This is a genomic window from Exiguobacterium sp. OS-77 (assembly GCF_000414195.2).
Lineage (GTDB): Bacteria > Bacillota > Bacilli > Exiguobacteriales > Exiguobacteriaceae > Exiguobacterium_A > Exiguobacterium_A indicum.
Genome location: NZ_DF239008.1, coordinates 1272320 through 1329990 on the forward strand (window position 1 = coordinate 1272320; position 57671 = coordinate 1329990).

General features: G+C 47.6%; 63 protein-coding genes (2 of these 63 running past the window's edge). 56 read left to right on the forward strand and 7 right to left on the reverse strand.

Features of this window, described 5'->3' with window-relative positions; all coding sequences use genetic code 11:
- Nucleotides 1–563, forward strand: partial view of an ABC transporter permease gene (locus tag EXG77_RS06195; protein WP_023468663.1) — the 3' portion only. Its footprint begins 508 nt before the window's first position; the window shows 563 of its 1071 coding nt (coding positions 509–1071); its start codon lies off the left edge, out of view; the stop codon is at nucleotides 561–563.
- Complete coding sequence (locus EXG77_RS06200) at nucleotides 563–1522, forward strand: ABC transporter permease (protein WP_035396804.1); 960 nt, start codon at nucleotides 563–565, stop codon at nucleotides 1520–1522. The genes EXG77_RS06195 and EXG77_RS06200 overlap by 1 nt, the downstream gene beginning before the upstream one ends.
- Nucleotides 1523–1651: 129 nt before the next feature.
- On the opposite strand, the gene EXG77_RS06205 is transcribed toward EXG77_RS06200, so the two are convergent.
- Complete coding sequence (locus EXG77_RS06205) at nucleotides 1652–1900, reverse strand: ferredoxin (protein ID WP_023468661.1); 249 nt, start codon at nucleotides 1898–1900, stop codon at nucleotides 1652–1654.
- 230 nt (nucleotides 1901–2130) lie between these two features.
- Between EXG77_RS06205 and EXG77_RS06210 the strand changes: the two genes are divergently transcribed.
- From EXG77_RS06210 to EXG77_RS06245, 8 genes are all read left to right on the forward strand, one after another.
- Nucleotides 2131–3153, forward strand: coding sequence for a helix-turn-helix domain-containing protein (locus EXG77_RS06210; RefSeq protein WP_035396806.1), 1023 nt, complete (start codon nucleotides 2131–2133; stop codon nucleotides 3151–3153).
- Entirely contained in the window at nucleotides 3153–4583 is a 1431-nt protein-coding gene (locus EXG77_RS06215) for an ATP-dependent DNA helicase RecQ (protein ID WP_035396807.1), read from the forward strand. Before EXG77_RS06210 ends, EXG77_RS06215 begins: the two co-directional genes overlap by 1 nt.
- 43 nt (nucleotides 4584–4626) lie before the next feature.
- Nucleotides 4627–4821 (forward strand): hypothetical protein, encoded by a 195-nt coding sequence (locus EXG77_RS06220; RefSeq protein ID WP_023468658.1) that lies wholly within the window; start codon nucleotides 4627–4629, stop codon nucleotides 4819–4821.
- A 71-nt stretch (nucleotides 4822–4892) separates the two neighbouring features.
- Nucleotides 4893–5777 (forward strand): B12-binding domain-containing protein, encoded by an 885-nt coding sequence (locus tag EXG77_RS06225; RefSeq protein ID WP_023468657.1) that lies wholly within the window; start codon nucleotides 4893–4895, stop codon nucleotides 5775–5777.
- 58 nt (nucleotides 5778–5835) lie between these two features.
- Nucleotides 5836–6426 (forward strand): adaptor protein MecA, encoded by a 591-nt coding sequence (locus tag EXG77_RS06230; protein WP_023468656.1) that lies wholly within the window; start codon nucleotides 5836–5838, stop codon nucleotides 6424–6426.
- A gap of 139 nt (nucleotides 6427–6565) precedes the next feature.
- Nucleotides 6566–7510: a D-alanine--D-alanine ligase gene (locus tag EXG77_RS06235; protein ID WP_035396810.1), complete on the forward strand. Its 945-nt coding sequence runs from the start codon at nucleotides 6566–6568 to the stop codon at nucleotides 7508–7510.
- Between the two features lie 134 nt (nucleotides 7511–7644).
- Nucleotides 7645–8910, forward strand: coding sequence for a Glu/Leu/Phe/Val dehydrogenase (locus EXG77_RS06240; RefSeq protein ID WP_023468654.1), 1266 nt, complete (start codon nucleotides 7645–7647; stop codon nucleotides 8908–8910).
- A 121-nt stretch (nucleotides 8911–9031) separates the two neighbouring features.
- Nucleotides 9032–10021, forward strand: a complete 990-nt coding sequence (locus EXG77_RS06245; RefSeq protein WP_023468653.1) for a YpdA family putative bacillithiol disulfide reductase — start codon at nucleotides 9032–9034, stop codon at nucleotides 10019–10021.
- 51 nt (nucleotides 10022–10072) lie between these two features.
- Here the strand turns inward: EXG77_RS06245 and EXG77_RS06250 are convergent, their stop codons facing one another.
- The gene (locus EXG77_RS06250; RefSeq protein WP_023468652.1) at nucleotides 10073–11041 is read right to left on the reverse strand and encodes an asparaginase; all 969 of its coding nucleotides are present in this window, start codon (nucleotides 11039–11041) and stop codon (nucleotides 10073–10075) included.
- Between the two features lie 168 nt (nucleotides 11042–11209).
- On the opposite strand from EXG77_RS06250, the gene prsW reads away from it, so the two are divergent.
- From prsW to EXG77_RS06380, 26 genes are all read left to right on the forward strand, one after another.
- Complete coding sequence (gene prsW, locus EXG77_RS06255; protein WP_023468651.1) at nucleotides 11210–11887, forward strand: glutamic-type intramembrane protease PrsW; 678 nt, start codon at nucleotides 11210–11212, stop codon at nucleotides 11885–11887.
- Nucleotides 11888–11906: 19 nt separating this feature from the next.
- Complete coding sequence (locus EXG77_RS06260) at nucleotides 11907–12563, forward strand: flagellar brake protein (RefSeq protein ID WP_035396812.1); 657 nt, start codon at nucleotides 11907–11909, stop codon at nucleotides 12561–12563.
- Between the two features lie 76 nt (nucleotides 12564–12639).
- The gene (gene cmk / locus EXG77_RS06265; protein WP_023468649.1) at nucleotides 12640–13314 is read left to right on the forward strand and encodes a (d)CMP kinase; all 675 of its coding nucleotides are present in this window, start codon (nucleotides 12640–12642) and stop codon (nucleotides 13312–13314) included.
- Nucleotides 13311–13910: a 1-acyl-sn-glycerol-3-phosphate acyltransferase gene (locus EXG77_RS06270; RefSeq protein ID WP_035396814.1), complete on the forward strand. Its 600-nt coding sequence runs from the start codon at nucleotides 13311–13313 to the stop codon at nucleotides 13908–13910. The genes cmk and EXG77_RS06270 overlap by 4 nt, the downstream gene beginning before the upstream one ends.
- A 102-nt stretch (nucleotides 13911–14012) precedes the next feature.
- Nucleotides 14013–15146, forward strand: a complete 1134-nt coding sequence (gene rpsA, locus EXG77_RS06275) for a 30S ribosomal protein S1 (RefSeq protein ID WP_023468647.1) — start codon at nucleotides 14013–14015, stop codon at nucleotides 15144–15146.
- A gap of 123 nt (nucleotides 15147–15269) precedes the next feature.
- Nucleotides 15270–16580 (forward strand): ribosome biogenesis GTPase Der, encoded by a 1311-nt coding sequence (der, locus tag EXG77_RS06280; RefSeq protein ID WP_023468646.1) that lies wholly within the window; start codon nucleotides 15270–15272, stop codon nucleotides 16578–16580.
- Between the two features lie 14 nt (nucleotides 16581–16594).
- Nucleotides 16595–17620 (forward strand): NAD(P)H-dependent glycerol-3-phosphate dehydrogenase, encoded by a 1026-nt coding sequence (locus EXG77_RS06285; protein WP_023468645.1) that lies wholly within the window; start codon nucleotides 16595–16597, stop codon nucleotides 17618–17620.
- A 39-nt stretch (nucleotides 17621–17659) separates the two neighbouring features.
- The gene (locus EXG77_RS06290; RefSeq protein ID WP_023468644.1) at nucleotides 17660–17836 is read left to right on the forward strand and encodes a DUF2768 domain-containing protein; all 177 of its coding nucleotides are present in this window, start codon (nucleotides 17660–17662) and stop codon (nucleotides 17834–17836) included.
- The gene (locus tag EXG77_RS06295; protein WP_035396816.1) at nucleotides 17833–18567 is read left to right on the forward strand and encodes a hypothetical protein; all 735 of its coding nucleotides are present in this window, start codon (nucleotides 17833–17835) and stop codon (nucleotides 18565–18567) included. The genes EXG77_RS06290 and EXG77_RS06295 overlap by 4 nt, the downstream gene beginning before the upstream one ends.
- Nucleotides 18568–18652: 85 nt before the next feature.
- A complete protein-coding gene (locus EXG77_RS06300; protein WP_012370671.1) occupies nucleotides 18653–18925 on the forward strand; it encodes an HU family DNA-binding protein in 273 nt (90 codons plus the stop codon).
- A 140-nt stretch (nucleotides 18926–19065) separates the two neighbouring features.
- Complete coding sequence (locus EXG77_RS06305; RefSeq protein ID WP_023468642.1) at nucleotides 19066–19644, forward strand: heptaprenyl diphosphate synthase component 1; 579 nt, start codon at nucleotides 19066–19068, stop codon at nucleotides 19642–19644.
- 22 nt (nucleotides 19645–19666) lie between these two features.
- Entirely contained in the window at nucleotides 19667–20374 is a 708-nt protein-coding gene (locus EXG77_RS06310; protein ID WP_023468641.1) for a demethylmenaquinone methyltransferase, read from the forward strand.
- Nucleotide 20375: 1 nt separating this feature from the next.
- Nucleotides 20376–21338 (forward strand): polyprenyl synthetase family protein, encoded by a 963-nt coding sequence (locus EXG77_RS06315; protein ID WP_023468640.1) that lies wholly within the window; start codon nucleotides 20376–20378, stop codon nucleotides 21336–21338.
- Between the two features lie 93 nt (nucleotides 21339–21431).
- Nucleotides 21432–21848, forward strand: coding sequence for a nucleoside-diphosphate kinase (gene ndk, locus EXG77_RS06320; RefSeq protein WP_023468639.1), 417 nt, complete (start codon nucleotides 21432–21434; stop codon nucleotides 21846–21848).
- A 192-nt stretch (nucleotides 21849–22040) separates the two neighbouring features.
- On the forward strand, nucleotides 22041–22817 hold the full coding sequence (locus EXG77_RS06325; protein WP_023468638.1) for a protein-glutamate O-methyltransferase CheR: 777 nt from the start codon (nucleotides 22041–22043) through the stop codon (nucleotides 22815–22817).
- Nucleotides 22818–22836: 19 nt separating this feature from the next.
- The gene (aroC, locus tag EXG77_RS06330; RefSeq protein ID WP_035396818.1) at nucleotides 22837–23991 is read left to right on the forward strand and encodes a chorismate synthase; all 1155 of its coding nucleotides are present in this window, start codon (nucleotides 22837–22839) and stop codon (nucleotides 23989–23991) included.
- Nucleotides 23988–25049 carry a 3-dehydroquinate synthase gene (gene aroB, locus EXG77_RS06335; protein ID WP_035396820.1) on the forward strand — a complete coding sequence of 354 codons (1062 nt, stop codon included), beginning with the start codon at nucleotides 23988–23990 and terminating at the stop codon, nucleotides 25047–25049. Before aroC ends, aroB begins: the two co-directional genes overlap by 4 nt.
- Nucleotides 25040–26296 (forward strand): 3-phosphoshikimate 1-carboxyvinyltransferase, encoded by a 1257-nt coding sequence (gene aroA / locus EXG77_RS06340; RefSeq protein WP_035396822.1) that lies wholly within the window; start codon nucleotides 25040–25042, stop codon nucleotides 26294–26296. Before aroB ends, aroA begins: the two co-directional genes overlap by 10 nt.
- A gap of 11 nt (nucleotides 26297–26307) precedes the next feature.
- A complete protein-coding gene (locus EXG77_RS06345; RefSeq protein ID WP_238987919.1) occupies nucleotides 26308–27594 on the forward strand; it encodes a tetratricopeptide repeat protein in 1287 nt (428 codons plus the stop codon).
- Between the two features lie 28 nt (nucleotides 27595–27622).
- Nucleotides 27623–28153 carry a ReoY family proteolytic degradation factor gene (locus EXG77_RS06350; RefSeq protein WP_035396825.1) on the forward strand — a complete coding sequence of 177 codons (531 nt, stop codon included), beginning with the start codon at nucleotides 27623–27625 and terminating at the stop codon, nucleotides 28151–28153.
- A 181-nt stretch (nucleotides 28154–28334) separates the two neighbouring features.
- Nucleotides 28335–28775: a DUF2487 family protein gene (locus tag EXG77_RS06355; RefSeq protein ID WP_035396827.1), complete on the forward strand. Its 441-nt coding sequence runs from the start codon at nucleotides 28335–28337 to the stop codon at nucleotides 28773–28775.
- Nucleotides 28776–28879: 104 nt separating this feature from the next.
- Nucleotides 28880–29386 (forward strand): ubiquinol-cytochrome c reductase iron-sulfur subunit, encoded by a 507-nt coding sequence (locus tag EXG77_RS06360; RefSeq protein ID WP_035396830.1) that lies wholly within the window; start codon nucleotides 28880–28882, stop codon nucleotides 29384–29386.
- Nucleotides 29387–29389: 3 nt separating this feature from the next.
- A complete protein-coding gene (qcrB, locus tag EXG77_RS06365) occupies nucleotides 29390–30061 on the forward strand; it encodes a menaquinol-cytochrome c reductase cytochrome b subunit (protein ID WP_012370658.1) in 672 nt (223 codons plus the stop codon).
- 40 nt (nucleotides 30062–30101) lie between these two features.
- A complete protein-coding gene (locus tag EXG77_RS06370) occupies nucleotides 30102–30893 on the forward strand; it encodes a menaquinol-cytochrome c reductase cytochrome b/c subunit (RefSeq protein ID WP_035396832.1) in 792 nt (263 codons plus the stop codon).
- 45 nt (nucleotides 30894–30938) lie between these two features.
- Complete coding sequence (locus EXG77_RS06375; RefSeq protein WP_238987920.1) at nucleotides 30939–31550, forward strand: DUF1405 domain-containing protein; 612 nt, start codon at nucleotides 30939–30941, stop codon at nucleotides 31548–31550.
- 44 nt (nucleotides 31551–31594) lie between these two features.
- Entirely contained in the window at nucleotides 31595–32275 is a 681-nt protein-coding gene (locus EXG77_RS06380; RefSeq protein WP_023468628.1) for a zinc metallopeptidase, read from the forward strand.
- 44 nt (nucleotides 32276–32319) lie between these two features.
- On the opposite strand, the gene EXG77_RS06385 is transcribed toward EXG77_RS06380, so the two are convergent.
- On the reverse strand, nucleotides 32320–33207 hold the full coding sequence (locus EXG77_RS06385) for a YitT family protein (RefSeq protein ID WP_035396836.1): 888 nt from the start codon (nucleotides 33205–33207) through the stop codon (nucleotides 32320–32322).
- Nucleotides 33208–33377: 170 nt separating this feature from the next.
- Between EXG77_RS06385 and bshA the strand changes: the two genes are divergently transcribed.
- From bshA to nth, 13 genes are all read left to right on the forward strand, one after another.
- Nucleotides 33378–34520 carry an N-acetyl-alpha-D-glucosaminyl L-malate synthase BshA gene (gene bshA / locus EXG77_RS06390; RefSeq protein WP_035396838.1) on the forward strand — a complete coding sequence of 381 codons (1143 nt, stop codon included), beginning with the start codon at nucleotides 33378–33380 and terminating at the stop codon, nucleotides 34518–34520.
- Nucleotides 34507–35640: a CCA tRNA nucleotidyltransferase gene (locus EXG77_RS06395; RefSeq protein ID WP_035396840.1), complete on the forward strand. Its 1134-nt coding sequence runs from the start codon at nucleotides 34507–34509 to the stop codon at nucleotides 35638–35640. Before bshA ends, EXG77_RS06395 begins: the two co-directional genes overlap by 14 nt.
- Complete coding sequence (locus EXG77_RS06400) at nucleotides 35610–36581, forward strand: biotin--[acetyl-CoA-carboxylase] ligase (RefSeq protein WP_035396842.1); 972 nt, start codon at nucleotides 35610–35612, stop codon at nucleotides 36579–36581. Before EXG77_RS06395 ends, EXG77_RS06400 begins: the two co-directional genes overlap by 31 nt.
- A 248-nt stretch (nucleotides 36582–36829) precedes the next feature.
- On the forward strand, nucleotides 36830–37669 hold the full coding sequence (panB, locus tag EXG77_RS06405) for a 3-methyl-2-oxobutanoate hydroxymethyltransferase (RefSeq protein WP_035396844.1): 840 nt from the start codon (nucleotides 36830–36832) through the stop codon (nucleotides 37667–37669).
- The gene (panC, locus tag EXG77_RS06410) at nucleotides 37666–38496 is read left to right on the forward strand and encodes a pantoate--beta-alanine ligase (protein ID WP_035396845.1); all 831 of its coding nucleotides are present in this window, start codon (nucleotides 37666–37668) and stop codon (nucleotides 38494–38496) included. Before panB ends, panC begins: the two co-directional genes overlap by 4 nt.
- 2 nt (nucleotides 38497–38498) lie before the next feature.
- On the forward strand, nucleotides 38499–38882 hold the full coding sequence (gene panD / locus EXG77_RS06415; protein WP_029341994.1) for an aspartate 1-decarboxylase: 384 nt from the start codon (nucleotides 38499–38501) through the stop codon (nucleotides 38880–38882).
- A 102-nt stretch (nucleotides 38883–38984) separates the two neighbouring features.
- Nucleotides 38985–41801: an ATP-dependent DNA helicase DinG gene (gene dinG, locus EXG77_RS06420; RefSeq protein WP_238987921.1), complete on the forward strand. Its 2817-nt coding sequence runs from the start codon at nucleotides 38985–38987 to the stop codon at nucleotides 41799–41801.
- Between the two features lie 62 nt (nucleotides 41802–41863).
- Nucleotides 41864–42034, forward strand: coding sequence for a YpmA family protein (locus tag EXG77_RS06425; protein ID WP_012370646.1), 171 nt, complete (start codon nucleotides 41864–41866; stop codon nucleotides 42032–42034).
- A complete protein-coding gene (locus tag EXG77_RS06430) occupies nucleotides 42031–42498 on the forward strand; it encodes a hypothetical protein (RefSeq protein WP_023468619.1) in 468 nt (155 codons plus the stop codon). Before EXG77_RS06425 ends, EXG77_RS06430 begins: the two co-directional genes overlap by 4 nt.
- A 14-nt stretch (nucleotides 42499–42512) precedes the next feature.
- A complete protein-coding gene (locus tag EXG77_RS06435; RefSeq protein ID WP_035396847.1) occupies nucleotides 42513–43694 on the forward strand; it encodes a pyridoxal phosphate-dependent aminotransferase in 1182 nt (393 codons plus the stop codon).
- A 29-nt stretch (nucleotides 43695–43723) separates the two neighbouring features.
- Entirely contained in the window at nucleotides 43724–45013 is a 1290-nt protein-coding gene (asnS, locus tag EXG77_RS06440; protein ID WP_174316766.1) for an asparagine--tRNA ligase, read from the forward strand.
- 75 nt (nucleotides 45014–45088) lie between these two features.
- Complete coding sequence (locus EXG77_RS06445) at nucleotides 45089–45667, forward strand: DnaD domain-containing protein (protein WP_023468616.1); 579 nt, start codon at nucleotides 45089–45091, stop codon at nucleotides 45665–45667.
- A gap of 4 nt (nucleotides 45668–45671) precedes the next feature.
- Nucleotides 45672–46328, forward strand: a complete 657-nt coding sequence (gene nth / locus EXG77_RS06450; RefSeq protein ID WP_035396850.1) for an endonuclease III — start codon at nucleotides 45672–45674, stop codon at nucleotides 46326–46328.
- 39 nt (nucleotides 46329–46367) lie between these two features.
- Here the strand turns inward: nth and EXG77_RS06455 are convergent, their stop codons facing one another.
- Entirely contained in the window at nucleotides 46368–47282 is a 915-nt protein-coding gene (locus EXG77_RS06455; protein WP_023468614.1) for a DUF3800 domain-containing protein, read from the reverse strand.
- A gap of 175 nt (nucleotides 47283–47457) precedes the next feature.
- A complete protein-coding gene (locus EXG77_RS06460; RefSeq protein ID WP_023468613.1) occupies nucleotides 47458–47760 on the reverse strand; it encodes a DUF1798 family protein in 303 nt (100 codons plus the stop codon).
- A 74-nt stretch (nucleotides 47761–47834) separates the two neighbouring features.
- Between EXG77_RS06460 and recU the strand changes: the two genes are divergently transcribed.
- The 7 genes from recU to EXG77_RS06495 all read left to right on the forward strand — a co-directional run bounded on the left by recU (nucleotide 47835) and on the right by EXG77_RS06495 (nucleotide 56250).
- Nucleotides 47835–48461: a Holliday junction resolvase RecU gene (gene recU / locus EXG77_RS06465; protein WP_035396916.1), complete on the forward strand. Its 627-nt coding sequence runs from the start codon at nucleotides 47835–47837 to the stop codon at nucleotides 48459–48461.
- 20 nt (nucleotides 48462–48481) lie between these two features.
- Nucleotides 48482–51118, forward strand: a complete 2637-nt coding sequence (locus EXG77_RS06470) for a PBP1A family penicillin-binding protein (RefSeq protein WP_052017100.1) — start codon at nucleotides 48482–48484, stop codon at nucleotides 51116–51118.
- Between the two features lie 103 nt (nucleotides 51119–51221).
- Nucleotides 51222–53486 carry a DEAD/DEAH box helicase gene (locus EXG77_RS06475; RefSeq protein WP_035396851.1) on the forward strand — a complete coding sequence of 755 codons (2265 nt, stop codon included), beginning with the start codon at nucleotides 51222–51224 and terminating at the stop codon, nucleotides 53484–53486.
- The gene (locus EXG77_RS06480; protein ID WP_035396853.1) at nucleotides 53483–54688 is read left to right on the forward strand and encodes a ribonuclease H-like domain-containing protein; all 1206 of its coding nucleotides are present in this window, start codon (nucleotides 53483–53485) and stop codon (nucleotides 54686–54688) included. Before EXG77_RS06475 ends, EXG77_RS06480 begins: the two co-directional genes overlap by 4 nt.
- Complete coding sequence (locus EXG77_RS06485) at nucleotides 54685–55245, forward strand: SLOG family protein (protein ID WP_035396855.1); 561 nt, start codon at nucleotides 54685–54687, stop codon at nucleotides 55243–55245. The genes EXG77_RS06480 and EXG77_RS06485 overlap by 4 nt, the downstream gene beginning before the upstream one ends.
- Before the next feature lie 5 nt (nucleotides 55246–55250).
- The gene (gene gpsB, locus EXG77_RS06490) at nucleotides 55251–55565 is read left to right on the forward strand and encodes a cell division regulator GpsB (protein WP_050677422.1); all 315 of its coding nucleotides are present in this window, start codon (nucleotides 55251–55253) and stop codon (nucleotides 55563–55565) included.
- A 130-nt stretch (nucleotides 55566–55695) separates the two neighbouring features.
- Complete coding sequence (locus EXG77_RS06495; protein WP_035396861.1) at nucleotides 55696–56250, forward strand: nuclease-related domain-containing protein; 555 nt, start codon at nucleotides 55696–55698, stop codon at nucleotides 56248–56250.
- A gap of 44 nt (nucleotides 56251–56294) precedes the next feature.
- Here EXG77_RS06495 and EXG77_RS06500 read toward each other — a convergent pair whose 3' ends face one another.
- On the reverse strand, nucleotides 56295–56612 hold the full coding sequence (locus EXG77_RS06500; RefSeq protein WP_023468605.1) for a hypothetical protein: 318 nt from the start codon (nucleotides 56610–56612) through the stop codon (nucleotides 56295–56297).
- Nucleotides 56613–56645: 33 nt separating this feature from the next.
- Nucleotides 56646–57671: the 3' portion of an FAD-dependent monooxygenase gene (locus tag EXG77_RS06505; protein ID WP_035396863.1), read on the reverse strand. It continues 549 nt past the right edge of the window; the window shows 1026 of its 1575 coding nt (coding positions 550–1575); its start codon lies beyond the right edge, outside the window — the gene reads right to left on this strand; its stop codon occupies nucleotides 56646–56648.

A 57671-nucleotide genomic window follows, 5' to 3' on the forward strand; every position in this document is an offset into this window, starting at 1 on the left:
TCAAGGAATCAGCATCCCTTGCGTCACCGTTCTTACAAGAGATCACGGATTTTTCACGTTTGCATAACGGGATTTTCATCGCAGTCATTGCTGCCCTCGTCTTCTGGTTCATTTTGTGGAAAACAACGCTTGGTTATGAACTCCGAGCAGTTGGATTCAACAAGAATGCTGCAGAGTATGCAGGGATGGGCGTTAACCGAAACATCATCTTATCGTTCGTTATCTCTGGTGTCTTTGCAGGTCTCGCTGGAGCGATGGAAGGTCTTGGGACGTTCCAAAACATGACATTGAATGCATCCTTCACAGGTGTTGGATTCGACGGAATTGCGGTTGCCTTGTTAGGTGCGAATAACCCGATCGGTGTCGTTCTCGCGGCGTTACTGTTTGCGGGACTTAACATCGGTGGTCTGTCGATGCAACAGATTGGTATTCCACCGGAACTGATCAAAATCATCATCGCATTCATCATCATCTTCGTGGCTTCTGGATACGCGATTCGTCTCGTCATCGAGAAGTTCACGGTTAAGAAAGAATCTAAAAAAGCGAAAGGAGCCGGTCAATAATGGGCTTTCTTGAAGTACTTTATATCATCGTGCCAATCGCACTCGCCTATTCGGCTCCGTTGATCATTGCAGCACTTGGCGGCATTTTCAGTGAGCGTTCTGGTGTCGTCAACATCGCGTTAGAAGGATTAATGGTCATGGGTGCCTTCACAGGTGTCGTCACGGCATTGACTTTATCGAAAATGGGCTTAGGTGCTGCGAGTCCTTGGCTTGCGATGCTCATCGCGATCGTCGTTGGAGCAGTTTTCTCACTGTTCCTTGCGATTCCAGCAATCCTATTCCGAGCAGACCAAACGGTTCTTGGAGTAGCGATCAACTTGCTTGCGGTTGGTCTTGCGATCTTCCTTGTCCGGGCACTTTACAGTAAAGGACAGACAGATTCGATTCCAAACCGGATTTCGAAAGAGAATGTACCATTCTTGTCTGATATTCCAGTCGTGAAGATGTTCTTCGCAAACGTCTACTACACATCGTATATCGCAATCGTTCTCGCGTTCGTCGCCTGGTACATCATCTTCAAGACACCATTCGGTCTTCGCTTACGTTCTGTCGGAGAACACCCGATGGCAGCGGACACGATGGGAATCAACGTCACGAAGATGCGTTTCATCGGTGTTATGATCTCTGGTGGTTTCGGTGGTCTTGCTGGTGCTGTCTACGCGACGTCGATTTCATTGAACTTCAGTGTGACGACGATTCTCGGTCAAGGCTTCCTCGCGATTGCAGCGATGATCTTCGGAAAATGGAACCCGCTCGGTGCCATGGGGGCAGCCCTTTTCTTCGGGTTCGCTCAAGCGATTTCGATCATCGGTCAGCAATTGCCGTTACTCGATCAAATTCCACAAGTGTATCTGTTGATTGCGCCGTATTTATTGACGATCTTAGCACTTGCTGGTGTCGTTGGTCGTGCAGATGCTCCAAAAGCTGTCGGTGTACCGTATATCAAAGGAAAACGCTAAATTTTTACTAATCATAGACCGGATGTTGCCAATTGGCGATGTCCGGTTTTTTTAGATAATCGATAGATTGAATGAGAAAAAGTCCAATAAAAAAAGATGCTTCGCGAGGAAACATCTTTTTTTATTCACTTATTCGAATTTTAACGCATCGCCATCGAACGATTCATCTGCTACTTTGATTGAATCCGTCGGGCAACCTTCGAATGCATCAATCATATCGTCGAATAATGCTTCTGGAATTTCGGCAGTACCATTGTTATCATCAAGAATGACATACGCCAAACCCTCATCATCATAATCATAGATATCTGGTGCCGCTGCTCCACAAGCACCACAAGCGATGCAAGTATCTTTGTCGACAATCGTAAATTTAGCCATTGAACGGTCTCCTCTCTATACGAAAACATTATTGAAACACGCTGTTCTCATCTATATGTCATTGTATCGGACTCATCGTTGCATTTCAATGACGAAGCGTAAGTGACAACAGAAAATGTATATATCATCACATGCCCGCAAATAGTATGTCTAAAACGTAACGAAAAGAAAAAGGATGGGAAATCATCTTCAAATTGATAAACAATTTACATTAGAAGGGAGCGTGACATATGGAAGTTTCTTTACTCGAGCGTATTTTTCTGGAATCGATTCAGCGCCTTCGAAATGAACGATCAGACCGGAGTCTTTATCATGTTTTTCAAGGAAAAAAATCAGCGACTTCTCTGCAAGATGCCCATTTTTATGATTTGGAATCGGTGTTCGGTACTGTATTAGTCAGTAAACAACGATTCGAAACAATCTTGGCTGAACTCGCGCAGAAGAATTGGATTGAGCGGCAAGAGACCTTGCGACTGACGCACGAAGGCGCACGACTAATAAATCAAACGGATCGTGCGATCATTGATCAACTAGGTGGAGAACTTCGTGGTTATGCTGAGATGATGTGGAAACGACTCAGCCTTTTGGTTCAAACGATGATTTGTTTAGAAGCAAAACAGCCGTTCATTCCTGTGCAACAGGAAACCATCGTCCGTGAATGGGTAAAAAGTGTTCTTCCGATCATCTCAAATCGAGCAGAATGGTTACATGATATGCAGCAAGAGTTGATATTTCTCCTTGAGCGCTTATCAGAACGAGATGCGACATTAATTAGTTACCGCTTGTCTGGCGTGCAAGCAGGATGGTCTTATCCACAATTAGCTCAAATGATGAAAACAGATGTGGAGACTGTCCAATACGAATTTACGATCGCTTGGCGAAAGTGCATCGATGACTTGGAAAAAACACCACTTTTAAAGCAAATAGGCGCTGATCTACACACGACAAAAATGACGCAGTCTGCGAAAAAAACATGGGAGTTATTGCAACAGGGGTTAACCGTTGAAGCGGTTGCGATCCGAAGACGATTAAAAAATAGTACGATGGAAGATCATCTCGTTGAGATTGCGATGTATGCTCCTTCGTTTCCGCTGGATCATTTTGTCACGCCATCTCAGCAAGAAGAGGTACGACAGATTGCACAGCGACTCGGAACCTACGCGCTAAAGCGAATCAAGAGTGAGATGCAATCCGATATATCTTATTTTCAAATTCGATTGGTGTTAGCACGTAGTAAATGGGAGGGAATGTAATGGAAGCGTTATTGCATCGTCATTTTGGTTACGAAGCATTTCGACCAGGGCAACGCCAAATCATCGATGCCATCCTAAACGGAACAGATACACTAGCAATTTTGCCGACAGGTGGAGGAAAGTCTGTCTGTTATCAATTTCCTTCTTATGTACAAAATGAAGGGCTGACGTTGATTTTGTCTCCGTTACTCTCGTTGATTGAAGACCAGGTCATGCAAATCAAGCGCCGAGGAGAGCGATCTGTCGCTAAATTAACATCTGTCGAGACGCGAGAAGAGAAAGAACAGATTTTATCTGTACTCGAACATCTACGATATCTTTACTTATCACCGGAGCAACTCGCGCTGCCGCAGATTCGGGCTCGGCTAAAACAGGTAAAGATTGCGCTCTTCGTCGTAGATGAGGCGCATTGTATCTCCCAATGGGGTCACGAATTTCGACCGGAGTATGCAAGACTTGGTCACATTCGACAAGAACTCGGCCTTCCACCATGTCTCGCCTTAACGGCAACAGCAACTCGTGCTGTCGAGCAAGATATTCGAATACAACTGCGTATGCATGAGCCACAAATCATCCGTCGTTCTGTCAACCGACCAGAAATCCAATATGTTGTCGATCGCGTTGATCGAGAAGAAAAAGATGCGGCAGTTGCTCGGTGGATGGAACGCATCGTTCGCCCATGCGTCATCTATACGACGACCCGTAAAGAAGCGGAACGAATTGCTGGAATCATTGACGGTGCGACCTATTATCATGCTGGGTTGACGATAGAAGATCGCCAACTTGTTCAACAACAGTTTCTTCATGATGAGATGGACTGTCTCGTGTGTACGAGTGCGTTCGGAATGGGTGTCGATAAAGGTAACGTCCGAACGGTCATTCACTATACGATGCCTGCGACGATTGAAGCCTATATGCAGGAAGTCGGACGTGCTGGTCGTGATGGTAAAGAGGCAACGGCGATTTTACTCTACGCTGCTCAAGATGAACAATTACAGACGTACTTGATCGACACGCAATATGCACCCGTCTTATGGATCGATCAATTGCAACAAGGGATGAATCAAGGCAAATCCTATGCCAAGATGGAAAGTCGTCTTCGTCTTAATCCGGAAGATCCGGCATATCGATTACTCAAATCGCAACTCGAGAACGGGTGGTCGAAGGAACGCATCATCCAGTGGCAAACGGAACGTAAACAATTAAAAAGACAAGAGGTCAACCTGATGATGGACTACATTCATCGGAACGAATGTCGCCGTACGATGTTGTTGCATCATTTTGATGAGCAGGCAATCGTACAACCACGGTGTTGTGATGTGTGCGGAACGATTGAATGGGAAAATCCGGTGAAGAGAAAGACCCATCAACCGGTAGATTGGAAAATGCGTTTAGAACAAGTCTTTTTTTCATCACTAGATTCGGTGTAAACTAGACAATATCGTTATATTTTTCAAGAAAAGGTGATAAACATTGAGTAAACAAGATCAACGACGGTTGCATCAGAACGAAGAGGACCAGTCATTGCCACCGCGTTCTTCGCGTATCGAACACGTTCGTAATGAGCGATTGAAACAACCGTTTCGAAAAAATCCGCTAGCAATCACGCTGACGGTACTCATGATCACGATCATCATCGCCTTCGTCTCCATCGGTTTCATGATGTAAGGGCACATTGTGAACGGAGATTTTTTTCCTTTCAGCGTATACTAGAAAGGAAGGGGAAGGAGGCACGATGCATGGATCGTGGGAAATATAATATCAAAGCAGTCGCTGCGTTAGTGGGACTCAACCCGACGACCATTCGTGCTTGGGAGCGGAGATATCAGGTGCTCGATCCGGATCGAAGTGAATCTGGACATCGCATTTATAGTGATAACGACGTCGCGAAATTACGCTGGATCGTCGATAAACAAAAAGAGGGATTGTCTGTCTCTAAAGCAATCCAGTTGTATGAGATGCCTGTTAATCGGGCTGAGGTACCGCACGATTATGGAGTCGAACTGCGAGATCAGTTGTTCCAGGCATTGACGAACTTTGAAGAACGACATGCGCACGACATTATGAATAAAGCATTCTCGATGTTTAGCTTCGATAAAGTCATTCAGGACATCGTCGGTCCGCTCTTACATGAGATTGGAGTGAAGTGGGAGTCGGGAGAGATTACGATTGCGCATGAGCATTTTGCGACGGCATTTCTAAGAGCTCGCCTCTCGACACTGTCGTTACAGATGCCGATCAATCCATTTTTACCGCGAATCGTCTGTGTCTGCGCGCCGGAAGAAGAACACGAACTTGGGCTACTTTTCTTCACGCTTTACTTACGTCAATCTGGATTTGATGTCATTTTCCTCGGTTCCGGTATACCGGTTCAGGACTTAGTGACTGTCACGCATCAGTTGCAACCGAAAGCCGTTATTCTTTCCTGCACGTTATCCGATCATTTACCGTTACTTGATGAAGCGTTAGCACGTCTAATGTCTGATTTTCCGGATCTTGAGATTGGTCTTGGTGGTTATGCGGTCGATCAGCTCCCGGAACGATATGGTCCACATTTACTTGGTGCAGACGATCAATCTTGGAAAAGTTGGTTAAGTCGACTCACTCCGACAACTGGTGTATAGTATGGTTCATAACGAACGGAGACATCTGTGTTTCCGGTTTTGACTGGAGGAGTCTATTATGAGGTTTGAACAAATGAAACAAGGACACCTTCGTGTCTTCATCACAAAGCAAGAGTTATCGCTTCACGACGTCCGACCAGAAACGTTGGCTATCGGGAAGGGACAAGCTTTATTGCGTAATCTATTAGAAGAAGCCGAATCGAATTTTGGTTTTCAAGCAGCGGGAACACTCGAATTTTTCGTTACATTCTTTCCGAATGACGGGATGCTCGTTGATGTACGTCGTGAAGGCGATTTGCCAGAAGAGATGAACGAGGAGTTCGATCAAGTCGAAATCCGCATGACAGTCGATATCGTCCATCACGTCTTATATGCTCTACACTCGCTAGAAGACGTCATTCAAGCGAGTCATGGATTATTGCGACATATGCCTCGGACAGAGACAGGTGGTAGCCTCTACTTCTTCGAGGGAAGCTACTATCTCTATTTCCAAGAACGAATGAATGAGGCGCTCGAGCAGACGGTGACGACGATTTTGTCTGAATACGGTGAGCCGAGCCCGAAAAGTCCACTCGTCATGGCGGAGTATGGGAAAACGATTCAGGCGGAACATGCCGTCGCAACGATAGCCGAACAGTTTAATATGTAAAACATCAGGTGCGACATTCCATTATAGGGGGATGCCGCACCTTTTTGTCTTCTGCTGGAAGTGGCACCATTTTGTATTTTTTCATCGTCAGAAGGATGGTATGATAATCATTGAACGTAAGAAGAAGGAGTGAAGTAGGATGAAAGTGGCAGTATTATACGGTGGGACTTCAGGAGAACGGGAGGTTTCATTAAACAGTGGAAAGTCGATCATGGAAGCATTAAACAGTAAAGGGCATGAGGTCACGGCTGTTGATTTCCATCCTGATAAAGCGCATGAACTCTTCCAGCTGGATGTAGATGTGGCTGTCATCGCTCTTCACGGGAAAATTGGTGAAGATGGACGCGTACAAGCATTGCTTGAACTGGCAGACATTCCATATACAGGTTCAGGTGTGTTAGCGTCAGCGCTTGCGATGGATAAGGCACGTTCGAAAGTTCACTTTGATAAAGCAGGCATTACGATCGCCCGTGATGTGCTGTTAGAGCGTGGAGCTGATATCGAAGCGAAAATCGCAGAGTGGGATGGTCAATTTCCTTGTGTCGTCAAACCAGCACAAGAAGGCTCATCAAACGGATTGACGATTGCTCAAGACGAGAAGATGTTACGTGAAGGAATCGCGAAGGCGTTCGAAGCGGACGATGCAGTGCTTGTTGAACAATTCATTAAAGGGCGTGAAGTGACAGTCCCGGTCGTCGGTCATAAAGGGGCAGAAAAAGCACTACCTGTCATCGAGATCATTCCGAAGAACGCCTTTTATGACTATGAATCCAAATATGCCATCGGTGGTTCGGAGCATATTTGTCCTGCTGAACTGGATGAAGCAACGACAGAAAAACTTCAAGAATGGGCTGTTAAAGCGCATCAAGTCCTTGGCTGTGCAGGATACTCGCGATCTGATTTCCTTGTGCCGGAATCCGGAAATCCAGTCATCTTGGAGACGAATACACTTCCTGGTATGACTTCGACTAGTCTATTCCCGGACGGTGCACGAGCAGTGGGGATTGAATATCCGGAATTGGTCGAATATTTCATGGAACTTGCGATCGAACGACATCGTCAAACAAAACAACCAAATCAATGATATCCTAGGAAAAGAAGTGAGAAAGCGCTTACAAATATAGGCGTAACCCCTTTCATTACGTTCGAGAAAAGAGTATACTTTATCCGAACAAGGAAACGGCATAGGGGATGCCACTTATGGGGAGGAACGTTGGAATGATCACTGACCAACAACATGCGAATCATCGCAAGAACGTACTGGAAGCGACACAAGAAATCGTCAAGGAGGCACTAGGGAAACTTGGTTATCCAGACGAGATGTACGAATTACTTAAAGAACCACTCCGGATGTTGACAGTCCGGATTCCGGTACGGATGGATGATGGTTCGACGAAAATCTTCACAGGATATCGTGCGCAACATAACGATGCCGTTGGACCAACGAAAGGTGGAATTCGTTTCCACCCGAACGTGACGGAAGTCGAAGTCAAAGCATTATCCGTCTGGATGAGTCTGAAGGCAGGTATCGTTGACTTACCATACGGCGGCGGGAAAGGCGGAATCATCTGTGATCCACGTGAGATGAGCTTCCGTGAAATCGAACGTCTCAGCCGTGGGTATGTCCGTGCTATCAGTCAAATCGTTGGACCGACGAAGGATATTCCAGCACCTGACGTCTTCACGAACTCGCAAATCATGGCATGGATGATGGACGAATACAGTCGAATCGATGAATTCAACTCACCTGGTTTCATTACAGGGAAACCGCTCGTCCTCGGTGGCTCACACGGTCGTGAGACAGCGACGGCGAAAGGTGTTGCAATCATGATTCGGGAAGCGGCTGCTAAAAAGGGTATCTCGCTCGAAGGCGCACGTGTCGTCGTTCAAGGATTCGGCAACGCCGGAAGTTTCTTATCGAAATTCATGTATGATTTAGGTGCAAAAGTCATCGCGATCAGCGATGCGTACGGGGCACTCCATGATCCAAACGGTCTCGATATTCCATACCTACTCGACCGTCGTGACTCGTTCGGTACCGTGACGACATTGTTCAAAAATACGATCTCGAATAAAGAATTGCTTGAACTTGAATGTGATATTCTTGTTCCGGCAGCAATCGAGAATCAAATCACAGAAGACAATGCGCACGATATCAAAGCAGCGATCGTCGTTGAAGCGGCTAACGGTCCGACGACGAACGAAGCGACGAAAATTCTCGCTGAACGTGACATTTTGATCGTTCCGGATGTTCTTGCTTCGAGTGGTGGCGTAACGGTTTCTTACTTCGAATGGGTACAGAACAACCAAGGATATTACTGGACGGAAGAGGAAGTACACGAGAAACTTGAAAAAGTACTCGTGAACTCGTTCAACCAAGTCTATCAGACAGCGCAGACGCGAAATGTCGACATGCGACTTGCCGCTTATATGGTAGGTGTCCGGAAGATGGCGGAAGCATCTCGTTTCCGTGGCTGGGTCTAATATTAAGATGAACGTCCGCTTCTTCTTTACGAAGAGCGGGCGTTTTGCATTGCAATTTCTTTCGTCTATGGTAGAGATTTGCTAAGATATAAAAAAAGCAACCGGAAGAGGAGATATTCGAATGTTAGATTGTATCGTAATCGGTGCAGGACCGTGTGGGTTATCGGCAGCGATCGAAATGCAAGATCGGGGACTAGACGTCGAAGTGCTCGAAAAGGGAAATATCGTCGAAGCGATCTATCGTTATCCGACGCATCAAACGTTCTTTTCAAGTAGTGAGAAGTTAGAAATTGGTGGTATACCGTTTATCAATAAAGAATTAAAACCGCGACGTCTCGACGCGCTCGTCTATTATCGAGAAGTCGTCAAACGAAAACAGTTGACGATTCGTCCGTTTGAGACGGTTGAGCGGATTGAACGTCAAGCGGATCATTTTATTATCCATTCGGAGCGTTCCGGGGAAAAAAGAAGCCGAGAAGCTCGCTCCGTCGTGCTTGCGACAGGTTATTATGGTTTACCGAACCGAATGGATGTTCCTGGAGAGGAATTACCTCATGTCTCGCACTACTTTACGGAAGGACATCCGTATTTTGATCAAGATGTCGTCGTTATCGGTGGAAAAAACTCGAGCGTCGATGCAGCGATTGAACTTGAAAAAGCGGGAGCACGTGTGACAGTCCTTTACCGTGGACCGGAGTATAGTCCATCCATCAAACCATGGGTGTTGCCGAACTTCGAATCTCTCGTTCGTTCGGAAAAGGTCAAGATGATTTTTGGAGCGTCAATCGAAGAAATTACGGAGCAAGAGGTGGTTTATCAAATAGATGGAGATAAACAGACCGTCCGTGCTGATTTTGTGTTTGCGATGACAGGTTACACACCCGATGTCGGATTGTTCGCTGACACAGGCATTACGATTGATCGTAAAACAGGTATTCCAAGTCATGACGAAGAGACGATGGAGTCGAATGTCCCGGGCATCTATATCGCAGGTGTCGTGGCAGCAGGATTTGACGCCAATAAAATATTCATTGAAAATGGACGTTTTCACGGTGCAAGCATTGCCAATCATCTCGTTGAACGGTTACGTGGTGTATCGATACAAGCCTAAAAAAACCTCTTGATTTGGAAGGAAATTTTCCGAATCAAGAGGTTTTTTCATTTATTCAACGCGGAATGATTCTTCGAGTTCTAGTTGCGAAGCATCGATTTCAAGTTCGACCATCAGTTTAAGCCGCGCTTTTTGTGAATTCAGTCCATTTGAGAAAATGACGCCGAGTTCTTTTAATTGTTGTCCGCCACCCGTATATCCGTAGACGTCTTGAACGATTCCGTTGAAACAACGGCTGACGATGACGATCGGCATGACGGTAATCAATTCAGCGATCGCATCCACGATACTTGGTGGTACATTTCCTTGACCGAGGACTTCAAGGACGAGTCCATCATAGCCGAGTTGTTTCACAGCAAGTAATAAGTCGGGTTCCATACCGGCATAGACTTTGAGAACGGCGACCCGTTTTGAGAGCGAAGTCACCATGTGTGTTTGTTTTAAGAGCGGTGTATTGAATAAGTAGACATGATCCTTCGTTACCATCCCAAGGTTTCCGAAATGAACGGATTTGAACGTATCGACGGATGACGTATGCGTTTTTGTGACGTTGAATGCCGAATGAATTTCCCCGTTGAAGACGACGAGGACACCTTTTCCGCGCGCAGCTTCACTGACAGCGACACGAAGTGCCGTAATCAGATTAAACTCACCATCGGATCCGACCTCATTGGAAGAACGCATAGCTCCTGTCAAAACGATCGGAACAGGTGCGCCAAGCGTCAAATGTAAGAAATAAGCCGTCTCTTCCAGTGTGTCCGTGCCGTGAGTGATAACGACGCCGTCGTAATGTTCCTTCTTGAGCTCACTCTCGATGAAATGGGCTAGACGCAACATGATGTCAGGTGTCATGTGCGGAGAAGGTAAGTTTGCGAAGTGACGCGTCGTGATGTTGGCAATATCTGTTGCTCGCGGGAGTGAAGCATCGAGTGGATTGATATCATTTGGTAAGACATGACCAGCATGATCCTGTGCCATGGCGATCGTTCCACCCGTATGAATGAGTAATAATGATTTCATGCTAAAGGGTCCTTGTCTACAGACAGAAGACCTTCACCTACTTTCTATGACGGATTCGGTTCGTTCTCCCATATTGTAACCTTTTTCCCTCTTGAAACAACGAGGACGTTTTCTTTTTTCCAAGAAACCTTTATTCTTATAAATGAGGAAGAAAGGGGGAGAGGAAGCGTGGTTCAAATCGTTTTCTCCGGAGTTGCCCCAGGCATCGCACTCCTAACTTATTTTTATCTCCGTCACGAACATGAGTCGGAGCCAGTCGGCTATATCCTTCGAAGTTTCATTTTCGGTATTTTACTGGTCTTTCCCTTGATGTTCATCGACTATATCGTCCAGACCGAATTTGGTGGGCGTGAAGAGGTGCAGTTGATTCGAACAGCCGTTACGGAAGAATTCGCCAAATGGTTTGTCGTCTTTTATACGGTCTATATTCATCAACGGTTTAATGATTATTACGACGGGATCATCTACGCGGTAGCCTGTTCACTTGGGTTCGCAACGCTTGAGAATATTTTATATCTGATGGTGAATGGAACTGTCGAACATATGCTCTTCCGGGCACTCTTACCCGTATCTGGGCATGCATTGTTTGCTGTCATCATGGGATTCTTCATGGGGATGGCGAAATTCTCGCCTCATCCTTATCGTTGGCTATCCCTTTCGATTGCGCTTCCGGTATTTGCGCATATCTTATTTAATTTGTTAATATTGGAAAATGGTGGTATATCTTTTTTGCCAATCGTCTTTATGGTTATCTTATGGACGATTGGATTATTTCAAGTACGAGGTGCCAATCGTTTGAATCGACGATTTAAACGGAAAAAACAACATTCAGATGGTATCGAATAGAGAGTAGGAGCGGAGTAACATGATGGAAATCGGGGATTTGGTAATGCTTTCGAATAGTGAGGATCGACAAGGTCGCTCAAAAGTGACGGCCGTGACGAACCGTTTGATTTGGATTGAAGCGCCAAGTGAGGTCGCGACACTTAAAACATTCATCTTGTCAGAGAAAGAAGAAGTTTCATTTTATTTTTTTAAGGAGAAAGGCAAATTATTTGGATTTGATACGGTCGTCGTTGAACGACAAAATGATCCACTTCGTGGTCAACGTTATGCTTTGAAACGACCAAAGGATGATCAAATCGAACGCATCCAACGACGTCAGTTCGTTCGAGTGCCGCAAATACTCGATGTCGCTGTACATCCTCATAAAGCGCATTTCGAGCCGTTTACGACGGTGACGCTTGATTTATCGGCTGGTGGAATGATGATCTTGTCAGATCAATTACCGATTGCAAAAGATGAAGAAGTGGAGATGACATTCATCTTACCTACGGGTGATGGGGTATCAAGTACACTAGACGTCGTGGCTGAACTTGTTCGAATCGATCGACGGGAAGAAAGGTATGAATTAGCCTTTCAATTTACGATGATTCCCGACAGAAGTCGTGAACTTGTATTGCGTCACTGTTATCAAATGCAAATGAAAAGTTCAAGAAGGGGCATGAATCCATTCACCTGACCGCATTTTTTTGCTATGATAACGTTCGGAAGAATGAATCCCTATCAATCATAGGGAAGATGGAAGGATTGGATGGATGATGAAAAAGATTCAAATCGCTTTAGATGGACCAGCGGGTGCTGGGAAAAGTACGATCGCAAAACAATTGGCAGCACGCCTTGACTATGTATACATTGATACAGGAGCTATGTACCGGGCCGTGACGTTGGCAGCACTTGAACAATCGCTTGATCTCAATAATGGGGAAGCGCTCGGAGAATTAATGAAATCGCTTGATATTCGTTTAACACCAGGCGAAAACGGGCAACGTGTCTTTATTGGTGATCGCGAAGTGACGGATGCGATTCGTTCCATCGAAATCACGAATAATGTCTCGTTCGTCGCTCGTCAAAAAGAAGTCCGGGCTGCACTCGTCACGGCACAGCGAAAATTAGCTGAACGCGGCGGAATCGTCATGGATGGACGTGATATCGGTACAGTCGTATTGCCGGATGCAGAATTAAAAGTCTTTTTAACGGCAACTGTGGAAGAGCGTGCAGCTCGAAGACATCGTGAAAATATCGCGCGTGGAATGGACAGTGACATCACGATTCTTCAAGAAGAGATCGCACTGCGTGATAAGCGCGACAGTGAGCGTGAAGTCTCGCCATTACGCCAAGCTGACGATGCACTATATCTCGATACGACAGAGATGACGATTGATGAAGTCGTCGTCCGATTGATGGAGCTAGCAGAGGGTGTCCTAAAATGAAACGTCAAGATACCATTTACCGGATTGCGCGGTTTGTCGTCTGGGTCATTGCGAAAACAGTCTTCCGATTGAAAGTGACTGGGCAAGAGAACATTCCGAAAGACGGTTCCTTACTTGTCTGTGCCAACCACAGCTCGAACTGGGACCCAGTCTTCCTCGTCAGCGCGATTCCGCCAAAACGCGCGGTACGTTACATGGCAAAAGAAGAACTGTTCAAAGTTCCTGCCTTAAAACAATTAATGATTGCGGCAGGAACATATCCTGTCGGTCGCGGTCAAGGAGATCGTCAAGCTTTGAAACGGACGATTGAGCTCTTGAATTCAGATGAGACGGTCGGTATTTTCCCAGAAGGAACACGTTCCGCACCAGGTGAATTTACAGCAGCACAACCAGGAGTCGGGTTCTTTGCCTTACGATCGAATGCGAAGATTTTACCGATTGCAATCATCGGATCATACCGCCCGTTCAAACGGATGCATGTTGCGGTCGGAAAACCGGTTGATATTTCGGATTTACGAGACCAGCGAGGCGCAGCGAAATCGATTTCTGACCGAATCATGGACGAAATCAAATCCGTCTACTTCAATCACGCTTAATACCTTGACAAATAGTCAGAATTGTAAGAAGTTAGAAGCAGGATAAACGCATTGACATGTGTCAGGCGTTTCTTGTACTCATCGTGAGGAGGTTGTTTTGGAATGGTCGAAGAAATGAAAGATATGCCTGATTTTGAAATTCATCGGGACCAGGTAGTTACCGGAATGGTCGTGAAAATTGAAGACAAGCAAGCACTCATTGATATCGGATATAAAACAGAAGCCATCTTACCGATCAGCGAAGTATCGAGTCTTCATCTCGATGATATTCGCGGCGTGCTGAACGTCGGAGATGAACTACAAGTGAAGGTCAAGAAAATCACAGATGAAGAGGTCGTCGTCTCGAAACGAGAAATCGACGCGCTCAAAGCGTGGGAGCAAGTAGAAGAGAAGTATAAATCAGGTGAGATCTTTGAAGTTGTCGTCAAAGACATCGTCAAAGGTGGACTCGTCGTTGATATCGGTGTCCGCGGATTCATTCCGGCGTCACTCGTCGAACGGCATTATGTCGAGGATTTCTCGGATTACATTGGTCGTTCGATCGAAGTCAAGGTCGTTGAACTCGATCAAGAGAAGAACCGTGTCATTCTCTCGCACAAAGCCGTCGTTGAAGGCGAATTGAACGCGAAGAAAAAAGAGACACTCGAAAATTTAGAAGTAGGTCAAATCCTCGAAGGTACAGTCCAACGTTTAACGGACTTTGGTGCTTTCGTTGATATCGGTGGCGTTGACGGTCTCGTTCATATTTCGGAGATGGCACACCACCGTGTCGAACGTCCTTCGGATATCGTCACGGAAGGTCAAAAAGTCGAAGTCAAAGTACTTGGTGTCGACCGTGATACGGAAAAGGTCAAGTTATCGATCAAGGAAACACAACCTGGTCCATGGCAACAGATGGAAGGGAAGATCGAAGCTGGCGATATCGTCAAAGGTCGTGTACGTCGTCTCGTCCAGTTCGGGGCCTTCATCGAACTTGCGCCACAAGTAGAAGGACTTTTACACATTTCGCAAATCGCGAACCGTCACATCGGTTCACCTTCGGAAGTACTCGAAGAAGGACAGGAAATTGAGGCGAAAGTACTCGAAGTGCGTCTTGATGAGCATAAGATTTCGCTATCAACACGTGTCCTTGAAGAGGAAGAATCATCCGCTGACGATTATTCGGATTATACGAATCAATCAGAAGGATTCTCAGTCGCTGACTTGACTGAAGACGATTCTGATCAGAAAGAATAAGTAATGACACAAAGCGGACACAAGCGTGTCCGCTTTTTATATGCGGTTTGTTATGGTATATGACAGTTTGATTTGATACAATAGAACGGCTATGAAGCGAGAGAAGAGAAAGAAGGTGTTGGGATGGCAATTCCAGTCGTGGCGATCGTAGGTCGCCCAAATATCGGAAAGTCGACGATTTTTAACCGGGTGATTGGAGATCGGGTTTCAATCGTAGAAGACAAGCCAGGCGTTACCCGCGACCGTATTTACGGAACTGGAGAATGGCTGAATCGTCATTTTCATTTGATTGATACAGGTGGAATCGAAGTCGGGGATGAGCCCCTACTTCAAATGATGCGTCATCAGGCGGAGCTCGCCATTGATGAAGCGGATGTCATCATTTTCATGGTGAACGGACGCGAAGGAATTACAGCAGCGGATGAGGAAGTCGCGAACATGTTATTCCGTTCGAATAAACCGGTCGTCGTCGCTGTCAACAAAGTCGATAACTTTGAAATGCGTGATTTAATGTATGAATTTTACTCCCTTGGATTCGGAGACTTGTTCCCGATTTCTGGTACACATGGTCTTGGTCTCGGTGATTTACTTGACCGTGTCCTTGAACTCGCACCAGATAAAGAAGAATTAGAATATGACGAAAGTACGATCAAGTTTGCCTTGATTGGTCGTCCGAACGTCGGGAAATCAAGTATGACGAACTCGATTCTCGGTGAAGAACGTGTCATCGTCTCAAACATCGCTGGTACGACACGCGATGCGATCGATACACCGTTTACACGGGATGATCAAGAATACGTCATCATCGATACGGCCGGGATGCGAAAACGCGGGAAAGTCTATGAATCAACAGAACGTTTTAGCGTCATGCGTGCTCAAAAAGCAATCGAACGGGCAGATGTCGTCTGTGTCGTTCTTGATGGCGAAGAAGGCATCATCGAGCAAGATAAAAAAGTGGCGGGATATGCGCATGAAGCAGGTCGCGCGGTCATCATTGTCGTCAATAAATGGGATGCTGTCGAAAAAGATGATAAGACGATGAAAAAGATGCAAGAAGAGATCCGGGAAGAATTCCGTTTCCTTGACTATGCACCGATCGTCTTCGTCTCAGCAAAAACAAAACGTCGTTTGCAGACGTTGTTACCGGTCATTCAACAAGCAGCACACAGTCATGCACAACGTATTCAGACAAGTGTCTTGAACGATGTCATCGTTGACGCGGTCGCGATGAACCCGGCGCCGACGGATAAAGGGGTTCGTCTTCGGATCAACTATGCGACTCAAGTCGCGTCACGTCCGCCAACGTTCGTTTTGTTCGTTAATGATCCAGAATTGTTGCACTTCTCCTATAAACGATATCTCGAGAACCGGATCCGGGAGGCATTTGACTTCACAGGTACACCAATCCGGATTTTAGCCCGTCAAAAACAATAATGAGGTGAGTCAGTATGACCAAAATCGCAGTCATCGGAGCAGGGAGCTGGGGAACAGCCCTCTCGCTCGTCTTAGCTGATAATGATCAAGAAGTCATTCTTTACGGTCGTGAACAAATGAATGTCGACCGCATCAATGAGCATCATGAAAATACGCAGTTCTTGCCAGGTGTTGCGTTACCTAAAGCATTAAAGGCAACGACGGATCTTAAAGAAGCGGTCGAAGGGGCGACGCATATCTTGATCGTCACACCATCCTCTGCGATTCGAGCGGTTTCTCGTCAACTAAATGAGTTGCTGACGGAACCTGTCGTTTTGATCCATGCATCGAAAGGAATCGAGCCAAAGACACATCTTCGGTTGTCAGAATTAATCGAAGCAGAGGTCGATCCAGCGAAGCGTAAAGCGATTTGTGTCTTGACGGGTCCATCCCATGCTGAAGAGGTCGCATTACGTAAACCGACGACGGTAACGATTGCTTCAGAAGATTTAGAAGAAGCAGGTCGTGTTCAAGAGCTGTTCACGAATGAAAACTTCCGTGTCTATCTGAATGCGGATATCATTGGCGCAGAACTCGGTGGTGCTTTGAAGAACATCATCGCGCTTGCCGCCGGGATGACGGATGGTCTTGGTTACGGTGACAACGCGAAAGCTGCTTTGATAACGCGTGGAATGGTCGAAATGGCGCGTCTCGGTACGATGCTTGGAGCTAAACCGATGACGTTTACTGGATTGACGGGAATGGGTGACTTGATCGTTACTTGTACATCGGTCCATAGTCGCAATTGGCGTGCGGGGAATGCCATCGGTCGCGGTGAAAAGTTAGAAACGGTGCTAGAAAACATGGGAATGGTCGTCGAAGGTGTTCGTGCGACACAAGCCGCCTATGATTTAGCGGAGACGAAGCAGTGCGAACTGCCAATCACTTCTGCGTTATACCACGTTCTTTTCGATGGTCATACGCCGGAAGAAGAAGTCAAAAAGTTGATGCAACGACCACAAAAAAATGAAATCGAGCATCTCTTCACGACGAAAGATTAACGGAGTGGGGTGGAAACCTTGAGTCCAGGATTAATAAAAATGTGGATCTCGTTCGCTGGCATCGGACTCTTTGCGATCAGTGTCTTGCTGGTCACGGTCAGTCGGACGAAATTGAAAGGGATATGGCAGATTCTCGTATCGACTTTGGCATTCGTCTGTTTCATCGTCGCATCGATCATCATGGTGTTCATCGTCATGGCGGGACCAAGCGCATGAAGAAGTGGTTCGTGATCCTCATGCTCATTCCGGTGACGTTGTTATCAGGTTGTCTATTTCCAGACAGTCAGAAACCGTCGAACCGCGTACCGTATCCGCAACAATTACGTACCGTACAGGATGCTGTCGATGCGTATCAAAAAGACACGGGTGTTTTGCCCATTAAGACGATGGAAGCGGACACTCCGCTCATGGAGCGTTATCAAATCGAATTAGGGCGGCTCATTCCGCGTTATATGAGTGACCCACCATCAAACAGTTTTGAAGGTGGCGGAACATTCATCTATCTGTTAGTTGATGTCGACACGAAACCAACTGTTAAGTTGATGGATTTACTTGTTGCAGAAGAGTTACAGAAGCTCCAAGTTCGGATTGATGCGTATCGGAAGAAGAACGAAAAGTATCCGTTTAAAGGATCGTTCGGAAAAAACCAGTTTACGCTTGACTATAAAAAACTATTCATCAAAAAAGAACCGACTGTCCCAAGTCCGTATTCAGATGAAAAGTTGTCAATCTATGTCGATGGTCAAGGACGCCTCTTCATCAACTATTTACCAGAGTTGAAGAAAGCTGTTCAAACTGCGAAGAAAAAGCCGAAAGTCGGTCAAGATATTCGGTATTTGCTCTATGAAGATCAACCTTTTGTTCCTGCCTATTCTCAAAGCTACACGATAAACGAAAAAGGCGAACCTGTGTTTTCAGAGAAATCGAGCGAAGAATCTGAAAATTGAACGTTATTTACACGAAAATGTTGTAATAGCAACGTTTATGGGGTATGATTACCCTCGAAGAAGTGATTGGGAGGGGGTGAAAGTAATGAACAAAACTGAACTCATTCAAGCAGTCGTCGAAAAATCAGGTCTTACAAAAAAAGACGTGACGAAAGTTGTTGAATCAACATTCGAATCGATCACTGAGACACTTCAGTCTGGAGAAAAAGTCCAATTGATTGGATTTGGTAACTTCGAAGTCCGTGAGCGTGCAGCCCGTAAAGGTCGCAACCCACGTACGAAAGAAGATATCGAGATTCCAGCAAGTAAAGTACCTGCCTTCAAACCAGGTAAAGCATTGAAAGATGCTGTGAAGTAATCCGGCTACATAGTCGCCCGAGATTTTCTCGGGCGGCTTTTTTGTGGACATTCAGAAGCGTGAAAGCCCGCCGATTATGGTATATTAAAAAAGAAGAACGTCCATCAACGAGATGGCACTGGAGATCGGGGGGTAAAAGCATGGAACAACATGAGCTGCGCGTGGATGAAATCATCACTGCACTCACCACTAAACAAACGACACGATTGGCTCGACATGTGGATTTCCCTTCCATCGATCGTGAACAGATCAGTTGGTTGATTGATGTCGCTCAACATGACACGCTGGATACGGAAGCACTCGTCAAAGCGATTCATTTCGCACAAGTAGCGCTACGTCTGCATGAGCGTGTCAATGAAACGCTACGCGGTTCGAAGGAGCGACAGTTGCTTGTATTAGCAGGAGATTTATTCTCGAGCTACTTTTTCGAACAGCTAGCTGGGTTACCAAAAGAGATTCTCGTTTCACTCGGACGGACGATTCAACGGGTCAACGAGGCAAAGTGTGCCCTTCACGAAATGAATTATGCATCGACGGAAGAACGAGTTCTCTTATGGTTAACAGCAGAGTTCGGATTAATGCAAGGACTCGCAGCAATCACGAAACGAGAATGGCTGACACGACAGGGGCGGCAGATCATTCAACAACAGGCAGAACAATTGGATCTGGTCGCACAGAAATTACTGTTATCGCATCTCGAGCAGATGGCGGTAGCATGAGATCTTGGAAAGGGTGAGCGGTGTGCAGGCAAAAGATAAAGAAAAAAAAGTATATGAAGTGTTTCAATCGATATCAACGAACTATGATCAAATGAATTCAGTCATCAGCTTCCGACTGCATAAACTATGGAGACGCGAGACGATGCGCCGGATGCAAGTCTTCCCGGGTGCTAAATGTCTCGATCTTTGTTGTGGAACAGCGGACTGGACGATTCAACTAGCGAAAGCAGCCGGTCCGACAGGTGTCATCAAAGGACTTGATTTTTCAGAGAACATGCTAAGAGTCGGCGTGGAGAAGGTAGAAGCGCTCGATATGAAAAACATCGAATTGATTCACGGAAATGCGATGGATCTACCGTTCGGTGATAACTCGTTCGATTATGTGACGATCGGGTTTGGTCTACGAAACGTACCGGATTATCTACAGGTCATCAAAGAGATGCATCGTGTCTTAAAACCAGGTGGAACGGTCGTCTGTCTCGAGACGAGTCAACCGACGGCACCGATTTTCCGCGAGGCATATTCATTGTATTTCGGAAAAATCATGCCACAAGTCGGGCGATTGCTTGCGAAATCATACGATCAATACAACTGGCTACAAGAATCGACGGAAGTGTTCCTCGACCGCGTCGAACTGAAACAACTCTTCGAACAGGCAGGCTTCATGCAAGTGGAAGTCAAGGCATTCGCGGGTGGGGCTGCTGCGATGCACCTTGGGAAGAAGTGGTGAGATGTCACTGCATTCCATATACCGTGATGTCACGAAGGAAGTTAATTTAGTCGATCGTTTTCTGATCAGTCATATCGCTTCTGAGGAACCAACGATCGATGCGGCAGGAAAGCAACTGTTGAAGGCTGGTGGAAAACGGATTCGACCGGCATTCGTATTGTTAGCGTCTAAATTCGGTGAGGCAGATCGGGATGAGCTGATTCGTGTGGCGGCCAGTCTTGAGCTCGTCCATATGGCATCACTCGTTCATGACGATGTCATTGATGACGCGGAACTACGACGAGGGAAACCGACTGTCATGCAATACTTTGATGAAGAAGTCGCACTGTATTCCGGGAACTATCTGTTTGGAGAGGCGATTCGATTGATTGGTGAAGTCGGAAAGCCGGAACTTGTCCAAGTGATGGTCCATACAATGCGTGAAATTTGCGAAGGTGAGATTGAACAAATCTATGACCAATATGATTGGGAACAGTCGATTAAACGCTACATCAAACGGATCGAACGAAAAACAGCCATTCTCATCGAAGCGAGTTGTCACCTAGGTGCCATTGTTGCGAACTGTTCTGCAGCCGATACGAAAGCGTTACGGTTGTTTGGACGAGATATCGGACTTGCGTTTCAAATTGCTGACGATTTGCTTGATTTCACAGCGAATCGCACAGAACTTGGTAAGCCCGTAGCAGAGGATTTGCGTCATGGACACAAAACATTACCTGTCTTTTATGGTGCAGAAGATGCTGTCTTTTATGAACGTCTTTCAAAAATCGAGAGTATGCCAACACATGAAGAAGTCGCACCCTTATTATCGTTTCTTCAAACTTCAGGAGCTCTTGAACGAACGCAACAAACAGTCGATCATTACATCCATCGTGCCATCAAACGTCTCGAACCATTACCTAAATCCTCTGCGAAGCGATCGCTTGAAGAAGTCGCGCGCTACGTTGGAAAACGAAAAGGTTGAAGATTGTCAAAAATTTCTTGCTGTTCTTCTTAAAAGCCAGTAAACTGACTATGTAAGCGCTTTTCTAAAAGCATTTCATAGGGGGAACTAGAGATGGAACAGACATTTTTGATGGTCAAACCGGATGGCGTAGAACGTGGATTGATTGGGGAAATCATTGGACGGATCGAACGCAAAGGATTCATCATTCGTGAAATGAAAATGATGAACGTCACAGAAGAGTTAGCAAAAGCACATTACGAAGAGCATGCGGAGAAACCGTTCTTTGGAGAGTTGGTCACTTTCCTCACATCAGGTCCTGTCGTTGCACTTCGTGTCGAGGGTGCAGACGTCGTTGCCGTCTCGCGTTTGATGATCGGGAAAACAAAACCACTTGAAGCAGCACCTGGAACGATCCGTGGTGATTTCGCGAACACGATGAGTGAGAACGTCATCCATGGTTCAGATAGTGTCGAGAGTGCGGAGCGTGAGCTTGCCCTCTGGTTTCAAGGACAGCCAGTCAACGCGTAATTCATGAATAGAAAGACAACGGGGAAGGGATTCGATTTGATCGAATCCCTTTTGTCGTGTTCTTGTAAAACGGAATGACCCAATTGTCGAATTGCTTTTTGGAATGCCTATAGCTTTATGCTACTATAGAAAATAAGTTGAACCGGTCATGGAGATGACCATTCGATATCGAGAGTGAGCGAGGTGTGCCAATTGGAAGATTATGAACTTTTTATTCAACGATTCAAGACCAAATCAGGGATTGATCTCGGTCAGTATAAAGAAGCACAGATGAAACGGCGATTGACGGCGTTACGTGACAAAAAAGGATATAGTACATTTGCTTCTTATATGCAGGCAATGGATAAGGACACATCGTTATACGACGAGTTTTTAGATCGAATGACGATCAATGTCAGTGAATTTTTCCGTAATCCGATTCGTTGGCAACAATTGGAACAAGATATCTTACCGATCCTAGAGTCGCGAGCACATGGACGAATCCGGACGTGGAGCGCAGCTTGTTCGACCGGAGAAGAACCATACTCCCTTGCGATGATTTTAAGTGAACGGCTCGATCCATCCGCCTTTACGATTCAAGCAACAGATTTGGATGAACTCGTCCTAGAAAAAGCCAAGCTTGGTCGATACGGAGCTTCTGCATTGAATGAAGTCGTCGAAGCGCGTAAAAAGAAATACTTCATTGAGCAAGAGCAAACGTTCGAAGTCGTTCCGGAAATCAAACGACTCGTTCGTTTCAGTAAACATAATCTGTTAGGAGACCGGTACGATACGGGGTTTGATTTAATCATCTGCCGCAACGTGCTGATTTATTTTACAGAAGAAGCGAAAGCGCACGTCTATCGTTCGTTCGTCGAGGCCTTAAAGCCAGGCGGAATCTTATTCGTTGGTGGAACGGAACAAATTTTCCAACCCGAACGGTTTGGGTTAAAGATGAAACAGAGCTTCTTTTACGAAAAAATCGGTTGATCAGGAAGGGATGAAGCGAATGCGTTACATGACAGCAGGAGAATCACATGGAAAAGGGTTGACCGTCATCATCGATGGGATGCCAGCAGGACTCACGATTGATTTCGAAGCCATCCAGCGTGAAATGACACGTCGCCAAGGCGGATACGGACGCGGACGACGCATGCAAATCGAACAGGATCAAATCGATGCGCGTGGCGGGATCCGTCATGGATACACGACAGGATCACCGATCAGTTTGTTCATCGAGAATAAGGATCATACGCACTGGACACAAGTCATGCAAGCGGAACCGCTCGAAGAACAGTTGGAGCGCCCGCGGACGTTGACGCGTCCACGCCCCGGACATGCGGATCTCGTTGGTGGATTGAAGTACGGTCATCGCGATTTACGCGATGTACTAGAACGTTCTTCCGCTCGTGAGACGGCAGCACGTGTTGCCGTCGGCGCCTTCGCTAAACAATTACTGAATGAACTCGGGATTGAAGTGTTCTCGCACGTACGGTCGATTGGTGGCATCGATGCACCGTGGAAAGATCCCGTCGAACATCAGGAAACGATTGACGCTTCACCCGTTCGCTGTGCTGACGAACAAGCAGGGCAACGGATGATGGAGGAAATTGATGCGGCCAAAAAAGAAGGGGATACACTCGGCGGTGAAATCGAAGTCGTCGTGACGGGCATGATGCCAGGCGTCGGATCCTTCACTCAAAACGATTTAAAGCTCGACAGTCGAATTGCGCAAGCTGTCATCAGCGTCAATGCGATGAAATCAGTCGGTTTTGGTGACGGATATGAACTCGGTCGTCGCAAGGGAAGTACCGTCCAAGATGAAATCGTTCATGATGCATCCGGCTATCATCGGCGGACGAACCATCTAGGCGGAATCGAAGGTGGAATGTCGACAGGTATGCCGATTCGCGTCCAAATTGCGATGAAGCCGATTCCGACGCTCTATCGTCCACTGCAATCAGTCGATATCGAGACGAAGGAAGCATTCACGGCACAAATCGAACGAAGTGATGCCTGTGCCGTTCCGGCCGCATCGGTTGTTCTAGAAGCCGTCGTCGCGTTTGAGATTGCGGTCGCTATCCTTGAAATGTTCGGGACATCGACACTCGATCGCCTTCAGGCTGCCGTCGCTGCTTACAAAGAGGAGGTCCGGACGTTTTGATCGAATTTGATATCCGGTTGAACACGTCATATCCAGTACTTATCGGAAATGGGGCATTAGCCCGGTTATCGCATCTTTCCGCGCTGAACGAGGCGGACCGCATCTGGGTCATCACGGATGAAACGGTACATCACTTGCAGATGGATCGATTGCAGGCTGCATTAGCGGATGTATCGCCGTCGATCGATGTTCATATCAGCACTGTTGCGCCTGGGGAAAACAGTAAGTCGCTTGCCGTCTATGGCGCTCTACTCGAAGAAGGGGTTCGGTACGGGATGACACGTCATAGCCTGATCCTTGCGTTCGGTGGTGGAATGATTGGTGATTTAGCGGGATTCGTCGCGGCAACCTTTTTGCGCGGTATCCCGTTCCTTCAAATTCCGACGACACTGTTAGCGCATGATTCAAGTGTTGGTGGAAAGGTTGGTCTCAACCTCTCCCTCGGTAAAAACTTAGTCGGTGCATTTTATCAGCCAAGTGGTGTCGTATATGATTTAACGCTCCTTCAGACATTACCAGACCGGGAATGGCGAAGTGGCTTCTTTGAGTTAGTCAAGCATGGGTTCCTTGCGCGACCATCATTTGCGGATTCGTTACTCGATATTTCGCTGGATGCTGTCAAAGGACTCGACTTAGAAGACTGGCTCGCACGGGGGATCAATGTGAAACGGGATATCGTCGAACAAGATGAGACGGAGCAAGGGATGCGTGCGTTCTTGAATTATGGACATACATTCGGTCATGCCGTTGAATATGCGAGTCCTGGTCTTGCGCATGGCGAGGCAGTAGGGATCGGACTTGTCTTCGTCAAGTTCTTGGAAGGAAATGACGGACAGGCGAAGCAGCTCGGGCAATTGCTCCACCGTCTTGGAACGGAATTACCGAATCGACAATCGTTTAAGACCTATCTTGAACTGATGCGTCGCGACAAGAAGAACCACCAAGCAATGATTCGATTCGTCCTTGAAAAAGAAGGGCGCTTCATTTTAGAAGCGATTAGCGAAGAACGATTGCGCAAAGCATTCAATCAAACAGTGAGGTGTCTAGAATGGGCTTAAGAGGAACAGTACAAGTACCAGGCGATAAATCAATGACGCACCGCGCTTTCCTGTTCGGCGGAATCGCCGAGGGAACGACACGTGTCAGAAACGCACTTGAAGGGGCCGATTGTCTTGCTTCACTAGAAGCGATGCAGGCGCTTGGTGCACAAATCGATCGAACACCAGAGGAAATTCGGATTACCGGAACGGATACGTTCCAAGAAGCGACAATTGATTGCGGAAACTCGGGGACAACGATTCGTCTCTTGAGCGGTATCCTAGCAGGCGGTCAAGCGACGTACGCGCTCGATGGCGACGCTTCCTTACGTAGACGTCCGATGAAACGGATCACGGAACCGCTTGCGTTGTTCGGAGCGAACATCACAGGTGAGACGGCGCCGCTTCACATTACAGGAACGCCGCTTGTCGGAACGACGTATACGTTACCAGTCGCAAGTGCACAAGTGAAAAGCGCCGTGTTGCTTGCAGGTCTGCATGCGACGGGTGAGACGACGGTCATCGAGCCGATCCTGTCACGCGACCATACGGAACGGATGTTGCCGCAGTTCGGCGTTGACGTAGCAATCGTTGAACATGAGGATGGTCGGCACATTCGTGTTCAAGGTCCTGTACGCTTACAAGCAACGTCACTCGACATTCCAGGGGATCCATCGTCAGCAGCGTTTTGGTGGACGGCGGCAGCGATCGGGCAGGATAGTCGCATCACGACGACCCACGTCTTGATGAATCCGACACGGATTGGTTTTTTACAGACGTTACGCCAGATGGGTGCAAGTGTCGAAATCAATCATCGCTCAGAAGACGGTGGAGAGGAGACGGCAGATGTGACCGTCGAGACGACATCGTTACAAGCAATCACGGTCGAAGGTGATCAGATTCCATCCTTGATTGATGAGATTCCGTTACTCGCTTTGCTTGCTACGCAAGCGGAAGGACGAACAATCATTCGCGATGCACAAGAGCTTCGTGTCAAGGAAACGGATCGGATCGAGACCGTCGTGACGGCATTACAGCGTCTTGGAGCGAATATCGAGGCAACGGATGACGGCATGATCATCGAAGGACCGACACCTCTGCAAGCAGCGGAAGTCGACAGTGCAGGTGATCACCGGCTTGCGATGATGTTGACGATTGCGGCGACGATCAATCCAGAAATTATGGTTCATGGACGCGAAGTAGTTGAAGTCAGCTACCCAACGTTCTATGATGATTTAAAGAAACTTCAATCCGACCAATCTGAGTAAACAAGAGGCGGATGACAGAAAGTGGGGCGTTTGCCTTGAATGAACAACTATTGAATGGCATCATCGAAGAATTGGAACACGGTCACACCTCAGAAGCGTTAGCAGCATTAGAAAAACTCGAAAAGACAGGAACGGATGAGGACCGCCTCGCCGTCGCCGATCTCTATATCGAACTCGGATTGTCTGACCGGGCGGTCGATCTCTTGGCGCCACTTTACGTCGAATATGCGGGTAATGCGGGAGTCGCCTTGTTACTAGCAGAGTGTTATATCGATTTGGATCGCGAAGAAGAAGCAATCTCCGTCCTCGAGCAGGTCGACACAACAGACTCGGAATATGGTCCACGTTCTCTCGTATTACTCGCTGACCTCTATCAGTCGCAAGGTCTTGACGAAGTAGCGTTAGCGAAACTGAAGGAAGCGCGTAACCTTGCACCGGACGAACCGTTACTGGCATACGGTTTGGCTGAGCTCTACATGACGCTCGGTGCGTTTGATCAGGCGGTACCGTTATTCGCCGAAATCGCGGAGCGACCAGAGTTACGTGCTGAATTGCCGCTCGATGCCCTTTACGCGGAATCACTCGCGATGACAGGACAATTTGAAGATGCGATTCCACTGTACGAACGTGCTGTCGCAGAACGCTCCGACTTGCATACACTGTTTGGTCTTGCGATGACGGCTCACCGTGTCGGTCAACACCAAAAAGCGGTCGAGACATTCCAGCAATTGATTGCACAGGATCCGGACTATACGTCGGCGTACGTACCATACGCGGAAAGCCAAGCCGAACTTGGTTTGACAAAAGAAGCGCTGAACGTCATCAAACAGGGAATGGAGCGCGACGATTACAATGATGAGTTGCGGACGATGGAAGCCTTGTTCCTTCTAAAACTCGGCGATCGCGCTGGAAGCGTCCAAGCGCTGCGTGAGGCGCTTGCCTTGAATCCGGAATCGATCGTCGCAGCGGAACGCTTGCTGTCGTTGCTTGCTGAAGACGGGGACCACGAAGCGATGATCGAGACGATCTCTGCCATCGAAGAACACGTCACGGCTCCGATTCTGACATGGTACCGGGCACGCGCTTTGTATGCCTTAGAGGAATACACGCAAGCGATGGAGAATTATGCGATAGTCGAAGGTGCATTCACCGAAGATGCGCTCTTCTTGAAAGAGTATGGATTCGCACTCGTCGAGGAAGGACGGCGTGAAGAGGGACAACGTCTTCTCCGTCGCGCTGCTATGTTGACACCAGAAGATAATGAACTCGTCGACTATGTTGAACGAATGGATGGATGACTTCACGGGAGAAGGGAGTAGGATTGAGATGATAGAGAGAAAGCAGCGATTCTTACGCCGCATCTTGACCTATTACACGTTAAAGCGACGGGAAGCGAAATGGATCATCGATTATTGGCTGCGTAATGAGGCAAAACTCGAGCAAGTACACTTCGTCCAAAATGCGACATTCGCTCCGAAGGCAATCATCATGACGACATACGGATTCGACGCGGAACCGTTTCTCTTCAAAAAAGGGGATGTCACGACGCTAGATCCAGAAAAAGCGTATCATGATATTCGCCTGACCGCGGAAGATATCTATATCGAGTTGAACTTTCAAGGTATGATGATGGATGACGAGTATTTGTCTTTACTCGAGGAAAATCCGTTTCGCCCAGAAGTTGCTGTTGAACCGCGCTTAGCGGATGAAGCGACACATTTCATCGCGGTCACGGTCAATCGGCAGGAAGAAGAACGTTTAGTCCGCTTGATTGATGAAGCGCTGGATGCACGCGATCAACATCGATTCCACTCTCTTTCCGAACAGTTACGGCTCGTTCGAAGTCAACTTCCTTAACAGAAGGACTCTATTGCCCAGCAGAGGTAGTAGGGTCCTTTCGTATGTGAAGATTTGTGCAAAATATGAAGAAAAATAGAATGGAATTTCATAAAACGTTCACATTAAGAGAGTAGGAGGAAATGCGAATATGATACATTAAATGTGACGAATTGTAAGTACGAAGAAAGGGGGAAATGACTTGCGTTTCAAACCATCCGACGTACAGCGGACACGAAGCGAGCAAGCGTACATCGATACGCTGATCGTGCCTTTGCTTCCGGTCGGTTTCGATGAGGCGATGCATGCTTACGCGGAATGCGCAGACATGACATTGACGGTAGCGTCCGAAGTCGAACGCCAGCTATCCGGACGGGCGTTGCTCGTTCCTGCTCTGACCTACATCGATGTACCATCGATCGAACAGTTGGAAGGATGGCGTCAAGCGGCTGCTTCCGGGCAATTCCGTTTCATCACCTTCATCACCGCTGATTTAAGGTGGAAGGAGACTGCTGCAGAAGAGATTATTTACGTGCCACGTCTAGCTCTTGAGACGATGAGTCGTGACCAACAAGGTCAGATGGTCGGGAATTTTGTAGGACAAGTTCTCGAACAGTTAGGAAACCGTTGGACCGCGCTATGAAGCGGTTGACGCGATGATTTTATTAAGATACTATTACCATGTGAGAAATTTGTGTGAAGTACTGTCGTCTTGGGGCACAGCGTACATCACAAGGGGGGATCGAGATGGCTCAAAACGGGTCTAACGTAACACGTCGTCAGTTCTTGACGTATACATTGACAGGCGTCGGCGGTTTCATGGCTGCGACAATGGTCATGCCGATGGTCAACTTCGCAGTTGATCCAGTCCTGAAGAAATCAGGAGCAGGCGATAAAGTAAAAGTAATGAAGTTGTCGGATATCACGACAGAACCAAAACGGGTCGACTTCAAGAAACAAACGCAAGATGCGTGGTATGAGTTCGAAGAAACATTGTCTGCTTGGGTGTTCAAAGATGATAAGGGAGAAATTTTAGCCCTCTCACCAATTTGTAAACACTTAGGTTGCCAAGTCAGCTTCGGCGCAGATCCGACGCACCCGGAGCAATTCTATTGCCCATGTCACTTCGGACGGTATACGAAGGATGGCACGAACGTACCTGGTACGCCTCCAACGAAACCACTCGATGAGTATGAAATGCAACAGAAAGATGGTTACCTCTACCTTGGTAAACCAGTCGAAAGAGGTGCGTAAGCGATGATGCAAAAAATCTATGATTGGATCGATGAGCGCGTTGACATTACGCCGCTTTGGCGAGATATCGCCGATCATGAAGTACCGGAGCACGTCAACCCGGCACATAACTTTTCAGCTTTCGTTTATTGTTTTGGCGGATTGACGTTCTTTACGATCGTCATCCAGATTCTTTCGGGGATGTTCTTGACGATGTATTACGTACCGGACATCATCAACGCACACGCGTCCGTCTACTATCTTCAAAATGAAGTCGCACACGGACAAATCGTTCGTGGTATGCACCACTGGGGTGCGTCGGTCGTTATCGTAATGTTGTTCCTACATACATTACGTGTCTTCTTCACTGGTTCATACAAGAAACCACGTGAATTGAACTGGGTCGTCGGCGTTCTCTTGTTCTTCGTCGTCTTAGCTCTCGGTCTGACAGGATACCTATTGCCTTGGGACATGAAAGCGTTGTTCGCGACAAAAGTTACGATTCAGATTGCTGAAAGTATTCCGGTCATCGGTGGTATCGCGAAGACCCTCCTTGCGGGTGGAGAAATCGTCGGCGCAAGTACAATCGCTCGATTCTTTGCGATTCACGTCTTCTTCCTTCCTGCAGCATTGTTCGTCTTGCTCGGGGCCCACTTCATGATGATCCGTAAACAAGGGATCTCTGGACCACTTTAAACCGACTATCATCTAGACAACAAAAAAGGGGGAGAACACGATGCATCGTGGTAAAGGAATGAAATTCGTCACCGATTCACGGGTGTCGATCAATAACCGGATGCCGAACAAGTCGAAAGACTATTCGGAATATCCAGGTCGAACGGAAGCGTTCTGGCCGAACTTCTTACTTCGCGAATGGATGGTTGGAGCGGTCTTCTTGATCGGCTTCATGACATTGACAATCGTAGAAGCAGCACCACTTCAAAACATTGCCGATCCGACGAATACGTCGTACATTCCACTTCCGGACTGGTACTTCCTATTCCTCTATCAGCTCTTGAAATACCAATTCGCTGCAGGTCCATACATCTTGATGGGAACGGTCATCCTCCCAGGTCTTGCGTTCACAGCACTTCTCGTCGCGCCATGGCTCGACCAAGGTCTTGAACGTCGTCCTGCGAAACGTCCGATCGCAGTCAGCATGATGCTCCTCGCAGTCGTCTCGATCGTCTTCTTGACATGGGAATCTGTTCAAACGACTCACTGGGATACAATCCACAAACAAGGTGAGTTGACGATGGACGAAGGACCAAAAATTGATACATCGGCTAAAGGATATGAAATTTATTCGAATCAGTCATGTGTCAACTGTCACGGTAAGAACCTCGAGGGTGGAGCTGCAGCTCCGGCACTCGTTGGTACGAAAAAGACAGAAAAAGAAATTTATGATATCGCAGTCAAAGGTATCGGTTCGATGCCTGCTGGTCAGTTCAAAGGATCAGATGCTGATCATAAAGAACTCGCGAAATTCATCGCTTCATACGGTGAAGGCGGCGAAAACAATAAATAAGCCAAAAGCCGGGGGAGCAATCCTCCGGCTTTTGTCGATGATGAGGTGAAACGATTGCAAGGTATTTTGACATTACTCCGACATAAAGCCGTACTCTGGATCGTCGGGTTGATCAACTTAGCAGGCACATTATACGGTTACTACTGGTATGAACCACAACTTTCGACATCGAAGTGGTATTACTATCCGTTCATTCCGGATAGCCCGACAGCATCCCTCTTCTTTACGATCATCGTCTTTCTCTGGATTTTTGGACGACGTTCCCGATTGTTTGAAGCGCTCGCGTTTGTCACACTCATCAAATACGGGGTCTGGGCAGTCGTCATGAACGCGTTGATGTTGAATCAACTCGGAACGGAAAATGCGACCTTAACGGCGATGGCACTGATGTTGATGGTGTCGCACGGAGCGATGGCGTTCCAGGCGTTGTTATACAGTCCGCTGATGACGTTTCGCGTCAAGGAACTCGTCCTCGTCGCTATCTGGGTCATTCACAACGATGTCGTCGATTACGTGCTCGGTCAGTGGCCGCGTTACCCAGCGCTTGCGGAGCATATCCAGTGGATCGGCTACGGCTCCTTCTGGTTGACTGGATTGTGTCTTTTGATGGGATATCTGCTTATCGCGCGCGATTCAATTGACAATAAGATCACTTGAACATAAAATAGACCTATAATCAAAAAAGAAAGGAACGATGTCTCGTGGCAAACTATTTGATCTATCTCGCGATCATCATCATCGTCCCGATCTGGGCTCAGATGCGGGTGCGGAGCACCTATAAAAAATATCAAGATGTTCCGATTCAGAGTGGGGTGACGGGAGCGCAGGTCGCAGACTTCATCATGAAGCAGAACGGGATCACGAACGTCCGTCTCGAGCCAATCGGTGGAACAATGTCCGACCATTATGACCCAACGAACAAAGTCGTTCGTTTGTCGGAAGACGTCTATTACGGTTCGACGGTCTCAGCCGTTTCGATCGCAGCACACGAAATCGGCCACGTCATTCAAGATGCGACGGATTACAATATGATGCGTGTCCGTCACCGGATCGCACCTGTCGCGTCAATCACATCGAACTTATCGTTCCCACTGTTGTTGATTGGTCTATTTGCCGGTTTCAGTGGTCTTGCGATGCTTGGTGTCGTCTTGATGCTCGGTGCCGTTATCTTCCAACTCGTCACGTTACCGGTCGAGTTTGACGCCTCGAATCGAGCGATGGCGCAGTTGACGGAACACGGAATCATTGATGCCGAAGAAGAACGTGGTTCACGTCGTGTCTTAAACGCAGCGGCTTGGACGTACGTCGCAGCAACACTCGTTGCTGTCGCCGAGTTCCTTCGTCTCGCACTGCTCGTCTTCAACCCGTCAAGTGATGACTAAAACGAAAAACACGGATTGCTCGTTTGAGCGATCCGTGTTTTTTTTTACGTTTCTTTGATTGGGACTCGATTTTCATCGAACGTAAATCCTTCTCCTGTTACTTCATAGACATCATGCAACGTGATGAAGGCGTGCTGGTCGACACTTTTAACGAGCGTCTTCAAGCGATTGATCTCATTACGAGCGACGACGACGTACAATACTTCGAGATCTCGTCCAGAGTAACCGCCTTTTGCGATCAGACGGGTCGTGCCACGATTCATCGTCGCATGAATGCCGTCGGCAATCTCCGTCCGGTGATCACTGATGATCATCGCTGCTTTACCGGCATACGTGCCCTCTTGCATCCAATCGATGACGCGGGCACCGACGTAGACGGCAAGTAACGTATACATCGCTTGCTTGTAATCGAGATACGTCAAGGATGCGACGATGACGAAGAAATCGAAGATCAAGAATGTTCGACCGATCGACCAACCGAAGTAACGTTTCGTCAAACGCGCGATGATATCAACGCCACCTGTCGTACCACCGTTGTTAAAGATGATACCAAGACCAACGCCGATGAATACACCGGCAAAGAGCGCAGCAAGCACCATATCGTCGCGCAGGTCGATGACGAGTGGTGAATATTTCGCAATCAATCCATACCAGAAGGAAAAACTGAATGTACCGATCAACGTGTAGACGAAGGTCGTCCGACCAAGAATTTTATAACTGACGAAAAAAAGTGGGACATTCAATACTAAGTTCGTGATCGATGGTGATAACCCGAACAGCCCTTTTAGAATCAGCGTGATTCCGGTGAAACCGCCTTCTGCTAACTCATTTTGAACGTTAAAATGATAAATACCAAAAGCAAAGATGAACGATCCGACTAAAATCCAGAGGATGTTCTGGATCCGAATCGGAAATTGGAATGGAGGTGCCATTTCCGTATGCTCCTTTCAAATCAAGACTCTTTCTCTAGGGTAACGGCACGGTCGGAAAAAGACTAGCTTTTCCTATGAAAATCAGTCAAAAAGTGATCAGTATGGTCATTCCGATTGATATTGCTTAGAATAGAGACGAATAGAAGTCATAAAGAGAGTGTGGTTTTATCATGAAAAAAGCAATTGGGATTCTTTGTTATCCATCCGTCGGCGGGAGTGGGGTCGTCGCGACGGAACTTGGTATGAAATTAGCAGATCGTGGACATGACGTCCATTTCATTACGTCGAGCATGCCGTTTCGCTTGACGGAATATCGGCCAAACATCACGGTCCACTTGGTTGAAGTCAACCAGTATTCCGTTTTTAAATATCCACCATACGACATTACGTTAGCGTCAAAAGTCGCAGAAATCATTGATTTATTCGATCTTGATGTCATCCATGCCCATTACGCCGTTCCGCACGCGGTCTGTGCAGATCTCGGACGAAACATGGCAAAGAAAAAAGGCGTCGCCGTCGTGACGACGTTACACGGAACGGACATCACCGTCATCGGGCAAGACTTAGAGATGCAACCGGCAATCCGGTACGGCATCGAACGGTCAGACGCGGTCACGGCCGTCTCCGAGAGTCTAGCGCTTGAGACGAATGCGACGCTCAACGCCCATTACGACATCGATGTCATTGCGAACTCGATTGATGAGAGTGTCTATTATCCGATGCGGGATGAACGCTTGAAGCGGCATTACGGCATCGAAGCAGACGAAGTCGTCGTCATTCATATCTCGAACTTCCGACCGGTCAAACGAATCGATGATACGCTTGCGGCGTTCGCCATTGCAACGAAAGACCGGAAGATGCGTCTGTTGCTCGTCGGGGATGGTCCAGAGATGGGACAAACGAGACGTCGTGCAAAGGAACTCGGTATTTACGACAAAGTGATCTTTGCAGGTAAACAAGAACACGTCGCGCAATTGCTCGCCATTAGTGATATTCATGTCCTGTTGTCAGAAAAAGAAGCGTTCGGGCTCGTCGTCCTTGAGGCGATGGCAATTGGGGTCCCGAGTGTCGTCTCGACAGCAGGTGGCTTACCGGAAGTCATACAGGACGGCGTCACCGGATATATCGTTCCGACTTACGACGTCAAAATGGCTGCGGCACGAATCGGTGAACTCGCGGATGACCCGATGTTACGGGAACGGATGGCAGAAGAGGGCATTCGCGATACGCGTCGTCGTTTTGATTCGAATGAGATTGTTCGTCGTTATGAACAAGTCTATGAACGGGTGTGTGCGCGTCATGAACTTGCTTGAAGGCGCACATCATATCATTCAGACGATCGAGGAGGCCGGTGGTGAAGCGTATATCGTCGGTGGTGCCGTTCGTGATATGTTGCTCGACCGGACACCAGGAGACTATGATTTAGCGAGCTCGATGTTACCGGAACAGATCATCGATTTATTCCCTGTTGTCATTCCGACAGGACTCGAGCATGGAACCGTGACGGTCGTTCTCAACCACGTGCCGTACGAGATCACGACGTTTCGCTCAGAAGCAACGTACAGCGATCGTCGGCGACCGGACGCGGTGACGCTTGGCGTTAGTTTGGAAGAGGATTTGACCCGGCGTGACTTTACGATCAACGCGATGGCACTCAGACCATCAGGTCGTGTCGATCTGTTCGGAGGAGCGCGTGACATCGAAGAGCGGATCATCCGGACGGTCGGCGAACCAGCCGAACGTTTTAATGAAGATGCACTTCGGATGATGCGGGCGTTCCGCTTCATGAGCCAACTGGATTTCTCGCTTGACGAAGCAACTGAACAAGCAATCGTTAAACTCACTCCGCATCTAGCGGTCGTCGCGATTGAGCGGATCGCGATCGAGTTCGAGAAGCTCTTACTTGGTCCTGGAAAACAGCGGGCGTTACAGGCGATGCTCCGGACAGGAATCGAACGCTACCTTCCCGGCATGACTTCAGAAATCGTCAAAGGACTCGCGCAACAGTCGTTTCGGGGTGTTTCAAAGGATGCCGTCTGGACACTCGTACTCGATGCCGGTCTCGCGAAAGATCAATTGACGCGCTGGAAACGATCGAAACATCAAGTGCAGCTCGCAACGCGTTTAACACCTCTGTTACACCGACCGTTACAAGACTGGGATCGTTATCAATTGTCGGACGAAGAACTGATGATCCTTCGGGAAATGACCGGAACGGATTATCCGGAGCGATCAGATTTACCGATTCGCAGTCGTAAAGAGCTCGCTGTCGACGGAAAAGACATGATCCGCCTCGGTCTTCAAAAACAACAGATCAAGGAAGCACTTTTGCATTTGGAATACAGTGTCGTCACGCGTGCTTGCGTAAACGACCGCGTGACATTACTGAAGGAGGTAGAGCGATGGCGCACTCAGTCCGAGAACAAATCTTGATCGCACTTCGTCAGCGGACGTGGTACTCCGGACAGGAATTAGCAGAGACACTAAATATTTCACGTACCGCCATTTGGAAACATATGCAAACCTTAAAGGAAGAAGGATACCAGATCATCTCGAATAAAAAACAAGGCTATCAATTAGTCGATGAGGGCGATTTGCTGACGCCGATTGCGATTGAACAATGGTTAACGACAGCGCGTCTTGGTCGCCACATCCTTCATTTCGAAGAACTGGACACGACGCAGCGGATTGCACATGAGCAAGCGCAACAGCAAGCGCAGGAAGGAACACTCGTCGTATGCGATCACCAGACGAATGGACGCGGACAGCTAGGGAGAACGTGGCATGAGGCGAAAAATGAGGGCATCGCGATGAGTCTACTCGTCCGACCAGATGTACCGATGCACCAAGCAGGTCAATTAACGCTCGTAGCAGGTATTGCACTTGCACAGTCTCTCCGGACATTCGATGTTCCAGTTACGATTAAATGGCCGAACGATATCTTAATCAACGGTCGTAAGGTGGCAGGCATCTTGACGGAAATGCAGACCGAGGCGGATCGGATTAGTTCAGTCATCATTGGCATCGGCATCAATGTGCATCACGAGCAATTTCCGGAAGGGATCAAAGACCGTGCTACCTCGCTCGTCCGAGAATCAGGAAGAACTTTCCGACGTGCGGAGGTCGTCGCGGCGTTTTTGAATCGATTTGAACGACTATACACGCAGTGGCTCGAGCTAGGATTCGGATCTTTCGTCTCCGAGTGGGAAACACTCGCTGATCGCTTGCATGAACAAGTGACACTACGGACACGTCAGATGACCGCTTCTGGAACATTGCTCGGTATTGACGAGACGGGAACGATTCGGATTGAGACGGAAACGGGGGAAACCCGTTTCCATTCGGCAGAGCTGATTTACTGGGAAAAAGAATAAAGGTTTGAATCAGACGGTTTGCAGAGAGCTTTTCCCGTCATGTATAATAAAGCCACGGATGGTATCCGCTTGCCGGAACCATACCGAATTGACAGGTGCCAGTTTTAGCTGTTTCAACTGCCTTGATCTTAACGGACAGGGACAGAAGGACGATATTCAATTATTCCGCCTTCTTTTCCGCATGCATTTATTTTGGAGAAGAAGGCGTTTTCCTTTTGTCCTCCCTACACACGTAAGGAGAGAACACGATGCACACAATGGGTCCAATACTCAAAAAACAACAAGCTGGAGAGAAGCTCGTCATGTTGACGGCGTATGATTATCCTTCAGCAAAACTATCGGAGGCAGCAGGAGTTGATATGTTGCTCGTTGGCGATTCCCTCGGAAACGTCATCCTCGGCTATGACTCAACGATTGCCGTCACGGTCGACGACATGGTTCATCATGCGCGTGCGGTACGCCGCGGCGCACCACAGACGTTCATGATCGTCGATATGCCGTTCGCAAGCTATCACGGTTCATTTGATCGCACGCTTGAATCAGCGGCGCGTATCTTTCAAGAGTCGCAGGCAGATGCCTTGAAGCTGGAAGGGGCAGGGGAGATCTTAAAGACGATTCGTCGTTTGACGGACGCTGGGATGCCTTGCGTCGCGCATCTCGGATTAACACCACAATCCGTTGGTGTCCTTGAAGGATTCAAAGTCCAAGGGAAATCATTAGAAGCAGCCGAACAACTGATTGCAGACAGTTTGGAAGCAGAGCGTGCCGGAGCGAAGATGCTCGTCCTCGAATGTGTGCCGCATCCGCTCGCGAAACGCATTCAAGAGCTCCTCTCGATTCCGGTCATCGGCATCGGTGCCGGTGCAGACGTCGCCGGTCAAGTACTTGTCTATCATGACATCTTGACGTATGGTGTCGGTCGTTTACCGAAGTTCGTCAAAGCGTACACGGACTGGAATACTTCAGGAACGGAAGCGATTGCTGCTTACGTCAAAGACGTCAAAGCCGGCACCTTCCCTGAACTAGCACACTCGTTCCAGATGGACGAAGAATTGATTGGTGCGCTTTATGGAGGGACTAAGGAATGAAGATCATTCAGGACGTCCAGACGTTACGCGAATGTTTAGCGGGAGCCGGTTCAATCGGTTTTGTACCGACGATGGGATTCTTGCACGAAGGGCATGCCTCCTTGCTCAAACAAGCACGACAAGAGAATGATGTCGTCGTCTTGAGTATTTTCGTCAACCCGACACAATTCGGACCAAACGAAGATTTGGATCGTTATCCACGAGACGCGGAACGCGATCAGAAAATCGCGGAGGCAGAAGGGGTCGATTATCTGTTCTATCCGACGAACGAGACGATGTATCCGCTGGATATGGCCCGTGTTACGGTCCGCTCCGGTGATGATGTCTTATGCGGCGCATCACGACCAGGACATTTTGATGGTGTGTTGACGGTCGTCAGCAAACTATTGAACGTCGTCCGTCCAACCCGTGCATATTTCGGTTTAAAGGACGCACAACAGCTCGCATTGATTGAAGCGTATGTCGCGGATTACTTCGTTCCGGTTGAGATCGTCCGTTGCCCGATCATTCGCGAAGCGGATGGTCTAGCGAAATCGTCACGTAATGTCTATCTTTCGGAAACGGAGCGGGCGCAAGCACCAGGAATTCAGCAGGCGTTGCAACAAGCGAAACAAGCACTCGATCAAGGGGTGCCTGTTGAAACGGTTCTCGAGCGGACGCGCGAAGCACTTCCATTCGAAGGGACGACAATCGATTACGTCGAAGCCGTCGACTACCCGTCACTAAGACCCGTCACTGAACAAACGACTACGATTCTCTTAGCAGTCGCCGTGCAGTTTGCATCGGCACGCTTGATCGATAATTTACTATATACGAGAGGAGCATGACGATGTTACGCACATTCATGCACGCTAAACTACACAAGGCCCGGGTCACCGAGGCGAACTTACACTATGTTGGTTCGATTACGATCGATGAGGATTTACTCGATGCTGTCGGGATTCTTGAAAATGAAAAAGTCCAAGTGACGAACAATCAGAACGGTGCACGGATTGAAACGTATGCGATTAAAGGTGCTCGTGGTTCAGGTGTCATCTGTTTGAACGGTGCGGCAGCACGCCATTTCCAAGTCGGGGATGAGGTCATCATCATGGCGTACGCGCAACTATCGACGGAAGAAATCGCGACACATGTTCCAAAAGTGGCTGTTCTAAATGAACAGAACGACATCAAACAAATGTTGTCTCAAGAAATCGCCCACACGATCTTATGAAATTTTAGAGACCCGATCATGTCAGCGGGTCTCTTTTTTTGTTAAGATGAAGAATGAAATGCCATCCGGTCATGGAGAGGATGGATAAAAGGTGGAGGATCAGTGTTGAAGAAAAAGTACGTCGTAGTCGACCTGGAAACGACAGGTCATTCCATAAAGGCTGGCGATGAGATGATTGAGATCGGCATGGCGGTCATTGAAGATGGACAGTTGACAGAACAATTGTCTGCCTTCGTGCGTCCGACCCAACCGATTCCTCCATTCATTTCCCAGTTGACGGGCATCACGGATGAGGATGTCAAAGAGGCCGAGACATTCGATGTCATCGCACCGCGTGTCTTATCATTGCTCGACGGTGGTGTCTTCGTCGCACATAATGTGCAGTTCGATTTAAACTTCTTAAACGATGCGTTAGAAGAGGAAGGATACTTGCCGTACACAGGTCCTGTCATCGATACGGTCGAACTCGCACGAATCTTACTTCCGACAGCAGAAAGCCACGCGCTGTCGCATCTGTCAGAGTCATTACAACTTGCCCATCAAGAGGCGCACCGGGCAGGGAGTGACGCTTCGGCGACGGCTGAATTGTTGCTTGAACTACTCAAACGACTACATACGTTGCCGCTTGAGACATTGAAGCACTTAAGACGTTTATCACCACGCCTGTTCAGTGCCATCGAAGAGGAAATCGGCCATGCGATTCGTTTAGTCGGCATCGAGGAAGATTCACAGTTTGATCGTTTCCGTAAAATCGCTTTGAAAAAGCGCCAGACGATCGAACGCTTAACGCATCCGCCCGTTCTTGAACCGTTCGGACCATTCGTTGATGAATTGAACACCGTTACGTTCCCTCGTCTATTCGAAGGATATGAAGAGCGACGTGGGCAGCTCGAGATGATGCGTCATGTCTATCAATCGCTCGATCAAGAAACACCGTTACTCGTCGAAGCGGGAACAGGAACAGGAAAATCGCTCGGTTATCTTGTTCCGGCAGCGCATTACGCACTTGAACATGAAGTCCCGATCGTCGTCAGTACGCACACGATTCAATTGCAGGAGCAACTATTCGCGCGTGATTTACCGCTCTTGCGTCAACTGTTCGATGCGCCGGTCCAGATTGCATTGCTTAAGGGACGGAGTAACTATATTGATTTACGGAAATTCGAATTTTTCTTGAATGATCAAGAGGATGCTTATAACTTCACGCTCGCAAAAGCAATTCTACTCGTCTGGTTGACGGAGACGGAAACGGGAGATTTAGAAGAAGTCAGCTTACCAGGCGGTGCAGCGCAAGGCAATATCGGGATCAAACAGTTGATCCAGTCTGATAGCCAATCGCAACTCGGGCGGTTTGACCCGTGGTACAGCCGGGACTTCTTCCAACATGCGATTCGCCAAGCAAAGGATGCAACGATCATCGTCACCAACCATGCCTTGTTGTTTAGTGATCTGCAGTTCGAAGCAGGGGTCTTACCGAAAGGAAGTCCGTTGATTCTTGACGAGGCACATCAAATCGAAGAGGTCGCGAGCCATCATTTTGGTCTCGTCTTTGATGGACATACGTTTGATCGTCTGTTCCGACAACTCGGGTATTCGTCCGATAAAAAATTATTACACCGCTTGCTCGATCTGTCGGAAGAATGGGACATCGCCGAGATGGTCGAAGCCCATAGTGAGACGGTCGATGAGGCACTGACGACGTTGCTCGAAGAAGCAGACGGTCTATTGATGATTATTCAAGCATACGGGCTCGAACTGGCTTCCCGCAAAGCACGACGGGAAGGAATGGTCAGCATTCGCTTCAAGCGACTCGACCGTTCGATGCGTGCCGTCCAGGAGAGTGCCAAGCGGGTTGAATTGGTGTTGCGGCGTTTGCGTCAAGCAATCCGGGCGATTCATAAACTGTTCCATGAACACCGGGAGCAGATGAGTTATCGCGAACGTTCACTCGTCGCAGATTTAAAAGCGATCACGTCACAAATCGAAGAAGCGGAGCTCGCCATCTTCGAGACGATGCTTGCCCCGCACGATGAGACGGTATCTTGGATCGAGACGTCTGTTAAGAACCGGAAACTAACACGGGTCTACACACAACCAATCGACATTTCAGAGCGACTGCGACGCGATGTCTTTTCGAAACGGACGTGTATCCTGACGTCTGCGACGCTGACTGTCTCGAACAAGTTCCAGTTCATTGAGAACCGTTTAGGGCTCGATGCGTTCGAGACACGTCGTTTCGTCGTTCCGTCGCCGTTCGGATATGCCGATAACGTGCGATTGATGATTCCGACGGATCTCCCGCTCCTACAGGATGTACCATTGCCGGAATTCGCAGAGACGATTGCGGAAGCCATCTTACAAATCGCAGAGGTGACGGAAGGACGGATGCTCGTCTTGTTTACCTCAAATGACTTGCTAAGACTGACGCATGAAGCGACGAAACCGCTGTTACCTGAACGGTTTACGTTACTCTCGCAAGGGGTCACGCAAGGTTCACGGCAACGACTGATGAAACAGTTCAAGCAACTCGACGCCTGTATCTTGTTCGGGACGGCTAGCTTTTGGGAAGGGGTCGATATCCCAGGAGATGATCTCAGTTGTCTCGTCATCGTCCGACTACCGTTCGCGCCACCGGATCAACCGATCGTCCAGGCACGCTCGGAACGGATCGAAAAACTCGGGAAATCATCATTTTTCGAATACAGCTTACCGCAAGCGATCATTCGCTTTAAGCAAGGCTTTGGTCGCTTGATCCGGACGACGAACGACCGAGGTGTCGTCTTCGTACTTGATCGCCGGATTGAGACGACGCGTTATGGAAAACGGTTCGTCACGAGTCTGCCGAAAGTGCCTGTTTTATCAAAACCGCTTGATGAACTGACGGCAGAACTAGAATTGTTCTTGAATGATGGCGATTAAGTCTATTCAGATAAACCCTATCGCATTATAATAGATAGAGAAAAATGAGGGAGGACATACAGATGGATTCAAAAATTGAAACACTTGCGACCGTCAAAGTGAACCGCCATGACGATACGTATAAAATCGTCGACTTGTTGAATCGGACACTGAAAACGGAAGATTTAATGTTCGGTCTTGCTCTCGATGAAAAAGACAAGGAGCAGATGGTCTTTACCATCTACCGCACATGAAGTGGAAAATCACGCTTGGTCTGCTAAGTGCACTCATCCTTTTGACTGTACTTGGCACCGCCGTTTATCAGGTGACGATCGCTGAGGCAAAAGACCGGGAACAGAGCGTCGCCGAACAAGCAGAGGCGCGTCTGAAAAAAGAACTCAAACCAACGGACGTCCGGTTCGAATCAGTCTTTAACGGGAAACGTCAATATGTCGTTTTTACGATGAAGCAGAATGGACAGGCGGTACGGGCGTTCGTTCCGAAAAAAGGAACGATTGAGACACGACCAGTTGCTGATGGTATTGCCATCAAAACGGTCATCGCGGATCATCCGGAACTAGGAGACATCGTGTCTGCTAAGTACGGCTTTGAGGATCGTGCCGTCATCGAGATCGTTTCAAAGACGACGACAGGCTATGATTATTCGTATTACACGTATCAAGAAGGTTCTTTCATCAAGCGATTACGAATCAAGTAAAGGGAGTGGGCGACATGTTATCGAAACGCGTACGACAATTGACACCATCTACGACGCTAGCCATCACAGCGAAAGCCAAGGCACTACGTGAAGAAGGTCAAGACATCATCGGTTTAGGTGCGGGAGAGCCCGACTTCAATACACCGGAATTCATCATCCAAGCAGCATTCGAGGCAGCAGAAGCGGGCGATACGAAGTATACGCCGTCTGGCGGAACGGTTGTCTTGAAAGATGCGATCATCGAAAAGACACGCCGTGACTTATGGATGCCATACGAACGCTCAGAAGTCATGGTCGCTTCAGGCGCAAAGCATGCACTATCAACGTTGTTCCAAGCGATTCTCGATCCAGGTGATGAAGTCATCGTCCCAGCACCATACTGGGTCAGTTATCCAGAGCAAATTAAACTCAGTGACGGCATACCGGTCATTTTAGAAACGGACGAATCGTCTCGCTTCAAAGTGACACGGGAATTGCTCGAGCAACACATTACCCCAAAAACGAAAGCACTCGTCTTGAACTCACCATCGAATCCGACAGGAATGGTCTATTCGAAAGAAGAGCTCGAGATGGTAGCAGATGTTGCGATCAAGCACGATCTACTCGTCATCAGTGACGAGATTTATGAAAAGTTGCTCTATAACGGTGCGACACATATTTCGATCGCGTCCTTGCCAGAGATGCGCGAACGGACGGTCATCATCAATGGTGTCTCGAAGTCCCATGCGATGACAGGCTGGCGGATCGGGTATGCAATCGGACCGAAAGAGATCATCTCAGCGATGACGAACTTAGCGAGCCATTCGACGTCGAACCCGACATCGATTGCGCAAGCAGCATCGGTTGCTGCGTATGCAGAAGGCGATGCACCGGTCGAAGCGATGCGTGTCATCTTTGAAGAACGACTTGAAAAAATCTATGCACGACTCATCGAGATCGAAGGATTAACGTGTCTGAAGCCGGAAGGGGCATTCTACTTGTTCCCACATGCAAAGCAAGCTGCCGAGATGTGTGGATTCGATAATGTCGATGACTGGTGTACAGCTGTTTTATCTGAAGCGAAGGTCGCCTTGATTCCAGGTTCAGGATTTGGTGCACCAGACTATGTCCGCCTATCTTACGCGACGGATCCGGCACGTGTCCTAGAGGCACTCGACCGGATTGAAGGATTCATCACGGCACATACAGCCGTTTAATAGAGAGAGGATGTTGACTGTTGAAAGCAATGATTCGGGATGTAAACAAATATGTAGGAGAAGAAGTGACGATCGGGTGTTGGTTAGCAAACAAACGCTCAAGCGGTAAGATCGCCTTCCTCCAACTTCGGGATGGCTCTGGATTCATGCAGGGTGTCGTCGTCAAAGAAACAGTCGGCGAAGACTTATTCAAACAAGCAAAAGGCTTAACGCAGGAATCATCACTATGGGTGACAGGTGTCATCAAATCAGATGGCGGTCGGACAGCGATTGGTCATGAAATGGAAATTTCAAAAATCGAAGTCATCCATGAAGCAATCGATTATCCGATCACACCAAAAGCACACGGAACGGACTTCTTAATGGATAACCGTCACCTCTGGTTGCGTTCAAAGCGCCAGCATGCGGTCATGGTCGTTCGAAACGAATTGATTCGTGCGACGTACGAATTCTTTAACCAAGAAGGATTCATCAAAGTGGATCCGCCAATCTTGACAGGTAGCGCACCAGAAGGAACAACAGAATTGTTCCATACGAAATATTTCGATGAAGATGCGTATCTTTCACAATCGGGTCAGCTTTACATGGAAGCGGCAGCAATGGCACTTGGAAAGGTCTTCTCGTTCGGTCCAACGTTCCGTGCTGAAAAATCAAAAACACGTCGTCACTTGATCGAATTCTGGATGATGGAGCCTGAGATGGCATTCCACGATCACGAGATGAACCTCGAAGTCCAAGAAAACTATGTTTCGCACCTTGTGCAATCAGCACTGAAAAACTGTCGTGCAGAACTTGAGTTGCTTGGACGTGACTTGACGGTCCTTGAAAACATTAAAGCACCGTTCCCGCGCGTCAAGTACACGGAAGCAATCGATATGCTCAAGGAGCAAGGATTCGATGATATCGAATTCGGCGATGACTTTGGTGCACCACACGAGACAGCAATCGCAAACAGCTTCGCACGTCCTGTCTTCATCACGCATTGGCCAAAAGCAATCAAACCGTTCTACATGAAAGAAGATCCGGAAAACCCAGACTTCGTCTTGTGTGATGATTTGATTGCCCCTGAAGGATACGGGGAAATCGTCGGTGGTTCACAACGTGAAGAAGATCACGAAAAACTCCTCGCTGAGATGAAGAAACATGGTCTTGACGAGACAGGTGCTTATAAATGGTATCTCGAAACACGCCAATACGGTTCTGTTCCACACAGTGGCTTCGGTCTTGGTTTAGAGCGGACAGTCGCTTGGATCACAGGTGTCGAGCACGTTCGGGAAACAATTCCGTTCCCACGTTTGCTAAACCGCCTCTATCCATAAGCAGTAAGGAAAAACATCGACCCATCGTCTCGACGGGTCGATTTCTTGTTTAGACTAGAGAATCGAGGAAATACGATGAATCATAATTTAGTGCAATTATTCGAGGAAGGGACGGTCGTCTTACCGAAACGATTGTTCACCGAGGCAAAACGGTTAGGCATCAGTTTTGTCGAGTTCACATTGATTGGTCAACTGTTTGCTTGCCGGGCAGAAGGTATGGAGATGCCGTCACCGGAAGAGTTAAGTAATCGACTTGGACTATCCGAGACGGAAACAATCGAGACGACACTCGGTTTATTACAAAAAGGATTATTGGCAATGGAGAACGTCAATGGGTCTGAACGTTATTCGCTTGTTCCGCTTTACGAAAAGCTGATGGCACCACCGGAACAGGAAGCACCGAACTTTGATACGATCAACCCGTCCGTCTTCCAACAATTCGAACGGGAACTCGGGATGATGTCACCGTTTCAGATGGAGCAGATCATTCAGTGGTTGACGATCGAGAACATTTCGGAAGAGCTAGTGCTTGCCGCACTTCGAGAAGCAGTCTATCATAATGTCCGCAAAATGACCTATATCAATCAAATTCTGCGGACATGGGAACGTGAAGGGATCAAGACGCTTGAGGATCTCGCAGGGCGGGGAGGTTAAGGAGATGTTACGAAAGGCAGAAATCGATCGGATTGAAGCAACGTTAGAAGAGATGTTTTCGGATGCATTTTGTGAGTTGATTCATCGCAACCCGTTTGAGCTGGTCGTAGCGGTTGCACTCAGTGCACAAGCGACCGACGTACTTGTCAATCAGGTGACGCCTGGGTTGTTCGCAGCGTATCCGGATCCTGCTTCGCTTGCTGCGGCACCCGTTGAGGAAATCGAGGATAAAATCAAACGACTGGGATTGTACCGAAATAAAGCCAAAAACATCAAAGCGCTTGCGGCACAACTCCTTGCGCAACACGACGGAGAAGTCCCGACGGAACGCGCCGGGCTCGAAGCCTTACCTGGCGTTGGACGCAAGACGGCGAACGTCGTCTTGTCTGTCGCTTTCGATGTACCGGCATTTGCGGTTGATACGCATGTCGAACGTGTTTCGAAGCGCCTCGGGATCTGTCGCTGGAAGGATAATGTCACGCAGGTTGAAGCGACACTGATGCGTCGCTTCAAACGGGAGCGTTGGTCAAAGCTTCATCACCAATTCATCTTCTTTGGACGTTATCACTGCAAGGCACAACGTCCGAACTGTGAAGCGTGCCCGTTACTCGACATGTGTCGAGAGGGGAAAAAGCGGACAAAAGGACTAGCTACACCATAAAAAAAGTGGATCCGATACCGGATCCACTTTTTTTGCATATCATCCATTCCAAGGAGTATCGGACCATTCACGACGCTTTTTCGTGATCGGTACTTTTTTGAATCCCCAGTTTCGGAAATCTTGGTCCGGACTATCACGGCGAATGTAAATCTTATCTTTGATGGCTTTAAAAATCCGGTTTTCGTCCCCATAATGGACAAACCGGGGTTTTACCTCGATGACACCACGACGAACGCGAGATAAAGGTAAGCAGACCAAGTCGGCAATCTCAAGACCAGATTGGTAGAGGTCGCTGTCCTTTTCAGCAAAGATGAAGCCTTTGATTTTTTGACGACTTTTTTCGACGTCGAGATGGACCGTTCCCGAATTGAAGATATCGAAGAACGCCTTTTGAATGAGCAAGTTTTGATAATCATCACGGCTTTCAAGAACAACACGCGCACTCGTTGCTTCTGTCTCATCGAGGAAGGAATAAAACGACTTCATCAAATGAGCGAAGGCAACGACATACGGATCCTTCGGTGTCGAGAAGAAGTCTTGTAGCTTCTGTTTATCGACTTCGACGCTGACGATCGTACAATCAATATCAACTAAAAATTCCGGCAAGGCGATCCAGAAATGTCGTAACATATCGATCGTGATGCCATCTTCTTTACCGTACGGATGCTCCGCTTTTAAAATCTCCTTCAAATGAAGCGGAATATGCGGATCTTCAAAAACTTTTGCCTTAAAATCCATCAAACGTTGACGAAGCGGACTTGGTTCACCGGTCTCGTCCGAATCGATGGCATATTTATATTCCATCAAGACACCCGTTAAGTTGAATTGTGTATTCCCTTTCGGTGTCCCAGTTTCATCAACGAACATGATGTATTTCTTCGGGGCAGGGGTTGAATTCTTAGGAAATCCTTTGACGTCAACGCCTTTGACGTTCGATTGTACCCGTTTGTTCAAATGAATCTCCTCCAATTGCACAATAATTACACAGTCTTTTCGAAAGAAATGCTCTTGATGCCACTTTACACGCTAGGCGGCTGAAAAGCTATAGCCTGATAAGTGAAACCGTAGAAACATTCTCTCGTATGATTAGGTGTTCGACTTAAGGAAGATAATTCCTGTTTTTTAATCGTTATTCTTCACCATTCATCAAGCGATCGATATAACGAACGGATTTAATCGTTTCATTGAAGCGTTTCAGACTCGTTTTCGGCTGAAATGCTTGAACGGAAATTTGCTTCAGTTGATCCACGGCGCTTTCGACCATGCTAGGTCGTAAGTAAGGACTATCCTGGGCATTCGTTTGCCACTGTGCAATCAGTTGATCCGCTCGTTCAACGAACGGTACGACGTCACGATTGAAGTCATATTCGGTTCCGGCACGTCCTTCTTGATAAATACGTTCAATCTCTTGTAATAACGGTTCAATTGTCATTGGTTTTTAACTACTCCTCTCGGCCGATACGGTACAATCACATATCATGGTACAATAAACGCGATAGGAGGGGAATCGTTTTGAATTACCCGAACGGGAAAAAATTTCAAAAGCCACTCGAGTCGCATGGAACCCGAATCAAGAAGGCGCGATCAACCGATTCGACCTTTTCGAATCGAGGGATGACGCTCGAAAAATTATTGAATGAAAGTAATACGTTTTACCTGACCCATAATCGGGCAATCATTCACAAGAAACCCACTCCGTTACAAATCGTCCAAGTCGATTATCCAAAACGGTCGGCAGCGGTCGTCAAGGAAGCCTATTTCAAGCAACCGTCGACGACGGACTATAACGGTGTTTATCGCGGAAAATATATTGATTTCGAAGCGAAGGAGACGACGAATAAAACATCCTTCCCGATAAAAAATTTTCACCCCCATCAAATCGCACACATGCGCCAATGTGTCGAACATGGAGGAATTTGTTTTGTCATCATTCGTTTCAGTCTGTATAATGTGCAATATGTGCTTTCAGTCGAGCACGTGTTCCCCTGGTGGGATCAGCTAGAAAGCGGACGAAAATCTATTCCGCTGACGGTCATTGAACGAGACGGTATCAAAGTCGAGACTGGCGCGTACCCTGCCATCGATTATTTAAAGGCAGTGGACGAACTATATTTCAATTCAGACACTTTTTGATTGAAGGAGAAGGATAGCATATGGAAAGAAGTCGTGTCGCACGTCGTGAAGAGACGAAGTCATCTGAGAAAAAGATGAAACGGACGAAACGTCCCCAAAAGAAAAAGTCAGGTGGAGGTTCCGGTGGGAAAGGTCCACTTTGGAAAAAGTTATTACTGATTGCTACCGGTCTATTCATCTTAATGATGCTGATTGGTGGCGGTTTTGCAGCATATGCCGTAGCTACTGCTCCTGAGCTGGATGAAGCAGAATTACGTGATGCTTTGCCGCTAAAAATTTACGCAAGTAATAAGAAGGAAATTACGAAAGGTGGAACGAGTCGGGAATACGTCTCGATTGATGAAGTCCCTGAAGTCGTCAAGGACGCATTCATTTCGATTGAGGACCGTCGTTTCTATCAGCACAATGGAATCGATTTCCGTCGTCTTGGCGGAGCCATCATCGCGAACGTGACGGACGGATTTGGTTCTGAAGGGGCTTCGACAATCACGCAACAGGTCGTCAAACAGTCGTTCCTGACTTTTGATAAGACGATTACACGGAAAGTCCAAGAGCAATGGCTCGCGATTCGTTTAGAACAGGACTATACAAAAGATCAAATTTTAGAGATGTACTTGAACAAAAACTACTATGGTCAAAATTCATTTGGCATCCAAACCGCTTCAAAAGCATACTTCAATAAGCCTGTAAATAAATTAAATTATGCGGAAGCCGCGATGCTCGCAGGACTCCCACAGCGTCCGACGGCATACGATCCAATTAAAGGAGATCCGAAGTTAACGAAATGGCGTCAGACGCAAGTACTCAATGCGATGCAGACGACAGGCGTCATTACAGAAGCACAACGGGATAAAGCAGTGAAGCAGCCAATCTCAAAATTGATCAATCCGGCACCGAAGTCAACAAAGGATGAATCTTACGATAGTGTCATCTTCGATATGGTATCAAAAGAGTTAGAAGATGATTTTGGCTTGGAAGGAAAAGACATCTATGGTCAAGGTTTAAAAATCTATACATCGATCGATAAACCGATGCACGATTATATGAACGAAGCCATCAAAAAAGACCAAATCGTTAAAATGCCTGAATATGCAGAGACAGCTGCTTCGGCAGTGAATACACAAACGGGTGAGATTTTAGCTGTCGTAGACGGAAAAAATCCGGGTAAGGGAACAGCGAGACGAAACTACGCAAATGAACCGCACCAACCGGGATCGTCCGCAAAACCATTCTTCGCGTATGGTCCAGCGATCGAGAACGATAAATGGTCGACTGCGAAGCAATTGACGGATAAACCAACAGAAGTCAATGGAAAAGAGATTGGTAACTATTATGATGGATACCGTGGCACGAATACTATACGCCACTGGTTAAAAATTTCAGCGAACACACCGGCCATCCAAACGTATCAAGAAATCGGTGGTGACCCAGTTCAAGCATTCGCTGAAAAATCAGGTTTGAAATTAGAAGACGATGAGTCGATTTCACCAGCTTATGCGATTGGTGGGATGAAGCATGGTTTCAATACGACTCAAATGGCTGGGGCTTATGCGACACTCGGAAACGGTGGCGATTATATCAAACCGCACCTGATCAAATCGATTGAATACAGTGATGGATCAAAAATCAAATCACCAGTCAAATCGAAAAAAGCAATGGAAGACTACACGGCGTATATGTTGACGGACATGTTGCGTGATGTCTTGAAACCAGGCGGTACGTTCCCAAGCGCTGGATTATCGTTTGACGCAGCTGGAAAAACTGGGACGACGAATGCTTACAAAGATGTCTGGTTTGCTGGATACACATCAGACGTTTCAATCAGTGTATGGACAGGAACTACGAAGTCCGGCAATAACAATGGTGCAGGGCTCAGTGGTCCGTATAACAGTACGATGGCGCAACAAATCTGGAAAGATTTCATCACGAAGACACGTGATCGTACGCCGGCACCATTTGAACAACCTAGTTCTGTCCTCAGTATCGGAAACGAATTGTACGTGAAAGGGACGAAGGAACCTGTCGTTGAAAAAAAGACGGTACCCGCTCCGACTGGATTACAAGCATCTTACGATGAAGACACAAAGAGCGGTGAACTGACTTGGAACTATAATGATGCTGCGCTTCGTGCCAATGGGTATGACGATGTCTCGTTTGAAGTGACAATGACGGATGCTGATGGTCAATCATCGACAGTCGGAACGAGCTCGACGAATCGAATTGCGATCAGTGGATTGAAGCCAGGTCGCTCGACATTCCAAGTCGTCGCGAAGGCTTCTGGAGAAAAATCAGGTCCGGTTTCGACGACAGTAACGGTCACGGATCCTGAAGCAGAAGAACCGACAACGGACGAACCGACAACGGACGAACCGACAACGGACGAACCGACGACGGACGAACCGACGACGGATGAACCGACGACGGATGAACCGACGACGGATGAGCCGACGACGGATGAACCATCAACGGACGAGCCGACGACGGACGAACCGACGACGGATGAACCGACGACAGATGAACCATCAACGGACGAGCCGACGACGGATGAACCGTCATCGAATGATGGGGCGAATGCTCAAAATAACTCAAATGTACCAGCGGAACGAAACAACAATCCGAACAATCCGAATAACAGTGGAGACGACTCTGAAGATTAATAAAGGAGCGTCACTTGTAAAGTAGACAAGACCAAAGACGAGTAGTTCGTTCTTTGGTCTTGCCTCTTTTTTTGTATAATGAGAAGTGGAAGGAAGTGAAGGCATGCAAGCGAAACAAACGCTCGTTGCATTTCTCGAAGAATTGAAACAGGACCGCTCGTTCATGGAGCGGATTACGTATATGAAAACGATGGAAGCGACAGCTGGGCGTTATGTCGATTTTCCAGAACGACTCCCGGAGCGTTTACGACAAGCCCTTCGCACACGTGGGATCACACAATTGTATCGTCACCAAGGGTTAGCGTTTGAACGTGTACAAGCGGGAGAATCGACGGTCATCGTCACACCGACTGCCTCCGGAAAGACCTATTGTTTTAACTTACCGGTCCTATCGCACCTGCTCGAGCATCCGAACGCGCGGGCATTATATCTCTATCCGACAAAGGCCCTCGCACAGGATCAAAATAGTGAATTACTTGAACTGATCGATCAATTAGAGGCGCCGATCCGATGTTTTACCTATGACGGAGATACGTCACCGACGATTCGAACAAAAGTACGAAAAGCTGGTAATATCGTCATCACGAATCCGGATATGCTACATTCCGGCATCCTACCACACCATACGAAATGGATCGAACTGTTCGAGAACTTGAAGTATATCGTCATCGATGAGCTTCACACCTATCGTGGCGTGTTTGGTAGTCATGTCGCCAATGTCATTCGTCGCTTACGACGGATTTGTCGGTATTATGGTAGTGATCCCGTCTTCATCATGACGAGTGCGACGATTGCCAATCCCAAGGAACTGGCAGAACGTCTGACGGAAAAAACAGTCGGTTTGATTGATGACAACGGTGCGCCAACAGGACGTAAACATTTTCTTGTCTATCAACCACCGATCGTCAACGCACAACTCGGCATTCGACGTTCTGCGACGCTTGAGACGAAACAACTGGCGATGCGTTTCATCAAGAAAAAGTTCCAAACGATCGTCTTTGCACGGTCACGCGTTCGCGTTGAAGTCTTACTGACGTATCTAAGAAGCATCTATCCGCATGAGCTCGGTCCGCGATCGATCGAAGGGTACCGGGGCGGTTATTTGCCGAGTGAGCGTCGCGATATCGAACGACGGTTACGTCAAGGAGAGATCACCGGTATCGTCTCGACGAACGCTCTCGAACTTGGTGTCGACATCGGTCAACTGCAAGTCTGTATCATGAATGGTTATCCGGGAACAATTGCTTCGCTTTGGCAACAAGCAGGACGAGCGGGGCGCCGTCAAGATGATGCGTTAATCATTCTTGTCGCTTCTTCCGGTATGCTCGATCAATATGTCGCAGAACGACCAGAGTTATTCTTGAATCAATCCCCGGAAGCAGCCCGACTTGATCCGGATAATCTAATCATTGCCGTCGATCACGTCAAATGTGCAGCGTTTGAACTGCCTTTTACGAAAGGAGAATCATTTGGAACGCTCGAGACGGAAGATATCCTCGAATACTTAGTCGAAGAGCGTGTCCTGCACGAACGTGGCGATCGATTTTATTGGATGAACGATGCGTTTCCGGCTCATGGAATATCACTTCGGTCGAGTGATCAAGAGAACGTCATCATCGTCGATCAGACCGAGGTACCGAATCGAGTCATCGGTGAAATGGATACGTTTAGTGCGATGACATTGTTACATGACGAGGCCATTTATCTTCACGGAGCTGATCAATACCAAGTTGAGCATTTGGATTTCGAAGAGAAAAAAGCATTCGTCCGTGCCGTGGACGTTGATTATTATACGGATGCTAATTTTTCAGTCGACCTTTCCGTGCTCGAAGAAGATGAACAGTATGCAGAGGGAGAATATAGTGTTGCGCGCGGTGATGTCAGCGTCCGCGGAATGGCGACGATGTTTAAGAAGATTAAGTTCGGTACGCATGAGAACATCGGCTCTGGTCCAATTCACTTACCGGAACGAGAAATTCATACGACAGGTGTCTGGTTCACGTTACCCGATCACGCACGCTCTTCGACAGAGCTCGAACAAGTGCTAGAAGGAGTCGCGAATAGTCTCAGACGTGTCGCACCGCTTTATTTGATGTGTGATGCCAGTGATGTCTTCGTCGTGCCACAAGTCAAGGCGACACACACGCAACAGCCAACTGTTTATCTATATGATCGTTACCCTGGAGGTGTCGGTCTCGCGGAGTCGATTTATAAGCAACGCGCTGTCATGTTGAGTGCCGCCCGTGATTCGATCGTCACATGCCCGTGTCAGGACGGTTGTCCTGCCTGTATCGGTATGGTTGGCGTAGCAGACGAGAAAGAACGAACGATTCAGTTGTTGGCAGAAATGGAGAAGGAACTATCATGAAAAATCGTCTTAGACGTATGCTGAAATCTACATCAGACGCCGCACCGGAGGATCAAGTGTCTTCCGCTCCTGAAGTGGAGACGCTGAAAACACCAATCGGGTGGACTGACGAACAGCAAGCCTGGATTGATCGTGGGGCCGATATCTTGACGTTCGAAGAAGAGTGGATTGTCAGGATCGACAAGCGATATGCATTAACAGATCGGCATGGAGACCGAAGCTTTGCTGAAGTGTATGAGTCCTTACAACTTCCTCATCCACCGCTTGCACTAGATGTTCCACTTGAGCAAGTCATTTTCTTTGATACGGAGACGACAGGATTACGAGGAACTGGAACGACGATCTTTTTACTCGGGTTCGCGCGCTTTGAGCAGGGCGGATTGCTGATGCGACAATATTTCTTACCGCATCCGCACTTTGAAGCTGCCTTTTACCATCACTTCCTGCACGATATCGGAGATGATGTCCGCTTTGTGACCTATAACGGGAAAAGTTTTGATTGGCCGCAAATCAAGACACGTCATGTCTTCGTTCGGGAACGTGTTCCGCGTTTGCCGAAAGTCGGTCATCTCGATTTACTTCATGTCGCGCGACGAATCTTTAAAGGAATGTATGATTCCTATCGATTGACAGCGATGGAAGAGCGAATCGGATTTGAACGGGAAGGGGATTTACCTGGATTTTTGGCGCCGATGCATTACTTTCAGTACGTCGAACACCAGCATCCGGATATCATGACAGGGGTCTTGCAACATCATCTGGATGATTGTCTGACGCTTGTCGGACTCTATGATGCGTGCAACCGACTCGTCACACATCGAGCAGAGGCGCCTTCCCCGATTCAAGAAAACATCGCGATTTGGCTGGCAGATCTCGGAATTCATGAAGGATCACACGCTCATTTTCAGCAAGTCAAAGAACTATCAGCAGAAGGATGGTTGCGCCAAGGTTATTTGCATAAAAAAATGAAGAACCATGAACAAGCTCGAGAGTGTTTCTTGAAGAGCGACAGTTATTTAGGGTATGTTGAGCTTGCGAAGTGGGCAGAGCACATTGCAAAAGACCCAGTGCTTGCTTATGATTATACGGAACGAGCACGACAACACGTCGAGCGCCATCATTGGTTGATTACGAAAAAAGAACGAATCTTGGCAGAGCTGGATCATCGAGGACGTCGGTTGAAAAGGAAGTGTGACGTGTGAAAGTTGTCGCCATCACAGGATATAAACCCAATGAACTAGGTATCTTTGATCAAAAACACCCTGGGATCCGGGTCTTAAAGGCAGCATATCGAGAGCGGATAATTCGCTTAATTGAGGATCGAGGCACAGAGTGGTTTATCACGAATGCCTCACCGGGTTGCGAAATCTGGGCATGCGAGGTCGTGCTTGAATTAAAGGAAGAGTATCCTCATATTCGTCTCGGTATTCTGTTGCCGTTCTTGGAACAGGAAGCACGCTGGAAAGAGCCAGTTCAAGCGCAGTACCTTTCCATTCTTGAACAAGCTGACTTCGTCGAAGCAATCAGCCAGAAACCGTATACGGATCCATCGCAGTTACGTAATAAAACCGAGTTCATGATTCAAAAAAGCCAAGGATTATTGTCGGTTTTTGATGAAGAACATGGAGGATCAGCGAAATTTTTAGTAGAGCGTGCTAGAATAGAAATGGAACAATCCGATTATCAGTTGTTTTTAATTACACAAGATGATTTATCTTGGCTCGAACAAGAATTACAATACAATGATCAGTGGGAGTGAAGAGGATGTATAAGCCATTGTTGACAGCGGACGATATTTACAAAAAGGAATTCAAAACCGGCCTCCGTGGCTATGTCATCGAGGATGTCGATGGATACTTGGATCAAATCATTAAAGATTATGAAGGATTCGAACGTGAGATCGAACGTCTGAAGAAAGAGAACGAGGCGTTAAAACAAGCACCAGCACAACCGGTAAGACGTGAAGAACGCCGCGTCGAACAAGCGGAACCACAAGTATCAAGTTCATCGAACTATGATATGTTACGTCGTATTTCGAATCTAGAGAAGGCCGTTTTCGGACGTCCGCACCAAGATTGACGCATCAAAAAAGACATTTCTGTCAGATCAGAAGTGTCTTTTTTTATTTCCTTCTTTTTGAAAGAATCGTCATCTGAACGAAAACGGTGTTAAGATAACTAATAATACATACTACAAAGGATGATGAACCATGTTACAAGTCATGACTGCTTCTGTTCCTCAACCACCGCGCCGTCGTTTTTTTGCAAGTAAACAAGTGAATACGACGACGAGTGAAACGGATGCACTCTGTAATGAAATCCGTCATGTTTGTCGTTTTGATTGGATGTTGTTTGATCGGATTCGTCTTTCTGACACGATAGTCATTCCTTTTGCGCTGATCGGACCAAAAGGATTGTTCCTCGTGTTACAAAACGATGCGGTCGTAGAATGGATGACGGAGGAATCTTGCCATGTCATGGATTCTGAGCATGGAAGAAAAGTGTTTGCACCTCATCCCATCCATCAGTCGAAACAAATCGTTCAAGCGGTTCGAAAAACGCTAAAAGAACAAGGGATCATCATTCCGATTCATGGCATTACACTTTTTCCGAATGCACCACAGATGCGGACGGAACGAATTAAATTCCCGACGGGGCACAGCTTTAAAGATGTGCGGGCGTTCATCGTCTCAAAGAAATCCTCCCCTGTTCAAGAGCAAGAACGAAAACAAGTTGCGTTTTATCTCGCGCAGCAACAGGAATGAACAAAGGCAGTGAAGCGCTCGCTTCACTGCCTTTTCGTTTGAATTCATCGTCTTGGTCGAGACGCAAGAATGTCTTCAGCTTGATCCAAGTCTTCTTTCAAGACATACACCGCTACGCGATCATCCAAGTCTTTACTGAAACGTCGGAATAAAAACGAAGTCTTGACGCCGCGTTCGACTCGAATCTCTAAGTCAGCTGCTTCGAGTCGCGCAGCGTCCTTTAATAAATCTTCTCCTTTTTCACCAAATGCTTCCCCGATCAGTGACCATCGAAGGTTTTCCTTCGTTCGTCTGCTGACGATAACGAGAAATGCAATGACTAAAAGAATGATTAAAACCGTTCGAACTAGCTGTATATCCATCTTTACCTTCACCTCACCTACTATCATACCGAGTTAACGCGCATAAAGTAAACGTTCAATATAGCGGGCGAACGATTTACTTTTCAAACCTTGTTGGCGATACGCGATATAACCGTCAGGGCGAATTAAATATAATCCAGATTGCTTGATGCCAAAGCGTCGTGCAAGTTCACCACCTTGATCGACGACACCATCCTCTTTAAGGGATTGATGGATCGGTACTGTCTCAAATAGATCGGGATAGGTATAGGCGAGTTCCTTGAATGGCTCAAGAAGATCATCGGTTGCATTTTTTGGTAAGAACAGTAGTAATAAGAAATTCCGATCGGCACGACGTAACAATAGTTCGTTCTTTTTCGTCCGCGGGTGAACGACTTCACTGTAAGGCATCGGTTCACCTGGTTTTGGTGTCAATGGACTAAAGTGTCCTTGTGTGACGAAGGTCGAACTCGCTGGGTAGTGGCTGTTGAGCTGTGCAATCCGGTTCGTCACGAAATGATGTAAGGGTGCGATCTTGAGGCTATTACGAATGACTTTTTCCTGCAAGGGTAATAAAAAGGGAATATTGATTTGCAAGAGTTCCGTTGCAAGATTGGTTGATCGTAAAATCCCTTGTGCCGCTTCTCGACGTTCGACGCTATAAGAATCAAGTAACGGAAAACTCGCCTTGAACTGATGGACACACCATAGTTTCCAAGCGAGGTTCATCGCATCAGCAATTCCGGTATTCATTCCTTGACCACCGACGGGTGAATTGATGTGTGCTGCATCCCCGATCAAATAAATCCGGTGGTGTCCGAATTTCTCGATAATCCGGTTATGGACGCGAAACATCGAATACCAATGGACTTTTTTGAGCTCAAACGGTACTTTGGCTCGATTTTGTAAAAAATCGTCAATCGCTTTATGGTCGGTCGGAACAGGTCCGCTCGTTAGATTGCCGGTAATCCGGAACAAGTTCGACTGGAGAGGGAACGACTCGATAACGCCATGATCAGAGAAAAAGATATGAACCTCCTCAGAAGAGAGCGGCCAGTCGACCTCGATGTCAGCCAGTGC

Coding starts and splice junctions, on each gene's coding strand:
- EXG77_RS06200 (WP_035396804.1), top strand. CDS start 563: ATGGGCTTTCTTGAAGTACTTTATATCATCGTGCCAATCGCACTCGCC.
- EXG77_RS06205 (WP_023468661.1), bottom strand. CDS start 1,900: ATGGCTAAATTTACGATTGTCGACAAAGATACTTGCATCGCTTGTGGT.
- EXG77_RS06210 (WP_035396806.1), top strand. CDS start 2,131: ATGGAAGTTTCTTTACTCGAGCGTATTTTTCTGGAATCGATTCAGCGC.
- EXG77_RS06215 (WP_035396807.1), top strand. CDS start 3,153: ATGGAAGCGTTATTGCATCGTCATTTTGGTTACGAAGCATTTCGACCA.
- EXG77_RS06225 (WP_023468657.1), top strand. CDS start 4,893: ATGGATCGTGGGAAATATAATATCAAAGCAGTCGCTGCGTTAGTGGGA.
- EXG77_RS06230 (WP_023468656.1), top strand. CDS start 5,836: ATGAGGTTTGAACAAATGAAACAAGGACACCTTCGTGTCTTCATCACA.
- EXG77_RS06235 (WP_035396810.1), top strand. CDS start 6,566: ATGAAAGTGGCAGTATTATACGGTGGGACTTCAGGAGAACGGGAGGTT.
- EXG77_RS06240 (WP_023468654.1), top strand. CDS start 7,645: ATGATCACTGACCAACAACATGCGAATCATCGCAAGAACGTACTGGAA.
- EXG77_RS06245 (WP_023468653.1), top strand. CDS start 9,032: ATGTTAGATTGTATCGTAATCGGTGCAGGACCGTGTGGGTTATCGGCA.
- EXG77_RS06250 (WP_023468652.1), bottom strand. CDS start 11,041: ATGAAATCATTATTACTCATTCATACGGGTGGAACGATCGCCATGGCA.
- EXG77_RS06260 (WP_035396812.1), top strand. CDS start 11,907: ATGATGGAAATCGGGGATTTGGTAATGCTTTCGAATAGTGAGGATCGA.
- cmk (WP_023468649.1), top strand. CDS start 12,640: ATGATGAAAAAGATTCAAATCGCTTTAGATGGACCAGCGGGTGCTGGG.
- EXG77_RS06270 (WP_035396814.1), top strand. CDS start 13,311: ATGAAACGTCAAGATACCATTTACCGGATTGCGCGGTTTGTCGTCTGG.
- rpsA (WP_023468647.1), top strand. CDS start 14,013: ATGGTCGAAGAAATGAAAGATATGCCTGATTTTGAAATTCATCGGGAC.
- der (WP_023468646.1), top strand. CDS start 15,270: ATGGCAATTCCAGTCGTGGCGATCGTAGGTCGCCCAAATATCGGAAAG.
- EXG77_RS06285 (WP_023468645.1), top strand. CDS start 16,595: ATGACCAAAATCGCAGTCATCGGAGCAGGGAGCTGGGGAACAGCCCTC.
- EXG77_RS06290 (WP_023468644.1), top strand. CDS start 17,660: ATGTGGATCTCGTTCGCTGGCATCGGACTCTTTGCGATCAGTGTCTTG.
- EXG77_RS06295 (WP_035396816.1), top strand. CDS start 17,833: ATGAAGAAGTGGTTCGTGATCCTCATGCTCATTCCGGTGACGTTGTTA.
- EXG77_RS06300 (WP_012370671.1), top strand. CDS start 18,653: ATGAACAAAACTGAACTCATTCAAGCAGTCGTCGAAAAATCAGGTCTT.
- EXG77_RS06305 (WP_023468642.1), top strand. CDS start 19,066: ATGGAACAACATGAGCTGCGCGTGGATGAAATCATCACTGCACTCACC.
- EXG77_RS06315 (WP_023468640.1), top strand. CDS start 20,376: ATGTCACTGCATTCCATATACCGTGATGTCACGAAGGAAGTTAATTTA.
- ndk (WP_023468639.1), top strand. CDS start 21,432: ATGGAACAGACATTTTTGATGGTCAAACCGGATGGCGTAGAACGTGGA.
- aroC (WP_035396818.1), top strand. CDS start 22,837: ATGCGTTACATGACAGCAGGAGAATCACATGGAAAAGGGTTGACCGTC.
- aroA (WP_035396822.1), top strand. CDS start 25,040: ATGGGCTTAAGAGGAACAGTACAAGTACCAGGCGATAAATCAATGACG.
- EXG77_RS06345 (WP_238987919.1), top strand. CDS start 26,308: ATGACAGAAAGTGGGGCGTTTGCCTTGAATGAACAACTATTGAATGGC.
- EXG77_RS06350 (WP_035396825.1), top strand. CDS start 27,623: ATGATAGAGAGAAAGCAGCGATTCTTACGCCGCATCTTGACCTATTAC.
- EXG77_RS06360 (WP_035396830.1), top strand. CDS start 28,880: ATGGCTCAAAACGGGTCTAACGTAACACGTCGTCAGTTCTTGACGTAT.
- qcrB (WP_012370658.1), top strand. CDS start 29,390: ATGATGCAAAAAATCTATGATTGGATCGATGAGCGCGTTGACATTACG.
- EXG77_RS06370 (WP_035396832.1), top strand. CDS start 30,102: ATGCATCGTGGTAAAGGAATGAAATTCGTCACCGATTCACGGGTGTCG.
- EXG77_RS06385 (WP_035396836.1), bottom strand. CDS start 33,207: ATGGCACCTCCATTCCAATTTCCGATTCGGATCCAGAACATCCTCTGG.
- bshA (WP_035396838.1), top strand. CDS start 33,378: ATGAAAAAAGCAATTGGGATTCTTTGTTATCCATCCGTCGGCGGGAGT.
- EXG77_RS06395 (WP_035396840.1), top strand. CDS start 34,507: ATGAACTTGCTTGAAGGCGCACATCATATCATTCAGACGATCGAGGAG.
- EXG77_RS06400 (WP_035396842.1), top strand. CDS start 35,610: ATGGCGCACTCAGTCCGAGAACAAATCTTGATCGCACTTCGTCAGCGG.
- panB (WP_035396844.1), top strand. CDS start 36,830: ATGCACACAATGGGTCCAATACTCAAAAAACAACAAGCTGGAGAGAAG.
- panC (WP_035396845.1), top strand. CDS start 37,666: ATGAAGATCATTCAGGACGTCCAGACGTTACGCGAATGTTTAGCGGGA.
- panD (WP_029341994.1), top strand. CDS start 38,499: ATGTTACGCACATTCATGCACGCTAAACTACACAAGGCCCGGGTCACC.
- EXG77_RS06425 (WP_012370646.1), top strand. CDS start 41,864: ATGGATTCAAAAATTGAAACACTTGCGACCGTCAAAGTGAACCGCCAT.
- EXG77_RS06430 (WP_023468619.1), top strand. CDS start 42,031: ATGAAGTGGAAAATCACGCTTGGTCTGCTAAGTGCACTCATCCTTTTG.
- EXG77_RS06435 (WP_035396847.1), top strand. CDS start 42,513: ATGTTATCGAAACGCGTACGACAATTGACACCATCTACGACGCTAGCC.
- asnS (WP_174316766.1), top strand. CDS start 43,724: ATGATTCGGGATGTAAACAAATATGTAGGAGAAGAAGTGACGATCGGG.
- EXG77_RS06445 (WP_023468616.1), top strand. CDS start 45,089: ATGAATCATAATTTAGTGCAATTATTCGAGGAAGGGACGGTCGTCTTA.
- nth (WP_035396850.1), top strand. CDS start 45,672: ATGTTACGAAAGGCAGAAATCGATCGGATTGAAGCAACGTTAGAAGAG.
- EXG77_RS06460 (WP_023468613.1), bottom strand. CDS start 47,760: ATGACAATTGAACCGTTATTACAAGAGATTGAACGTATTTATCAAGAA.
- EXG77_RS06470 (WP_052017100.1), top strand. CDS start 48,482: ATGGAAAGAAGTCGTGTCGCACGTCGTGAAGAGACGAAGTCATCTGAG.
- EXG77_RS06475 (WP_035396851.1), top strand. CDS start 51,222: ATGCAAGCGAAACAAACGCTCGTTGCATTTCTCGAAGAATTGAAACAG.
- EXG77_RS06480 (WP_035396853.1), top strand. CDS start 53,483: ATGAAAAATCGTCTTAGACGTATGCTGAAATCTACATCAGACGCCGCA.
- gpsB (WP_050677422.1), top strand. CDS start 55,251: ATGTATAAGCCATTGTTGACAGCGGACGATATTTACAAAAAGGAATTC.
- EXG77_RS06495 (WP_035396861.1), top strand. CDS start 55,696: ATGTTACAAGTCATGACTGCTTCTGTTCCTCAACCACCGCGCCGTCGT.
- EXG77_RS06500 (WP_023468605.1), bottom strand. CDS start 56,612: ATGGATATACAGCTAGTTCGAACGGTTTTAATCATTCTTTTAGTCATT.